This is a genomic window from Streptomyces sp. NPDC046215 (genome assembly GCF_040646215.1).
In the GTDB taxonomy this organism is placed as follows: Bacteria; Actinomycetota; Actinomycetes; order Streptomycetales; family Streptomycetaceae; genus Streptomyces; species Streptomyces stramineus.
Window position 1 is genome coordinate 1 of sequence record NZ_JBEYZW010000047.1, and the last position, 55,562, is coordinate 55,562.

At 71.6% G+C, this 55,562-nt stretch carries 52 protein-coding genes, 1 tRNA gene and 1 pseudogene; 41 read left to right on the plus strand and 13 right to left on the minus strand.

All coding sequences use genetic code 11. The features are described 5' to 3' along the window. Positions 1 to 124: 124 nt before the first annotated feature. Entirely contained in the window at positions 125 to 703 is a 579-nt protein-coding gene (locus ABZ951_RS20695) for a TetR/AcrR family transcriptional regulator (RefSeq protein ID WP_344091330.1), read from the minus strand. Positions 704 to 1,283: 580 nt separating this feature from the next. Between ABZ951_RS20695 and ABZ951_RS20700 the strand changes: the two genes are divergently transcribed. Then, complete coding sequence (locus ABZ951_RS20700) at positions 1,284 to 1,676, plus strand: rodlin (protein ID WP_344091332.1); 393 nt, start codon at positions 1,284 to 1,286, stop codon at positions 1,674 to 1,676. 200 nt (positions 1,677 to 1,876) lie between these two features. Next, on the plus strand, positions 1,877 to 2,365 hold the full coding sequence (locus ABZ951_RS20705) for a rodlin (RefSeq protein ID WP_344091334.1): 489 nt from the start codon (positions 1,877 to 1,879) through the stop codon (positions 2,363 to 2,365). Positions 2,366 to 2,432: 67 nt separating this feature from the next. Here ABZ951_RS20705 and ABZ951_RS20710 read toward each other — a convergent pair. Continuing rightward, positions 2,433 to 2,570: pseudogene (locus tag ABZ951_RS20710) on the minus strand (3-hydroxybenzoate 6-monooxygenase); the annotation flags it as partial. A gap of 194 nt (positions 2,571 to 2,764) precedes the next feature. Between ABZ951_RS20710 and ABZ951_RS20715 the strand changes: the two are divergent. The 18 genes from ABZ951_RS20715 (at position 2,765) to ABZ951_RS20800 (ending at position 23,263) form a co-directional block, all read left to right on the plus strand. After that, positions 2,765 to 3,265, plus strand: coding sequence for a cupin domain-containing protein (locus tag ABZ951_RS20715; RefSeq protein ID WP_344091336.1), 501 nt, complete (start codon positions 2,765 to 2,767; stop codon positions 3,263 to 3,265). Between the two features lie 196 nt (positions 3,266 to 3,461). Continuing rightward, positions 3,462 to 5,285, plus strand: a complete 1,824-nt coding sequence (locus ABZ951_RS20720) for a type IV secretory system conjugative DNA transfer family protein (RefSeq protein WP_344091338.1) — start codon at positions 3,462 to 3,464, stop codon at positions 5,283 to 5,285. Positions 5,286 to 5,331: 46 nt separating this feature from the next. After that, positions 5,332 to 6,435, plus strand: coding sequence for a hypothetical protein (locus ABZ951_RS20725; protein WP_344091340.1), 1,104 nt, complete (start codon positions 5,332 to 5,334; stop codon positions 6,433 to 6,435). Further along, positions 6,432 to 7,094: a hypothetical protein gene (locus ABZ951_RS20730; protein ID WP_344091342.1), complete on the plus strand. Its 663-nt coding sequence runs from the start codon at positions 6,432 to 6,434 to the stop codon at positions 7,092 to 7,094. The genes ABZ951_RS20725 and ABZ951_RS20730 overlap by 4 nt, the downstream gene beginning before the upstream one ends. Next, positions 7,094 to 7,585 carry a hypothetical protein gene (locus ABZ951_RS20735; RefSeq protein WP_344091344.1) on the plus strand — a complete coding sequence of 164 codons (492 nt, stop codon included), beginning with the start codon at positions 7,094 to 7,096 and terminating at the stop codon, positions 7,583 to 7,585. The genes ABZ951_RS20730 and ABZ951_RS20735 overlap by 1 nt, the downstream gene beginning before the upstream one ends. Beyond that, positions 7,582 to 8,535: a hypothetical protein gene (locus ABZ951_RS20740; RefSeq protein ID WP_344091346.1), complete on the plus strand. Its 954-nt coding sequence runs from the start codon at positions 7,582 to 7,584 to the stop codon at positions 8,533 to 8,535. Before ABZ951_RS20735 ends, ABZ951_RS20740 begins: the two co-directional genes overlap by 4 nt. A gap of 208 nt (positions 8,536 to 8,743) precedes the next feature. Beyond that, positions 8,744 to 9,982 (plus strand): conjugal transfer protein, encoded by a 1,239-nt coding sequence (locus ABZ951_RS20745; protein WP_344091348.1) that lies wholly within the window; start codon positions 8,744 to 8,746, stop codon positions 9,980 to 9,982. 52 nt (positions 9,983 to 10,034) lie between these two features. Beyond that, on the plus strand, positions 10,035 to 10,268 hold the full coding sequence (locus ABZ951_RS20750) for a TcpD family membrane protein (protein ID WP_344091350.1): 234 nt from the start codon (positions 10,035 to 10,037) through the stop codon (positions 10,266 to 10,268). Beyond that, positions 10,265 to 10,852, plus strand: coding sequence for a hypothetical protein (locus ABZ951_RS20755; protein ID WP_344091352.1), 588 nt, complete (start codon positions 10,265 to 10,267; stop codon positions 10,850 to 10,852). Before ABZ951_RS20750 ends, ABZ951_RS20755 begins: the two co-directional genes overlap by 4 nt. Positions 10,853 to 10,860: 8 nt before the next feature. Then, the gene (locus ABZ951_RS20760; protein WP_344091354.1) at positions 10,861 to 13,422 is read left to right on the plus strand and encodes an ATP-binding protein; all 2,562 of its coding nucleotides are present in this window, start codon (positions 10,861 to 10,863) and stop codon (positions 13,420 to 13,422) included. Next, positions 13,419 to 14,000, plus strand: coding sequence for a hypothetical protein (locus tag ABZ951_RS20765; protein WP_344091356.1), 582 nt, complete (start codon positions 13,419 to 13,421; stop codon positions 13,998 to 14,000). The genes ABZ951_RS20760 and ABZ951_RS20765 overlap by 4 nt, the downstream gene beginning before the upstream one ends. Next, a complete protein-coding gene (locus tag ABZ951_RS20770; protein ID WP_361280422.1) occupies positions 13,997 to 16,030 on the plus strand; it encodes a hypothetical protein in 2,034 nt (677 codons plus the stop codon). The genes ABZ951_RS20765 and ABZ951_RS20770 overlap by 4 nt, the downstream gene beginning before the upstream one ends. A gap of 9 nt (positions 16,031 to 16,039) precedes the next feature. After that, positions 16,040 to 16,828: a hypothetical protein gene (locus ABZ951_RS20775; protein ID WP_344091360.1), complete on the plus strand. Its 789-nt coding sequence runs from the start codon at positions 16,040 to 16,042 to the stop codon at positions 16,826 to 16,828. 4 nt (positions 16,829 to 16,832) lie between these two features. After that, positions 16,833 to 18,065, plus strand: coding sequence for a peptidase M23 (locus ABZ951_RS20780; protein ID WP_344091362.1), 1,233 nt, complete (start codon positions 16,833 to 16,835; stop codon positions 18,063 to 18,065). An 84-nt stretch (positions 18,066 to 18,149) separates the two neighbouring features. Continuing rightward, positions 18,150 to 18,908: a hypothetical protein gene (locus tag ABZ951_RS20785; protein WP_361280424.1), complete on the plus strand. Its 759-nt coding sequence runs from the start codon at positions 18,150 to 18,152 to the stop codon at positions 18,906 to 18,908. Between the two features lie 499 nt (positions 18,909 to 19,407). Then, positions 19,408 to 20,349: a hypothetical protein gene (locus tag ABZ951_RS20790; protein WP_361280426.1), complete on the plus strand. Its 942-nt coding sequence runs from the start codon at positions 19,408 to 19,410 to the stop codon at positions 20,347 to 20,349. Between the two features lie 61 nt (positions 20,350 to 20,410). Further along, entirely contained in the window at positions 20,411 to 22,204 is a 1,794-nt protein-coding gene (locus ABZ951_RS20795; protein WP_344091369.1) for an Imm49 family immunity protein, read from the plus strand. Between the two features lie 192 nt (positions 22,205 to 22,396). After that, on the plus strand, positions 22,397 to 23,263 hold the full coding sequence (locus ABZ951_RS20800) for a methyltransferase domain-containing protein (RefSeq protein WP_344091371.1): 867 nt from the start codon (positions 22,397 to 22,399) through the stop codon (positions 23,261 to 23,263). Between the two features lie 124 nt (positions 23,264 to 23,387). Here ABZ951_RS20800 and ABZ951_RS20805 read toward each other — a convergent pair whose 3' ends face one another. Continuing rightward, the gene (locus ABZ951_RS20805) at positions 23,388 to 23,801 is read right to left on the minus strand and encodes a YciI family protein (RefSeq protein ID WP_344091373.1); all 414 of its coding nucleotides are present in this window, start codon (positions 23,799 to 23,801) and stop codon (positions 23,388 to 23,390) included. Positions 23,802 to 24,019: 218 nt separating this feature from the next. Between ABZ951_RS20805 and ABZ951_RS20810 the strand changes: the two genes are divergently transcribed. From ABZ951_RS20810 to ABZ951_RS20820, 3 genes are all read left to right on the plus strand, one after another. Beyond that, complete coding sequence (locus ABZ951_RS20810) at positions 24,020 to 24,544, plus strand: hypothetical protein (RefSeq protein WP_344091375.1); 525 nt, start codon at positions 24,020 to 24,022, stop codon at positions 24,542 to 24,544. 301 nt (positions 24,545 to 24,845) lie between these two features. After that, entirely contained in the window at positions 24,846 to 26,063 is a 1,218-nt protein-coding gene (locus tag ABZ951_RS20815) for a cytochrome P450 (protein ID WP_344091451.1), read from the plus strand. Between the two features lie 5 nt (positions 26,064 to 26,068). Further along, a complete protein-coding gene (locus tag ABZ951_RS20820; RefSeq protein ID WP_344091377.1) occupies positions 26,069 to 26,266 on the plus strand; it encodes a ferredoxin in 198 nt (65 codons plus the stop codon). Between the two features lie 54 nt (positions 26,267 to 26,320). Here ABZ951_RS20820 and ABZ951_RS20825 read toward each other — a convergent pair whose 3' ends face one another. Beyond that, positions 26,321 to 26,848 (minus strand): DUF4232 domain-containing protein, encoded by a 528-nt coding sequence (locus tag ABZ951_RS20825; protein WP_344091379.1) that lies wholly within the window; start codon positions 26,846 to 26,848, stop codon positions 26,321 to 26,323. Between the two features lie 180 nt (positions 26,849 to 27,028). Next, a complete protein-coding gene (locus ABZ951_RS20830) occupies positions 27,029 to 28,405 on the minus strand; it encodes a helix-turn-helix transcriptional regulator (RefSeq protein ID WP_344091381.1) in 1,377 nt (458 codons plus the stop codon). A 210-nt stretch (positions 28,406 to 28,615) separates the two neighbouring features. Between ABZ951_RS20830 and ABZ951_RS20835 the strand changes: the two genes are divergently transcribed. Then, positions 28,616 to 29,308, plus strand: coding sequence for a DUF4232 domain-containing protein (locus tag ABZ951_RS20835; RefSeq protein ID WP_344091383.1), 693 nt, complete (start codon positions 28,616 to 28,618; stop codon positions 29,306 to 29,308). A gap of 79 nt (positions 29,309 to 29,387) precedes the next feature. Here ABZ951_RS20835 and ABZ951_RS20840 read toward each other — a convergent pair. Beyond that, positions 29,388 to 29,461, minus strand: a tRNA-Gly gene (locus ABZ951_RS20840). Positions 29,462 to 29,958: 497 nt separating this feature from the next. Between ABZ951_RS20840 and dcd the strand changes: the two genes are divergently transcribed. Both dcd and ABZ951_RS20850 read left to right on the plus strand, forming a co-directional pair. Continuing rightward, complete coding sequence (gene dcd / locus ABZ951_RS20845; RefSeq protein WP_344091385.1) at positions 29,959 to 30,534, plus strand: dCTP deaminase; 576 nt, start codon at positions 29,959 to 29,961, stop codon at positions 30,532 to 30,534. A 23-nt stretch (positions 30,535 to 30,557) separates the two neighbouring features. Then, entirely contained in the window at positions 30,558 to 31,055 is a 498-nt protein-coding gene (locus ABZ951_RS20850; RefSeq protein ID WP_344091387.1) for a phosphoribosyltransferase, read from the plus strand. Between the two features lie 70 nt (positions 31,056 to 31,125). On the opposite strand, the gene ABZ951_RS20855 is transcribed toward ABZ951_RS20850, so the two are convergent. From ABZ951_RS20855 to ABZ951_RS20865, 3 genes are all read right to left on the minus strand, one after another. After that, positions 31,126 to 32,136 (minus strand): Yip1 family protein, encoded by a 1,011-nt coding sequence (locus ABZ951_RS20855; protein WP_344091453.1) that lies wholly within the window; start codon positions 32,134 to 32,136, stop codon positions 31,126 to 31,128. A 201-nt stretch (positions 32,137 to 32,337) separates the two neighbouring features. Beyond that, positions 32,338 to 32,814, minus strand: a complete 477-nt coding sequence (locus tag ABZ951_RS20860; RefSeq protein ID WP_344091389.1) for a MarR family winged helix-turn-helix transcriptional regulator — start codon at positions 32,812 to 32,814, stop codon at positions 32,338 to 32,340. Between the two features lie 152 nt (positions 32,815 to 32,966). Beyond that, a complete protein-coding gene (locus tag ABZ951_RS20865; protein WP_344091391.1) occupies positions 32,967 to 35,243 on the minus strand; it encodes a (Fe-S)-binding protein in 2,277 nt (758 codons plus the stop codon). Between the two features lie 277 nt (positions 35,244 to 35,520). On the opposite strand from ABZ951_RS20865, the gene dnaK reads away from it, so the two are divergent. The 5 genes from dnaK (at position 35,521) to ABZ951_RS20890 (ending at position 40,911) form a co-directional block, all read left to right on the plus strand. After that, a complete protein-coding gene (gene dnaK / locus ABZ951_RS20870) occupies positions 35,521 to 37,383 on the plus strand; it encodes a molecular chaperone DnaK (protein WP_344091393.1) in 1,863 nt (620 codons plus the stop codon). Next, positions 37,380 to 38,036, plus strand: coding sequence for a nucleotide exchange factor GrpE (gene grpE / locus ABZ951_RS20875; protein WP_344091395.1), 657 nt, complete (start codon positions 37,380 to 37,382; stop codon positions 38,034 to 38,036). Before dnaK ends, grpE begins: the two co-directional genes overlap by 4 nt. 57 nt (positions 38,037 to 38,093) lie before the next feature. Beyond that, entirely contained in the window at positions 38,094 to 39,278 is a 1,185-nt protein-coding gene (gene dnaJ, locus ABZ951_RS20880) for a molecular chaperone DnaJ (protein ID WP_344091397.1), read from the plus strand. A 1-nt stretch (position 39,279) separates the two neighbouring features. Then, positions 39,280 to 39,747 (plus strand): helix-turn-helix domain-containing protein, encoded by a 468-nt coding sequence (locus ABZ951_RS20885; protein WP_344091399.1) that lies wholly within the window; start codon positions 39,280 to 39,282, stop codon positions 39,745 to 39,747. A 216-nt stretch (positions 39,748 to 39,963) separates the two neighbouring features. Next, entirely contained in the window at positions 39,964 to 40,911 is a 948-nt protein-coding gene (locus ABZ951_RS20890; RefSeq protein ID WP_344091401.1) for a hypothetical protein, read from the plus strand. 107 nt (positions 40,912 to 41,018) lie between these two features. On the opposite strand, the gene ABZ951_RS20895 is transcribed toward ABZ951_RS20890, so the two are convergent. Then, on the minus strand, positions 41,019 to 41,393 hold the full coding sequence (locus tag ABZ951_RS20895; RefSeq protein WP_344091403.1) for a hypothetical protein: 375 nt from the start codon (positions 41,391 to 41,393) through the stop codon (positions 41,019 to 41,021). Positions 41,394 to 41,488: 95 nt separating this feature from the next. Continuing rightward, positions 41,489 to 41,893 carry a PPOX class F420-dependent oxidoreductase gene (locus tag ABZ951_RS20900; RefSeq protein ID WP_344091405.1) on the minus strand — a complete coding sequence of 135 codons (405 nt, stop codon included), beginning with the start codon at positions 41,891 to 41,893 and terminating at the stop codon, positions 41,489 to 41,491. Positions 41,894 to 42,128: 235 nt separating this feature from the next. Between ABZ951_RS20900 and clpB the strand changes: the two genes are divergently transcribed. After that, positions 42,129 to 44,765 carry an ATP-dependent chaperone ClpB gene (gene clpB / locus ABZ951_RS20905; RefSeq protein WP_344091407.1) on the plus strand — a complete coding sequence of 879 codons (2,637 nt, stop codon included), beginning with the start codon at positions 42,129 to 42,131 and terminating at the stop codon, positions 44,763 to 44,765. A gap of 98 nt (positions 44,766 to 44,863) precedes the next feature. Then, positions 44,864 to 45,394: a YbjN domain-containing protein gene (locus tag ABZ951_RS20910; RefSeq protein ID WP_344091409.1), complete on the plus strand. Its 531-nt coding sequence runs from the start codon at positions 44,864 to 44,866 to the stop codon at positions 45,392 to 45,394. A gap of 67 nt (positions 45,395 to 45,461) precedes the next feature. Here ABZ951_RS20910 and ABZ951_RS20915 read toward each other — a convergent pair whose 3' ends face one another. After that, positions 45,462 to 46,673 (minus strand): hypothetical protein, encoded by a 1,212-nt coding sequence (locus ABZ951_RS20915; RefSeq protein ID WP_344091411.1) that lies wholly within the window; start codon positions 46,671 to 46,673, stop codon positions 45,462 to 45,464. 429 nt (positions 46,674 to 47,102) lie between these two features. Between ABZ951_RS20915 and ABZ951_RS20920 the strand changes: the two genes are divergently transcribed. From ABZ951_RS20920 to ABZ951_RS20930, 3 genes are all read left to right on the plus strand, one after another. Further along, positions 47,103 to 48,272, plus strand: coding sequence for an aminotransferase class I/II-fold pyridoxal phosphate-dependent enzyme (locus ABZ951_RS20920; protein ID WP_344091413.1), 1,170 nt, complete (start codon positions 47,103 to 47,105; stop codon positions 48,270 to 48,272). Positions 48,273 to 48,622: 350 nt separating this feature from the next. Continuing rightward, positions 48,623 to 49,141 carry a DUF2617 family protein gene (locus ABZ951_RS20925; protein ID WP_344091415.1) on the plus strand — a complete coding sequence of 173 codons (519 nt, stop codon included), beginning with the start codon at positions 48,623 to 48,625 and terminating at the stop codon, positions 49,139 to 49,141. Between the two features lie 161 nt (positions 49,142 to 49,302). Further along, on the plus strand, positions 49,303 to 50,901 hold the full coding sequence (locus ABZ951_RS20930; protein ID WP_344091417.1) for a polyamine aminopropyltransferase: 1,599 nt from the start codon (positions 49,303 to 49,305) through the stop codon (positions 50,899 to 50,901). On the opposite strand, the gene ABZ951_RS20935 is transcribed toward ABZ951_RS20930, so the two are convergent. Then, the gene (locus tag ABZ951_RS20935; RefSeq protein ID WP_344091419.1) at positions 50,889 to 51,794 is read right to left on the minus strand and encodes an AraC family transcriptional regulator; all 906 of its coding nucleotides are present in this window, start codon (positions 51,792 to 51,794) and stop codon (positions 50,889 to 50,891) included. The genes ABZ951_RS20930 and ABZ951_RS20935 overlap by 13 nt on opposite strands. A 116-nt stretch (positions 51,795 to 51,910) precedes the next feature. Between ABZ951_RS20935 and ABZ951_RS20940 the strand changes: the two genes are divergently transcribed. The 5 genes from ABZ951_RS20940 to pyrE are packed head-to-tail and all read left to right on the plus strand — an operon-like array spanning position 51,911 to position 55,504. After that, positions 51,911 to 52,534 carry a DsbA family protein gene (locus tag ABZ951_RS20940; RefSeq protein ID WP_344091421.1) on the plus strand — a complete coding sequence of 208 codons (624 nt, stop codon included), beginning with the start codon at positions 51,911 to 51,913 and terminating at the stop codon, positions 52,532 to 52,534. Between the two features lie 37 nt (positions 52,535 to 52,571). Then, positions 52,572 to 53,222, plus strand: coding sequence for an NAD(P)H-binding protein (locus ABZ951_RS20945; protein ID WP_344091425.1), 651 nt, complete (start codon positions 52,572 to 52,574; stop codon positions 53,220 to 53,222). A gap of 57 nt (positions 53,223 to 53,279) precedes the next feature. Further along, on the plus strand, positions 53,280 to 54,074 hold the full coding sequence (locus tag ABZ951_RS20950; protein WP_344091428.1) for an SRPBCC domain-containing protein: 795 nt from the start codon (positions 53,280 to 53,282) through the stop codon (positions 54,072 to 54,074). Between the two features lie 49 nt (positions 54,075 to 54,123). After that, complete coding sequence (locus ABZ951_RS20955) at positions 54,124 to 54,954, plus strand: aldose 1-epimerase (RefSeq protein WP_344091430.1); 831 nt, start codon at positions 54,124 to 54,126, stop codon at positions 54,952 to 54,954. 4 nt (positions 54,955 to 54,958) lie between these two features. After that, on the plus strand, positions 54,959 to 55,504 hold the full coding sequence (gene pyrE / locus ABZ951_RS20960; RefSeq protein ID WP_344091433.1) for an orotate phosphoribosyltransferase: 546 nt from the start codon (positions 54,959 to 54,961) through the stop codon (positions 55,502 to 55,504). Positions 55,505 to 55,562 lie beyond the last annotated feature (58 nt).

Sequence of the window (55,562 nt, forward strand, 5' to 3'; positions counted from 1 at the left end):
GCCCGCGGGGCCGGCGGCCCGGGGGGGGGGGGGGGGGGGGGGCGGGGGCGGGGGGGGCCCCCCCCCCCGGCCGGGTTCGCCTAGCGGCGGCCTGGAGCGGGTGTGCGAGGAGGAGGGACGGGGGTCAGGCGGTCTCGGCGACCGCCCGGTCGAGGGTCGTCAGGGCGACGTCGAGGAGCGCCTGGCGCTTCTGCTCGTCGGTGCCGCTCAGCTCGCCGAGCGTGAACGCCCCGAAGTGGACGGTCAGCAGGGCGCTGGCGACGTGGATCTGGGTGTCGAAGCCGAGCCCGCCGGAGTGCATCAGCCGGCCGATGGCCTCCATCCGCTCGCGCAGCACCCCGCCGACGGCCAGGCCGCGCAGGGACGCCTGGTTCTCCTGGAGGATGCGGTAGATGGGGATCGCCGATTGCAATGCCGCGCTGTAGCGGCTGAGCAGCTCGCGCTTGGTGGCCGGGGTCTGCGGCTGCTCCCTGGCCCAGGCGATGAGGTCGTCGACCGGGCGGCCGAGGTCCTCGGAGATGGCGCTGAGGATGTCTTCCTTCGTCTTGAAGTGGTAGTACAGCGCCGCCTTGGTGACGCCGAGGGCCTCGGCGATCTCCCGTAGCGACGTCTTCTCGTAACCCCGAGAGACGAAGAGGTCCAGGGCTGTTTTCCGGATGCGCTCCCGGGTGTCGCTCCTGCGCGCCTGAGGGGTGCTGCCCATGCATCTCTCCCTGCCGTTGTCGTGATCCTGCCGCCCCCTGCCGGACCGGCGTGCTGCCCGGCCAAGTGCGCGGCACGGCACCCGGGTTGACCACTGACCGGTCGGCACGTCAGTGGTCATGGGGCGCTGCCGCACACGTTAGGGGGGAGTGGAGATCATGCCGCAGGAAACGACCGCGCAGGAGGCCGCGCCGGGGACCGCGACACCACCGGCACGCAATACGTACATTGTCGTGGTCACCGTCGCCGGCACGTAGCGGTTCACCTGCGCCGACGGGCCGATTTGCGCAGGGCGCGGGGCCCGCGGGCGGCCGGTCGCCGGGCGGCCCGGGCGGCCCCGCCGGGTGTGCGGTCGCGTGGCACGGCGTGCGGGAGCGGGGACCGGCGGACGGGCCGGCCCGCACCACGGCGGCCGGAAAACTTTTCCGCGGGAATGCGGGAGCGCCGGTCATAAAAGTGCCAGTCGTACCCGTGGCGAGGGTACTGGCGCAAATGAGTGAAAGCCCGGAACCTCTCCAAAAAGCCGGAGTTAGGCAGAACGCTTTCCCAGTGGGGGCGCTACACGATCGAAAGGCATAGACGTGCTCAAGAAGGTAATCGCCACGGCCGCCCTGACGGTTTCCACGGTCGGCACCCTCGCCGGCCCCGCGATGGCCATCGGCAACGATGACGACGTCGCCAATGGCAACGCCGCCAAGGTCGGTTACGGCAACACCAAGACCGGCGGCAAGGAAAGCCCGCAGATGAGCCTGATCCAGGGCTCGCTCAACAAGCCTTGTGTGGCCATCGGCAAGCTCGGTATCCAGTCCATCGTGGCCCTGATCAACATCGGCGTCCAGGACATCCCGATCCTCACCTCGCAGCAGCAGCAGCAGTGCACCGACAACTCCACGATCTCCGACGGTGACGACCCGCTGTCGCACATCCTCTCGGAGCTCCCGATCCTGTCGGCCAACGGCTCCGCGAACGGCTGACCGCAGGTACCCGGAAAGTCCCTCCGCCGCGGGTGTGCGGGCCCTGCGGCGGAGGGGCTTTTCGATTCCGGCGCCCTTCCACGCTCATTTCTGATCGGGCTGCGACGGTGGGCCGAAGGGGTGAAGGTTAATAACCTTCGCACCCGGTGTGAGTTATTCAGGGTGCTCCCGTAATTCGTCGACCAGAGCGAAGGAATAGCGTGATCAAGAGAGTAGTGGCCACCACGGCGCTCGTGGCTTCCGCGGCCGGCGTCTCGGCCACGCCGGCCATGGCGGTCGGCAACGGTAGCGACGTCGCCAACGCGAACGGCTCGCATCAGGAATACGGCAACACTTACACGGGCGGCTACATGAGCCCGCAGATGGGCCTCATCAACGGCTCGCTCAACAAGCCGTGCATCGGTATCGGCAAGCTGGGCGCCCAGTCGATCGTCGGCCTGCTCAACATCGGCCTGCAGGACATCCCGATCCTGTCCTCGCAGCAGCAGCAGCAGTGCACCGAGAACTCCACGATCCACGATGGCGACGACCCGCTGTCGCACATCCTGGACCAGATCCCGATCCTCTCGGGCAACGGCTCCGCGAACCGCGCGCACCACGGAGGCCATGGCCACAGAGGCCACGACGGTCACGGCGGTAACCACGGTTACAAGGACCACGGCGGGCACGGCGGGCACGACAAGCACTGATCCACGCCGCACGCACACCGGCCGCCCCCGGGAGACCCCCGGGGGCGGCTTCGTGCGGTCACGCCCGTCAGCGGGCCCCCGCGTGCAGCCGCGCCACCTTGTCGTAGAGGTCGTCCGCGGTGAGCGGGGAGAGCATCGCGTTGCGCGCCCGGGCCGCCTCGCCGGCCGGGTGATACAGCTGCCGGCCCACCTCCCGGGCCACCAGCGAGAGTGACGTCTCCTTCCCTCCCCGCCCGCCGGTGCGGGTCCGGCCAGGCCAAGTGGCCCAAGATCAGCAGCGGTAAATGCACCAGAGTGCCGACCACTCGCCCCCGTAGATTGATCACAACGGAACGCGGCGCCAGGAACGCAGCACCGGGCACGCGGCCCGTGGCACGCACGGACTCAAGGGAGCACCACATGAGCAACACCCCGCACGGCCACGACGCCGTCCTCGTCCGCGCCGCCGACGCGACCGCCCTCAGCGACGGACCCGGCAGCCTGATCACCCTGCTCGCGGACTCCGACCACACCGGCGGCGCCCTCACCACCAACCGCGCCACGCTGTCCGAGGGCGCGGCCGGGGCCCCGGCGCACTTCCACACGCGGGCCACCGAGTTCTTCTTCGTCCTCGACGGCAGACTCGAAGTCCTTGTTGACGACACGGTGCTCACCCTGGAGAAGAACGACTTCCTCGCCGTGCCCCCGCGCATGCCCCACGCCTTCGCCCCCGCCGCCGGCCACTCCGCCGACGCCCTCGTCGTCTTCACGCCCGGCATGGGCCGCTTCGACTACTACCGCCTGCTGGAGCGGGTGAACAAGGGCGAGGCGAGCGTCGAGGAGATCAAGGAGTCCTCAGAGCGCTTCGACAACCACTACGTCGACAGCCCGGTCTGGCGCCGGGCCCGAGCCACCGTCTGACCCCACCGCCCGACCCCACCGCCCGGCCCCCTGACCACCCCCGCCGCCGCCCGTACCGGTCGCTTCGTAACACCTTGGCTGCGTAGTCCCCCACCTCGCCTCTCGAACGCATTCGCTGTCGCACAGAGGTGTTAACGTCGCAGCGATCTGAAGAGATCACATCAAGCAAGGGACGGGGGTCCACAGAGTGGCAGGCGTGCGCGAAGTGGGACGCAAGCACGAGAGCGGCGGGCCTAAGGGGGACATCGCCCTCGTCAAGGGCTCGGCCGTGCTCATCGCCGTGGCCGCCAGCTGGCACCTGGCCGTCTGGGCCACCGCCGACCACATGGCCCTCTCGGACGTCCTGGCCACGGCCGGCGCGCTCGCCGCGCACAAGCCCCTCGCCGGCCTAGGCGAGGGCATCGAGCCGGCGTCAGCCGCCGTCACCGTCACCGTCTGGCTGGCCGTGCTCCTCGGTCCGCTCGCCGTCATCGCCCTGGCCGTACGGGCCCGCCGCCGCCGCACCCGCGGCGCGGGCGGCGAGGGCCTGGCCTCCGCGAGCGAGGCCCGCCACATGCTCGGCGAGAAGCGCGCCCGCGCGGCCGCCAAGATGACGCGCGCGACCTCCTTCACCGGCAAGGACGGCCGTTACGACGCCAAGGCCGCCGCCCGCGCCGAACTCCGCGAGGTCGGCTGGCTGCTCGGCACCCAGCTCGGCAGCGGCCAGCCGCTGGTCGCCACGCCCGAGGACTCCGTCGCGGTCATCGCCCCCTCCGGCGGCGGCAAGTCCCGCAACGTCGTCATCCCCGCCTGCCTGGACGCGCCCGGGCCCCTCGTCGTCACCTCCACCCGCGCCGACGTCCTCGACGTCATCGCGGAACCGCGCTCCCGCATGGGCCGGGTCTGGGTCTTCGACCCGCTCGACACCGTCGGCTGGCCCCACCGCATGGTGTGGGACCCGGTGGCCGGCTGCCAGGCAGGCGAGACCGCGACCTCGCGGGCCCTGTCGTTCTCCGTCGGCATGGGCGCGGACGACAGCTCCTCCAGCAACGGCAGCTTCTTCCAGCAGACCGCCTCCTCCGCGCTGACCCGCCTCCTCCACGCCGCCGCCCTCGAAGGCAAGACCATCGAGCACGTCATGCGCTGGGCCACCAACCTGGAGAAGGCCAGCGAACCGCGGGCCATCCTCACCGACCACCCCAACGCCGAGCCCGGCTGGGACGTCCTGCTGCGGTCCGTGTCGACGGGCGCCGACGAGACCGTCGCCTCCACCCGCCAGACCCTCGCCGCCCAGATCGAACCCCTCGCCCTGCGCAAGGTGCTGCGCTGCGTCACCCCGCAGCCGGGCGTGCCGACCTTCGACCCGGACGCGTTCGTCGCCTCCCGCGACACCCTCGTCCTCATCAGCGACTCCAACGCCTCGACGAACGTCTCCCCGCTGACGACGATGCTGCTGGGCGAGGTCGTCGATGCCGCCAAGCGCCGCGCCCCGAGGCTGCCGTCGGGCCGCCTGGACCCGTTCCTGCGCCTGGTCCTGGACGAGGTCGCGAACGTCGCGCCGCTGCCGAAGCTGCCGTCGCTTGCCTCAGACGCCCGCGGCTACGGCATCCACATCGTCTACGCGCTGCAATCCCTGGCCCAGGCCGTCCTGCGGTGGGGCCAGCACGAGGCCGACACCCTCCTCGACAACGCCGCGGCCACCCTCGTCATGGGCGGCCTGAAGGACGTCGAGGCGCTGCGCCGCTTCTCGGAACTCGTCGGCGAGGCCGAGATCCTGGAAATCTCCACCGCCCGCGACTCCCAGCGCCTCTTCGGCCACAGCACCAACGAAGTCGAACGCGAGCGCCGCATCCTGCGCCCCGAGGAGATCCGCCAGCTCCCGCACGGGCAGGCCCTGCTCCTCTTCCGCGGCGCGCCGGGCGTCATCGCCGAGCTGCTGCCGTGGGACCAGCGGCGCGACGGGCAGGCGCTGAGGGCCGCCGAGCACGCGACGCGGTCGGCGCGGATCGGGCCGCCGCCGGTGGAGACCACGGGCGCGTAGAAGGACGGCGCGTAGAGAGACGGCGCGCAGAAAGACGGTAGGAAGCATGGAAGAACAACTGCGGGACGAACTGAAGGCCCTCCGGGAAGAGGTGGCGTCCCTGCGGGCATGGCGCACTCAGTTCGAGGCGGCCGTCAACAGCTTCGCGTCGAACAGCAAGGCGAGCCAGGCCGAGGTCACGGAGGTCGTGGCGGAGGTCATCGACCGGCTGCACGCGGTGGAGGCGGCCACGGCCCACGCCGGGCCGGCCGGCGCCGCCGGAGAGCACCTGCCGTGGTCGCTCCGCGCGACGGAGGACGACTGGCGGAGCCTCACCGACTGGATCGACTGGCTCGGCAAGCACTACGCCCCCCAGCTCCACCTGCGCATCTGGCCCTGCTGGCCGCTGCACGGCGGCGTGACCGAGGAGCTCGCCGCCCTGCACGCGGCCTGGCGCGCCGCCACCGAGGCCGACGCGAACCCGGCGCGGCCCGGCAGCGACCTCGCGTACTGGCACCAGATGTGGCTGTGGCCGACGATCGAGCGCATCCGTCAGCACTACATGTTCAGCGAGTGCGAGACCGACCACGCAACCGACCGCCCGGGCCGCCCCACGGACGAGGCCGCGCTCAAGGCGCGCATGGCGGAGGCGGCGGCGGAGCGCGACAGGCAGGAGAACGCGCGCTACACCTTCTTCGCGGAGGCGCTCACGGCCGACGCGGCGGAGCGGCCCGACGCGCTGTGGCGGCACGCGGGCGCCGTGGGGGCCGGGGCGGGAGGGGCGTGGGAATTCCTCTCCCTCCTGGACTGGCAGTGGCACGCCACCGAGGACGTCCCGGCGCGCGACCGCCTGCACCCGGTACCGGCCGAGCGCGCCGCCGCGCTGGCCGCCGACCGGCAGAGCTGGGTGAGGTACTGGGCGCGGTACGTCGACGAGGAGGACTGGCGGGCGGGCGAGGGCCCGACCACGGTCGTCCGGCGGCGCATGAGCCCGGAGCGCATCTACGACGAGGCGTTCAAGAGGGACAACACCTGGGGCCCGACCGCGTCGGTCTACGCGTTCTTCGACGCCCGGCCCTCCAACCCCCCGCACCTTGTCGAGATCGATGTCCAGGAGGCCGAGCGCGCGCTGCACGGCCTCCGCGGAGTGACCGGAGCCACCGAGCTGTGAGCATCACCGCACCGAAGGCGTGGCGTGACGACGCCGAGCCCCACCTGGCCCTGACCGAGGAGGAGAACCGCCTCGTCACCGCGCGCTGGGAAGAGGCCCGCGCGGCACAGAAGACGCTCGACGAGGTCATGGACGGCCTCTACCGCGAAATGGCGGCGGCCAACGGCGCCCGGCTGGAAGGAAAGCAGTACCGCGTCAAGGGCCTGCTCGCCTTCCGCCGCCAGGCCGCCGCGGAACTGGACGAGGGCGTCCCCGCCGAGAAGTTCGTCCGCAAGGTCAACGACCTCAACCGCTACACGCTGACGTTCCAGCCGGAGCACTACACGGAAGGCGTCCGGCGGACGTACGCGCTGCTGCACGAGCAGGGTTTCGTCATTGTCCCGGGTTTCGAGCGCAACAGCTGGGAGGACCCCGTCTACAAGGGCTTCCACGCCACGTGGCAACGCCCCGACGGCACGCTCACGTTCGAGATCCAGTTCCACACGCCCGCGAGTTACCGGGCGAAGACGGAAAATCACCCGCTTTACGATCTGTACCGCTCACGGCACGTCCGCCGCTCCCTCGAAGGCGAGGACACCACCGGCCGGTGGCACGAAGAGGCGGCGAAGACCGTGCAGAGCGAACGGTACGGGCGGGGCCCGGAGAAGGAGAGCAACTGATGAGTGAGCAGGACGAATACTTCGTCAAGGCGGCTCCGCCGTACACGGAGGAGCGGCCGTCGAGCCTCTGGCGGCGGTCGGGGGACGACTGGGCGTACCTGTCGCTCCTGGACTGGGAGTGGCACGACGTCAAGGACACCACGGTCAAGACGCCGCCCGCCCCGGACGCCCTGTACCCGGTGTCGGCGGAGCGGGCCGCCGCGCTGGAGGGGGACCGGCAGGCATGGGTCCGCTACTGGGCGCACTACGTGGACGAGGAGGACTGGAAGGACGGCGAGCCGCCCACCACCGTCGTCCGCCGCCGGCGCAGCCCCGAGCGGCTCGTGGACGAGTCGTTCCGGGCCGGCGGCGCCTGGGGCCCCACGGACGCGGTCTTCGCGTCGGGTGACCTCAGGACGTCCAACCCCCCGTACCTGAAGGAGCTGAGCGCTGACGAGGCCGAGGCCCTGATGCAGGAGCTGTTCGGGGTCACGGGAGGCACCGAACTGTGAGCGGCACAACGGGGGCCTGGGAGGGCGAGGGCTACACGCTCAGCCCGGAACAGAATCGTGTGGTCACCGAGCGGTGGGAGCGGGCTGCCGCCGCCCGGCAGGACATGGACGCCATGATGAAGGGCGTTCAGCAGGAGACGGCGCAGTCGCACGGGGGCAGATTGGAGGGCCTTGAGTACTCGCTCAAGGGCCTCGACTCCTTCCGCCGGAAGGCCGCGACCGCCGCCGTGGTCGGGAACGTTCCGGTCGAGAAGACCGCGCGCAAGGTCAACGACCTGAACCGCTACACCCTGACCTTCGACCCCGACAGCTACTCCCAGGGTGTGGAGCGGACATACGAGCGGCTCCGTCACTCCGGGTACGAGCCCATATCGGAGAAGAACACCTGGCAGGATCCGGTGTACAAGGGGATCAATACCTCTTGGCAGCACACGGAGTCGGCCGAGAAGTTCGAGCTCCAGTTCCACACTCCGGACAGCTTCAAAGCCAAGATGGAGAATCACGAACTCTACGAGCTCTCCCGCGGTAACGCGCTCGCCGACCTCGCCGAGGGAAACGAAGAGCTGGCGCAGTCCTATCGTGATGCCGCCAACCAGCTGCAGAACGAGCGGTACAAGAACGTCGAGGTGCCGCCGGGGCAGGAGAAGATCGGCGAACAGCTGGTCCGGGACAAGCTCAATCCCCGGGTGCCCTTGGACCACGTCGAGCTGATCCGCCAGAAGGAAGCCGAGAAGCGGGCCGAGAACCTCGGCCACGCGCAGGCGCCCGTGCTGGGGCAGGTGGAGCAGGCCACCTTGCAAGCCGACGGCCCCGGGCAGGCCAAAACCAACGATCTACGCAACAGGTTGGCTACAAGGCCGGCCGTGGAACTCCCCCGGCAGAAGACCGCGACGCCGGGTATCGAGCAGTTTCCGCAGCAATCCCGTAGTCGCGGCCCCTCACTCGGGTGACCGTTGCCCCGCTCTCGCTGAGGGGATAGCCGGAAGTGCCCGCCTTGTCGGAAAACGCAGGGCGTCACGGCGAGCATGATCATTCATAATCGAACCAAAACTGATCGGCAGATGTCATTTGACGATCAGTTTTGGTCGACGTACTGTCCTGCCACTCAGACCTAGCACGGGGGAAGGGTCAACGGGGTTGAGCACGTTCACGACGGTTATGCGGCGGATTCTGAATCTGCCGGAGCCGCGCAGCGACAAGGCCACGGCCACGTCATCTCCGGAGGTATCCCCGCCCCAGCAGGCGGCCCCGGCCCGCCCGGCCGCGGCCGCCGCGCCCCCGGCGGCGCTCCAGCAGTGGACCGACGCCGCCGCCCGGCTCCAGGCGCAGACGCCCGAGCCGCCCCCGGCACAGCCGGCCGCGCCCGCCGCCCGGGGCCCGCAGGAGCGCGACGTCCCCTGGCAGATCGAGGACGAGAAGAGCGGCACCAAGTTCCTGGTCAAGGCCGGTCGCGGGGCCCTCTGGGGCCTCGTCGCGCTCGCCGCGATCACCGGTGTCCGCTCCTGGTTCTGGACGCCGGCTCCGCAGAAGGCCGACCCGGTCCAGGTCAACAGCGGGCCCGCCTACCCCGTCCAGGAGGCCCAGGTCGTCGCCGCCCGCTTCGCGCGCGCCTATCTGACCTGGGACGAGGACAACCCCCAGGCCCGCGCCGAGGCACTGACGCGCGACATGGCCAAGGGGATGGACGCCGCGGTGGGCTGGAACACCCGGGGGCACCAGGAAGTCCTCGTCGCCCAGCCCGGTCCCGTCACCGAGGAGAAGGACAAGCGGGCCCGGGTGCGGGTCGACGTCCTGGTGAAGGGCCCCGCTTCCGCCGACAGCGCCAAGCCGGCGGACAAGGACAAGCAGAGCGACAAGTCCAAGGACGACAAGTCCAAGGACAAGAAGGACGAAGCGAAGAAGGACGAAGCGGGCAAGGACGAGAAGGACCGGAATTCCCCGTCCGCCACCGGCCCCCGGTGGCTCGGGCTGGACATCCCGGTCGTCCACACCGCCGGCCGGATCGTCGTCACGGGCCAGCCCGGCATGGTGGGCGTGCCCCACAGCGCTCCCGCCGCACCCGCGCTCACCGCGAAGTCCGGTGACCACGAATTCAGTGACAAAACCCGCGGCGTGGCCGAGGAGTTCTTCGCCAAGTACGCCTCGGGAGAGGCCGAGTCGGTCGCCGCGCCGGGTGCCTCCGTCGCCGCACTGCCGCCGGGCGTGACCTTCGGTTCACTGCGCAACTGGTCGGTCGACGAAGGCAGCGGGGGCGACCGTACCGGCGTCGCCACCGTCACCTGGCAGATGGCCGGGGCCGAACTGGAGCAGACGTACCGGGTCAAGCTGACCCGCGTCGCCTCGGCCAAGGCAGAACGCTGGCAGGTCGTGGAAATCCACGGCGGAATGTCCTCCTGACCGGTGCCGTAATCCGGACCTGTCCGCTCTTATCTCAAGCAAGGGAAGAATGATGGAATTCGCGCTGTCCAATGGTGCCGAGCTCAAGACCTGGGTGATCGCCGTCGCCGGCAACATCTTCCTGATCGTCCTCGCGGTCAGGGCGATCGGCCACTACGCGAAGCGTGAGTGGGGTGAGCTGCTCGCCCACTTCATAGCGGGCGTCGTCGTCGCCGGCTTCGTCTACTCGCCGGACAGCGCCAAGAACATGCTCACCGCGATCTGGGCCAAAGTGGCGGGCGCATGAGGGTTGGACACACCTTCACCCGCCATTTCGACCTGGAGACACGGCAGCACGAGCTGCTCGGCATGGACCTCGGCGAGGGCCCGTCCCGGCGGGTCCTCGTCACGGGTGCCGTCGTCTACGCGGTCTGGATGGGCGGTCTCTTCCTGATCTTCGGCTGGCCCTCGCAGATGTTCTTCACCCTCTACTTCGCGCCGCCGGCCCTCATCACCTTCTACGGGTCCCAGCGGTCGCGGCGCAATGAGCGGCGCTGGAACCTCACGCAGTGGGCGCTCACTGTCAGGTACCTGACCGTGGGCCACCGCCCGGTCATCAACGGCGGCCGCCGGGCGGCGGACCGGTCGGAATGGCTTCCGCTGCGGGCCCGCCTCGGGGAGAAGGCCGACGACGCCCTGGCCCTTCCCGGCATGGGCGCGTTCGACCGGTTTCTCGGTGACGAGGAACCGCAGCGGATGTCCGGCCGGCCCGTGACGCTCGAAGCCCGCCCCCGGCTGTACGGGCCGGATCAGGTCTACCGCGCGAGGTCGCGCAACCACTCGTCCCAGAAGGCACCGGGCGGCGGCCGCAACGGCCGGAAAGGTACGTGAGGTACGCCATGAAGATCATGAAGGGCATCGCCCGGTTCCTGGGCGTCGACGGTGACCGGTCCGCCCCGCCGCCGCGCTACGTGGCGCTCACGGACGGGCTGGTCATCACGGAGACCCACGCCGAGGCGTGGTACCTGCTCGGCAGCTCCAACACCGACCTGATGTCGGAGGGCGCCCGGGACGCCGAACAGGACCAGGCGAGCAGTGCCCTGGCCCGCACCCTGGCCGGCTACGACTGCCACCTCAAGATGCTCTGGTCGCCGCTGAACGCGGAGGACTACCGGACCGAGGCGGAGACCCTCTTCTCGGCGGGCGACTACGCCTCGTGGGCGGACCTGCGCGTCAGGCGCCTGGAGGAACTGGAGCTGCCCACCCGCATCCTGCTGCTCGGCGTGCGGATCTCCGAGCGCGCGGGCCAGGCCAAGGCGCGCGGGAGCCGCGGCGTCCAGGACGCCCTGGGCATCGGCTCGACCTCGGTGTCCCCGAAGGAGATCGCCCGGCTCGACGCCCTCGCCCGGCGGCTCGGCCGCCAGCTGGAGACCACCCCGTGGAAGGCGCAGCCGGCCACGGTGGAGGTGCTGGCCTGGATGATCGCGCGCGAGCAGCGGCGCGGCACGCCGCTGCCCTCTCCCGACGACAAGGGCGTCATCACCGGCGCGAAGCTCGCCCAGCTCACCCGCGGGCGCGTCCTGCCCTACCCCGACCACGTCCGGGTCCTGGACCAGCGCGGCGAGACGGTCGGCTGGAGCGCGATCCTCACCATGGACGGCTTCCCGGAGGAGATGGAGTCGCCGGGGCCGGGCGAATGGCTGAGGTCCGTCGCCGAGATCTCCTACGTACCGGAGCTCACGGACGACGACGACGCCGGCGACATCACGGCGCTGCCGGTCAACCCCGAGCCGTCCGTCCGCTTCAAGGTCCTCCACAAGCGCGATGCCCTCAAGCAGATCGACGAGGTCCGCCGCCTGGCGAAGGAGCAGCGGCAGAGCGCGGCCAAGCACTCCGCCGGCGAGACCGCCCAGGAGATCGAGGAGACCGAGGAGACGATGACGTCCCTCTCGCGCGACATGAAGCGCGAGGACGTCACGCTCCTGGAGGACAACCCGCGCCTGATCGTCAGCAGTGACGTCTCGCTGGATGACCTGCGGGCCCGCTGCGACGCCGTCATCGGCTTCTACGGCGGCATCGGCATCGAGGTCAGCGTGGCGGCCGAGGAGCAGCGCGAGCTGTGGCTGGAGGCGCAGCCCGGCGACATGCTGCGTGTTCCGGACCTGGCCCACACCCGGACGGTCGGCGCCTTCGCCGGCTCGTGGTTCTGGGGCGGCGCGTCCGTCGGTGACGACACGGGCCCGGTGATCGGCTATCTGACCGGTTCGACCCCCGGCGTCGTCCGCAACGACCTCACCGGCGGCTCCGAGCGCGGCGACGCCACGACCACGGCCTTCATCGGCCGCAGCGGCCGCGGCAAGACGACCGCGATGATGCTGTCCCTGCTGGACTCCGGCTTCCGCGGCTCGTTCGTCCTCGCCCTCGACTTCAAGGGCGACATGGGCGGCCTGGTCTCGGCCGGCCGGCGCTACGGGCTCAACGCCCACCTGATCGAGACGGGCGCCCAGTTCGCCGGTGTCGCCGACCTCTTCACCCTGCTCAGCGGCGAGAGCGCCGAGCGCGCCCAGACCGAGGTCCCGGCGCAGCTGGGCATCGCGCTCCCGCAGCACCTGCGCATGCGGGGCGCGGAGACGCCGATCCAGAGCGCCGTCAACGAGATCATCGCCGAGGGCGACCCGGCGACGTGGAAGGTCATCGAGCGGCTGCGCCGGTCCGACGACGAGCTGACGCGCGAGACGGGCAACGCGCTGTTCGAGCTGTCGCTGACGGGCCTGGGCGCGCCGTTCATGGGCCGGCCGGCCGGGGCGGCCCTGATCACCCCCTCGCCGGGCATCTGGGTCGTCCAGGTCCCGGGCATCACGCTGCCGTCGCCCGACGACTCCCGCGACGACTGGTCCGTGCACCAGCGCCTGTCCGTGGCGCTCGTCCACTCGCTGCTCGCGTACGGCATCAGCATGGCGGGCCGCAAGGACCTCCGCGGCCTGCGCAAGGTCGTCGCGGTGCCGGAGGTCCACGTCCTCACGGCCACGCGCGAGGGCAGCTCGTTCCTCCAGTACATCGCCCGAGTGGGCCGCGCCCTGCACACCGCCCTGGTCGTCGACACCCAGGACCCGGAGTCGCTGGCGAGCCTCACCGGTCTCGTCGAGCAGATGACGACGGTCTTCGGCTTCCAGCTGACGACGGGCGAACAGCAGGACGCGATGGCAGCCCTGCTCGACCTGCCGAAGGGCGCCCACACGCGCCAGCTGATCCAGGCCATCGGCGTCGACGTGACGCAGGAGATCCGCCACGGCCACTGCATCATGCGCGACCGCCGGTTCAGCAGCGCGACGGTGCAGTTCGACGTGCCCTCGGTGGAACTGCTGCAACTGCTCAACACCACGCCGAAGACGAACAGCGTCGGTACGGGGGAGAGTCCCGTGTCCATGAGCAAGGCCGCATACGAAGAGGTGGGCGCGTGAACAAGCGGATAGCGGTGGTGGCCGCCGCGGCAGCGTCGGTGCTGATGGTCGCGGGGTGCTCGTCGTCCTCGGACGGCAAGAAGGGCGACAAGCCCGGCGAGAAGCCGGGTTCGGCCGCGGACCGGCAGGCCCAGGAGTACCGCGACGCGGCGAAGAAGGACCGCGCGAAGATGCTCGAAGTGGCGGTCACCTTCCAGAAGGCGGACGGCCTGCACGACGCCGAAACGGCCTGCCGGCTGATGACGGACGCGGGCCGGCACGGCAGCGACGGGTCGATGGAGAGCTGCGTGAAGTTCTACACGCCGCTGAAACCCGACGTGCGCGCTTCGGAGGAGAAGTCGTCCTACAGCGTCACGGGCGACCCCGTCGAGGTGGGGCCGATCGGTGACCACCAGGCGGGCACCGGAGTGATGGTGACGCGTCAGTACCTGTACGAAGGCCGCACCAAGTACTACAGGACGGCGCTGCGCATGGTGAAGGTCCGCGGCGCCTGGCTGGTGGACCAGGAAGAGGAGATCTACGACTCGGAGATGAAGCACTCGAGTCCGGTGTCCAGCGCGCTGATGAGGTCGCATTGAGGTTCCCACGGTTCCGCAACCTGGCCATCCCGGTGGTGGGAGCCTTCACCACGGTGATGGTGACGGCGTCCGCCGCGGCGGCGGACGACGACAAGTTCGCCAAGTACAAGCCGGCCGGTATCGGAGCCCTCCTCCCCGCGCCGAAGACCTCGTACTCCGGTCCGGGCACGCTGTACGAGCAGTACGGCAGCCCCATGCTCTACGACCTGGACGTCCAGCTGGGCTGGGACGAGTTCGGTGACTGGGCGCTCCAGTTCGTCTCCGTCATCTTCATGGGCCTGGCCGTCGTGTTCGCCCTGGCGGCGGTCGTCGTCGTGCAGTGGACGTTCAAGTTCACGTCCATCGACAAGCTCGAGGACTCCATCGCGACCGCCATCTCCGGTGCGGCGGGCACGGTGTCGTCGACCCTGCTGCCCTCAGCGCTGATCGTCGGTGCGCTGATCGCGTTCGCGAACCACCGAAGAAACGGTTCCTCGATCAGCCAGCTGGGCTGGGTGTTCGCGACGGGCATCTTGTCGGTGTCCTTGCTGACCACGCCGAAGGTCTGGATCGAGGGCATCGACTCGATCCGCACCATCGGCAGCAACACGGCCATGGAAGCCGCGTCCGCCGGCATGGGGAACGAGACCAAGGAACCCATCGACATCGGCAGCCAGCCCGTCTACGGCGGGAACCAGCAGGACAACATGCTGCGCAAGTCCGCCGACGCGATCTGGCGGTCCTACGTCGTCACTCCCTGGTGCGTGGCCGAGTTCGGCAACCTCAACACGTGCAAGGAGCACGGAAAGGACCTGCTGGACCTCCCCGCGGACGACAAGAAGCGCGAGGAGTGGCTGAAGACGAACGTCAGCGACGGCACCGTGGGAGAGGAGGCGGTCAAGTACCGCCAGGGCCACGTGGGCCAGGCGCGCGTCATGGTCACCATGGCCGCCGCCGTCTGCGCGGGCCTGTTCGCCATCCTCGCGGTGGCGCTGGCCTTCGCCTCGCTCGCCTCGCTGATCGGCGCGCTGATGCTGCTGCTGGCCGGCGTCGTCTTCGCGTGCCTGTGGGTCATTCCCGGCAGGCCGCGCCAGTGGGGCGTCCGCTGGTTCGACACCCTCCTCGGCTTCACCCTGCAGTCGTTCGTCAGCACGATGGTGCTGGGATGCGTCCTCGTCATCAACACGGCGAGCGTGTCCATGGTCGGTTCGTACGGCTGGTTCGCCTCGGCGGGTGTGAGCATCACGGCCGCGATCGTCGCGTTCAAGTTCCGCGGGATCATGGAAAGCATCGTCGGGGTCACCGGCGCCACCAACTCCTCGTTCAACGCCGGTGCCATGCGCCTCGCCCAGGGAGCCGGGGCCCTCGCGGCGCGGGGCGCCGGCAGGGGCGCCCTGTGGTCGGGCAAGAAGGCGGGAGCACCGGTCGCCCGTAAGGGCAAGGAGCTCGGCGGCAAGGCCGTGGGAGCCGCCAAGGAGGCGGCCCAGGAGAAGTTCGGCCGCCCCTTCAGGACCGCTGCCGCCGCCCGGCAGTTCAGCGAGCGGCACGCGAACATGGACGCCGCCGGCGCGGCCAAGGGCTCCACGAAGCGGCAGAACCACGTCATGGGCAAGGAGGGCGGGCCCGGCACGTCGAGTGAGGTCACCGCGGCCCGGCGCGCCGAGAAGACCGGCAGCTCCGCGCCCCTGTCGGTCGGCCGGGCGAGCCGGGCGAGCGACCTGCAGGGCCGCGGGGCGGCGTCCCAGGCTCAAGCGGCGCGGCGCGGCGCCCGGTCCGGCGGCCAGAACGTGGCCGCCGCGCAGACCGGCCGCCCCGGCACTCCCGGCCAGGAGCGCAAAGCCGCGCGCAAGCCGCCCGCGTCAGGCCGGGGCGGGGAGCGCGAGCGCGGGTTCCGCAGCGCCCCGGCACCGGGCAGCGGCGGTGCGCAGCGGCGCGTCACGGAGGCCCGCAGGGCGGCCGCCGGCGCCACCGGCGCCGCGGCCGACCGCGGCGCGTCCCGTCCGAGAAGACGCACGTCCGTGCGGCCCCCCGCGCCCGTCGGCCGTCGGTGAGGTGGACAGATGAGTAAGAAGCAGGACGAGCGCCCGCCCTCCGAGTGGCGGGAACTGCTCAAGGCGGAGTACGACTACCCCGAGGAGATCGAGAAGGCCGGCAAGCGCCGTGTGCGCAGGCGCGCCCGCAAGGCGTACCGGCAGGAGCAGCGCGAAGAGGTCAAGCGGCGGCTGGCGGAGGAGCGGCGCCGTGAGCCGATCACCTCGGGCGGCGCGATCCTCCTGATCGCCGCCGTCCTGGCCGTCGGTGCCGCCGCCACCCAGTGGTGGCCGGACCGCACGGGAGCCCCGTCGACCGTGGGGCACGCGGGGGACCGCGCCCGGACCCTGGACGCGCCGGACAGCGCCCCGCCGTCCGCGCCCCCGGCCCCGCGGGCACCACAGCCCTCGCCGTCGGCGACGGCCGACCTCAGCAAGCCGGAGAAGTCCGCGGAGGGCTGGGCCCGCGCCTACCTCACGCGCAACCCCCCGGTGGACCGGACGCACACCGCGTCCGTCGACCGGGCCGCGCCGTGGATGACCGACGCACTGGTGGACAACCTGAAGCACTTCGACGACAAGGCGTGGGGCGAGCTCGTCTCCAACGGCGGCGTCTCGAAGGTGGTCCGGGTGACGGTCGGCCCGGCCGACGACGACCGCGTGCGGCAGCAGGCGGACACGGAGGTACGCGTCTGGCGCAAGGTCAGCGTCGACATCACGGTCCAGGGCTACCGGAAGTACACCGAGACGAGGGTGTACCTGACGGAGATCATGCGTGCCTCCGACGGCTGGCGCGTGGGCCGGGTCCTGGGGGTCTGAGCGCGTGGTGACACGTCAGGCTCTGGCCCTGGCCTCGGGTGGGCTGCGCAAGGGACTCGCCTTCAAGGTCGGGATCCCCGCGATGGGCATCCTCATGGGCCTCCTGATGATCGTGGGCATGCTGGCCGGAATCGGCGGCGGCCCCTCGGCCGTCGCCGCCGGCTGCGCCAAGCCCGGCTCGCCCGGGAGCGACGGCTCTGCCGGCAACGGGCAGACCGGCGACACCACGGGGGGTGCGAGCAAGAAGCTGCGCGAGGAGCAGGTCGCGAACGCGAAGATCATCGACGACGTGGCCAAAGAGGGGAAGCTGCCGGGCAGGGCCACCCTGATCGCCCTGATGACGGGCCTCACGGAGTCGCAGCTGTCGAACCTCGACCACGGCGACAGGGACTCCCTGGGCATCTTCCAGCAGCGCCCGTCCACCGGCTGGGGCACTCCGAAGCAGATCCAGGACCCGAAGTACGCGGCTCACATGTTCTTCTTCGGTGGCGACAGCGGTGATCCGCCCGGGCTGGTGGACGTCGCGTGGGAGAGCCTGTCGCTCAACGACGCCGCACAGAAGGTGCAGCGGTCCGGCCTCCCCGACGCCTACGGGCCCAAGGAGGCTCAGGCCCGGAGCATCGCCAAGGAGGCGGGCCTGGACCTGGAGCGGTCGGGCGAGAACCACCCCGGTCAGTCGGGTCGGCAGGGCGGCTCGCGGGGCGGTGGCGACAAGGACGGCAAGGACGGCAAGGACCCCGAGAAGAAGCCGGGGACGTGCAACGACACGTCGGGCGGCGGCAACCCCGGCAAGCCCGGCGAGGCGTTCCACGACAGCAAGGCCGGCTGGCCCGACTTCGTGAAGAACCCCTGGACGACTGAGCAAGCGATCCGATGGGCCAAGGACGAGGCCGCGAGCGGCCGTAAGGACTGGTTCGCGATGTGCCTCGCCTTCACGGCCGCGACATACGGGCGGGGCTCCTCCGGTACGAACTACGCGATCGACCACTACCAGGACGTGATGCCGAAGAACTTGCGCCACGACGGCGACCGCAACCCGCCGCCGGGTGCCCTGATGTTCTGGGACACCGGGCACCGCGCGGGGCACGTCGCCCTCTACGTCGGCGACGGCAAGATCGCGTCCAACGACATCGTGACCCCCGGGGCGATCTCCATCGTTCCGGCCACCGATATCGAGACCAAGTGGAACGCGAAGTATTTGGGCTGGTCACCGCCCTACTACCCCAAGGGTGGCTGATCCGGGTCATCATGGCGCCGGGGCCCGCGCGCGGCTGCGGACCCCGGCCTGCTGGCAGAGAGCGGCGGTAAGTAAGGATTGACCATGCCTGTTGTGACGGACCTCGACTCGGTCCCCCTGACCCCCGTCTACACCATTGTCATCAGCACCAACGGTGAGGCGACGATCGAGGGCGAGCCCGTCGAACTCCTGCCCGGTCAGGACGCGCGGACGTCGGCCCTGGCCGACATCCGCATACGGGCGGCGCGGCGCGGGCACCCGATACGCATCAACGCCAAGGAGCCGGACGGGTCCGTCTGGCCGCTGATAGTCGACCACGACGGTGCCGTGACGGTGTTGCAGGCACCGCACCCCGCGCCTCCGCCGCCGCCCGCCCCGACGCCGCCGCCGGCCCCGGCACCCGCTCCCGCCCCGCCCCGGCCCGCCGCCCCCACCGGCTGGCACGCCCCGCTGCCCGGGCACCACGCCGAACGGTTCGCCCGCATCGTCGAGGCGGAGCTGCGCGGTGACCTGGCCGCCGCCGCGGTGGCCGCCAAGGAACTGGAAGCGGCCGTCGACCGGGAGTACGGGCCGTTGCACCCGCACACCATCGGCGTGCTGGGCACCCGCGCGTGGCTGTCACTGATCATCCAGGACGACTGGGCCGCCACGACCCGCCTCCACCTGCGCACCACCGAGCGCCGTGACACGGCCCGGGCCCCTGTGGAGGAGACCCGGCGGGCCCTCCACAACGCGCACGCCGCCTGGCAGCGGCTCGCCGCGACGGACAGGCTGGAGGCCGAGGAGATCCGCCCGGAGCTGCTGCGCGTCACGGAGCTGATCGAGGGCGAGCGGGTGCCGTAGCCGGCGGCTTGTGGGGGCTTGCACCACCGCTGCGCGGCGGTGTCCTCAGACGCCGGACGGGCTGGTGTGGGCTGAGCTCAGCCGAATCAGCCCGTCCGGCGCTTGAGGACGCGCCCGCAGGGCGCTTGCCGCCGCAGGCGGCACGACGGCCCGCAGCCGAAGGTCTGCCGGACAGGCCCCGGGGGCCACAAGGCAAGGCGAGCCCGCGCAAGGCGCCCGGTGCCGGAGTCGGCGGCTTGTGGGGGTGCACCACCGCTGCGCGGCGGTGTCCTCAGGCTCCCCCAGCTACCGCTGGGAGGTGCCCCCAGACGGGCTGGTAGTTGGCTGAGCTCAGCCACATCAGCCCGTCCGGCGCTTGAGGACGCGCCCGCAGGGCGCTCGCCGCCGCAGGCGGCAACGTGGCAACGACGGCCCGCAGCCGAAAGCCCGCCGACAGGCCCGGGGGCCACGAGGCACGGCAAGCCGCCCGCAGGGCCCCGCTTCCGTCATAATCGCGATCATGCTGCCCGACCTGCCCGCGCCCCTTCCGGACGGGCCTCATCGTCGGCTGCTGTCCGACGTGCTCGCCCTCGGTGCGCCGTACGCGCTCCTGCTCGCCGGTGCCCACGCCGTCCGCGCCCACGGGCTGACCGGCGGCCGCCCGGCCCACGGGCCCGCCGCCGACGACTCCGGGGCGGCCCATCCGGACGCCATCCGCTCGGACGCGGCCTACCCCGAAGCCGCCCGCCCCGGCGCCGTCGGCCCGGATCCGGCCTACCCGGACGCCCCCTACCCCGACGCCCCGCGCCCGGCCCCCGATGCCCCGGCCGCACCAACCGGCACCTCTCACCCCACCCCCCTCGAATTCGTCACCGACACCCCCACCCCCATGGCCGACCTCGTCGCCGTCCTCCGGGACGGCCTGGTCGAGCGCGGCTGGCAGGTCGGGGCAGGCCCGATCGACCCGCTCGCGGCGCGGCTGAACGTCACAGGGCCCGGGCCCGGCCCCGGCTCCGGCTCCGAGGAGAGCCGCACCGTCGACGTCCGCAAGGAGACGCTGTGGCGGCCCCCGGTGGTGAGCGCGTACGGGCCCGTGCCCGGCGTCGAGGACGTCGTCGGGCTGGAGGTGCGCGCCCTCGCCGACCTCGGGCTCGTCCCGCACCTCGTGCACGTCCGCGCCGCCGCCACCCGCTGGTCCCCCGCCGAACTGGAGGAGCTGGGCCGCCGGCACACCCGCGACGGTGCCCTCGACCTCACCGACCTCCAGGCGCGGCTGGCGGCGGCCGAGTGGCTCGACGACAGGGAACTCGCCCGCCACGGGCAGGGCGCCGCCGAGCGGGCCGAGCTCCGCCGCTGGGCCCAGCACTGGGCCGACGACATCGCCGAACGCCTCGTCGAAGACGCGCCCTTCGAGGAACCGCCGTCCCGGGAAAACCCGTCCGGTCCCTTCGAAGACGAGTGACACCAGCGAGACCCAGCGCGACGCGCGACCAGCGCGACCAGTGAGACGAGTGAGCCCCCCCTTGCACAACACGCACATAGCCCGCCACGCCGTGGCCGACGCCCAAGTCGCCGCGGCCGTCGGGAACTTCGCCTCCCGCATCGGCCGTCAGGTCGACCTGATGCAGCACAGCGAGGGCCGGGACCCCTTCGGCTGGGAGTTGATCGCCGACGAGTTCCTCGACTACGCCGGCGCCCTGTCCCTGACGGACCCCGACCTGCGGAGCAACGACGCCCACCAGGCGCTGCGGGCCGCGGCCGACGCGGCGCGGGGCGTCGTCACCCTCGGCGTCTACCAGTGGGAGCCGGTCCACGTCTTCATCGAGTACGTCAACTTCGGTCTGACGTACCGGCCCGCCGAGGACCCCGCGATGGACCTGAGCGCTCAGGACTGGCTCCGCGCGCTGCACCTCGCGGTCATCTGCGGCCGGTACGAGGCGGAGGCCGCCACCTTCGGCGAGACCGCGCAGGCCCTGGCCGTGGCCGCCGACGCCCCCTTGGGCAGGCGCGCCGCCGCGGACCTGGCGTTCGGGCTGCTCGCGTACGTCCGCGACTACGACCTCGACGAGGGTGACGGCTACGACGGCGAGCCGCTGAACCGCGCCGAGGCGGCCGCCCGGCTCGACGCGCTCCTCGCCGAGTCGACGGGCCCGGAGGCGTGGCGCGTGCCGGAGCTGACGGCCACGCGGGCCCTGCTGACCGGTGACCGGGAGGCGTTCCGGGACGGCCTGGCCGGGATGCTGGCCCGGCACCACGAGGTCCACGCCCGGGGCACCGCGAGCCCGCGCAGCCTGCTGCCCCTCGGCGCTATCGCCCTGGCCGCCCTCGCGACCCGGCGCGAAGGGTGGGAGCCGGGCATCGAGTCCGCCTACCTGCCGGCGACGCTCGTCACGGGCCGCCGCACCCCCGGCCCCCGCGTCGGCCCCTACGGCCGGGACAAGAACCCGGCCGCCGCCGCCGAGCACGCGGCGGGCCGTACCGTGACCGTCGTCCGGCCGCCCGCAGGCGGCACCCCGCCGTCCGGGGAGTCGGCCTACGACCGCATCACGGCCGAGAAGGTGGCGGAGCTCGCCGACCCGGAGGCCGATCTCCACCTGGCCACCCGGATGCTGCCGAGCACCGCCCGGTACCAGATCCTCCGCTTCCAGGGGCGCGCGGCCTTCGACCCGGACGGCTCGGACCCCCGGCAACTGGAGGCCCTCACCCTGGCCGCCGAACTGGGCGCCGCCGCCTTCCGCACCGCCGGCCCCGCGACGGGGGAGCGGGTCGACGTCGTCATCGGGGGCACCACCCTGTCGCTGCCCCACGTGGGGCGGCAGCGCGACACCCGCTCCGGCGCGTGGACCGCGGCCGTGGGCGCCGCCCTGGCGGCCGGCGCGCGCCGGCCGCTGGAAGAATTGCTCGCCGTCGACCCCGCAGTCTTCGCCGGCGAGGACCGCACCCTCGTCTCGACGACCTACCGCGACGCCCTCCACGACCACCTGCGCGGCGCCGACGCCCGGCCCGCCACCGACCGCGCCCTGCTCGCCCGGACGGCGCTGCTCGCCCGGGGAGGCGACTTCCTGTGCCCGCCCGCCGTGCTGCTCTCCCAGCTCGTCGCCGGGGACGCCGCGGGCTTCGCGCTCGCGCTCGCCGACGCGCTGGAGGAGCACCGCGACCACTACAGCGTCGGTGACCGCGCCGAGGGCGTGGACGCGCTGATCGGCCTGGACGTCCTCGCGCTCGCCTGCCACGCCCGCGCGCGGGGCCTGCTGCCCGTGCCCGTCCGCTCGGAGTACCTGCCCGCGGCGATCCTCGACGCGCACGCCCCGCGCTGATGGCCGGAAAGAAACGCCGAGGCAGGCCCGGCCGGGAGGCGGCCTTGCCGGTGACCGCGGGGCTCCTGGAGGCTTCACCCCGGCGGGCGCTTGATCGCCCGCCGTGAACCTCCGTACGGGCAGCCCTCGACAGCCCCTTCCCGGCCTCCGGGAAGGGGCTGTCGGGCAGCCGATCCCTGGAAGGAGCACAGCGTGCCGCAGGAATCCGCCCCGGAATTGATGGTCACCGCCGACCAGGTGGGGGACTGGTACGACACGTTCGGCGACATCTACCACCAGACCCTCGGCGAGAGCGTGCACTGCGGTCTGTGGTTCCCGCCGGACGAACCCCACCCCACGAGTCTGGACCTGGTCGACCTCTCGTCACAGGCCCAGGACCGCTACACCGACTTCCTCGTCGAGACCCTGAACCCCCGGGCCGACGCGCACGTCCTGGACATCGGCTGCGGCACCGGGCGCTCGGCGTTACGCCTGACCCGGCAGCGCGGCGCCAAGGTCACCGGCGTCTCCGTCAGCAAGGAACAGATCGAGCGCGCCAACCGGCTCGCCGCCGACAACGGCCTCAGCGAGCGGCTCACCTTCGAGTACGCCGACGCCATGCAACTGCCCTATGCGGACGGCACCTTCGACAGCGCCTGGGCGGTCGAGAGCCTGTGTCACATGGACCGGGCCAAGGCGCTCGCGGAGGCGTGGCGGGTCCTGCGCCCCGGCGGTGACCTCCTGGTCCTGGAGTCGGTCCTGACGGGCGAGCTGACCGAGGAGGACGTCGCCGTCTTCGAGGGGATGCTGGCCAGCAACCTCCCGCCCCGGCTGCCGGACTTCTTCGCGCTCGTCGGCGAGGCGGGCTTCGAGACCCTGGAGCTGAAGGACCTGTCGGCGAACCTGGCGATGACCATGAACGTGATGGCCCTCGTCTGCCACGACCGGCGCGAGGAGTTCACCGAGCGGTTCGGCGCCGAGTTCATGGACGGCGTGATCAACGGCCTGCCGAAGGCGCGGGAGGTTGTCGCCCGCAAGACCCGCTTCTTCATGCTGCTCCTGCGCAAGCCGCTCGCCTGAACCGGCCCCGGCCCCCGGGCGGTGACCGCCCGGGGGCCGGGCGGCCCGGCCGGGGCGTGCCGTACGGACCGGCCCGGGGCCGCGACGCCCGGCACGGCGCCTCGCCGCCGGAAACGGAAACGCCCTATCCCGCGTCCGGGCCCGAGTCCACCGGCCGGATGACGACCGGGTGGTCGGGAGAGCCGTCGGGCACGGGACACCGGGCGACGCGTGCGGCGATCTCGGTGACCCGTTCCAGGTCGGCGCACTCCAGCAGCCAGTAGCCGGCGAGCACCTCCTCCGTCTCGCCGTACGGAGCGTCCGTGATCACCGGCTGCCCGTCCTCGCCCAGGTTCACGAAGCGGGTCCGCGCGGGCTCGACCAGGCCCTGCCCGTCGACGAGCTCACCGGACGCGGTGAGGTCCTTGTTGATCTCCCCCATGTACGCGAACATCGCCTGCAGCTCCTCCTCGCTCCAGGCCGGGCTGCCCGCGGACGCCGAGCCGCCCATGGCGGCGTAGTCGGCCTGTGAGCCCAGCACCATCACCAGATACTTCATGACGTCGCTCCCTCGGATCCGCCGTCACCCCCTCGTGGGGCGACCCTTCCCAGGGGACGCCGAACGGGCGGCCCCGCTCCCGTCACCTCGCGGAATCCCCCCGGAAACCACTCTCCGGGGCTACGCGTGCGCCACGCCCCGCCACCTTGGCGCCACATGGCGCCAAGGTGGTGCCATTAATGCTTGCAATGGCGCCACGACGATGCCATGATGACGATATGGACCTCACCCCCTACGTCGACCACCTCCGGAACGAACTCGCGGTCGCCGCGGACGCGGGGGGAGCCGAAGCCCGGGCCCTGGCCGAGCGGCTCACCGCTCCCCTGGAGTCGGCCGCCCGCCTCACCCTGCTCAACGCCCTGTCCGCCGCCATGGGCGAGGTCACCCGCGATCTGGCGCCGGGCTCGGTCGACGTACGGCTGCGCGGCCTCGACCCCGAGTTCGTGGTGACACCGCCGCCGGGTGAGGTGTTCACGGAGGCCGCGGAGCGGGTGAGCGACCCGGCGCCCGGCCGGCAGCCCGTCCCCGCCGAGGGGGAGGAGGGCGGCACCGCGCGGATCAACTTCCGGCTCCCTGCCCACCTGAAGACCCGGGTCGAAGAGGCCGCCGGCCAGGAGGGCCTCTCGGTCAACGCCTGGCTGGTCCGGGCCGTCGCCGCCGCCCTGGAGCCCGGCGAGCCCGTCCGGCCCTCCGGCCGCGTCCGCTACGCGGGCTCGCAAGGGTTCACCGGCTGGGTCCGCTAGCCGGGAGCCGCAGCACCACCCGTCTCTTTCGCACCACGCTTCCCACCAGCGCAAACACTTCACAGAGCCATGAGGACGGGACAGCCATGCCTTCTTTCGACACCGCCGGAGTCAGCCACCGCGCCTGACCGACCGTCTCCGCCACCACCGCGGCGGAGGTCACAGCGGAGCACAGAGAGCGGAGTGTCATGTCCATGCCCATATGCGCATCCAAGGCCCCGGCGTCGGCACGAGCGCCACCGCGCGCCGCGCCACCCACCGAGCACACCCGACCCAACCCGACCCCGTACCGGAGGACACCGTGCAGCACGATGCGTCCACGCACCCGCCCGTGACGTTACCGACCGACCGCCCCGCGGGTTGCCCCTTCGACCCGCCCGCCGAACTGGCCGCGCTGCGCGAGCAGCAGCCGCTCACCCGCATGCGCTACCCCGACGGACACCTGGGCTGGCTGGCCACCGGCCACGCCACGGCCCGCGCCGTGTTCGCCGACCCCCGCTTCAGCTCCCGCTACGAGCTCATGCACTCCCCCTTCCCCCTCCCCGGCACGGAGGGCATGGAGATCCCCCCGGCGACGGTCGGCGACCTCACCGGCATCGACGCCCCCGAGCACACCCGCTACCGGAGGCTGCTCACCGGCAAGTTCACGGTCCGCCGGATGCGCGCGCTGACCGCCCGCGTCGAGGAGATCACCACCGAACACCTCGACGCCATGGAGCGCTGGGGGCCCACGGCCGACCTGGTCCGGGCCTTCGCCCACCCCGTCCCGGCCCTGATGATCTGCGAACTCCTCGGCGTGCCCGACGCCGACCGCACGACGTTCACGGCGCGCGCCGCGGCGCTGAGCGACCCCGCGTCGACCGTGGACGAACAGATCGCCGCCCTGACCGGGGTCGGTGAGCTCATCCAGGAACTGGTCCCGGCCAAACGGGCCCACCCCACCGACGACCTGCTCAGCGACCTGACCACCACCGACCTCACCGACGAGGAACTCGCCGGCATCGGCGGCTTCCTCCTCGCCGCGGGCCTCGACACCACGGCGAACATGATCGCCCTCGGCACCTTCGCCCTGCTGACCCACCCCGAACAGGCCGCCGCCCTGCGCGCCGACCCCGCCCTCGCCGACCAGGCCGTCGAGGAACTCCTGCGCTACCTGACCATCGGCCACACCGGGGTCCGCGCGGCACGGGAGGACGTCGAGCTCGACGGACAGCTGATCAGGGCCGGCGAGTCCGTCACCGTCTCCATCCAGGCCGCCAACCGCGACCCGGCCCGCTTCGACGCCCCCGACACCCTCGACCTGACCCGCAAGGCCACCGGCCACCTGTCGTTCGGCCACGGCATCCACCAGTGCCTGGGCCAGCAGCTCGCCCGCGTCGAGATGCGGGTGGCCCTCCCGGCCCTCTTCACCCGCTTCCCGACCCTGCGCCTGGCGGTCCCGCCGGAGGAGGTACCGCTGCGCACCGGCCTGAGCATCTACGGGGTGCACCGGCTCCCCGTCACCTGGGACGCGGAGTAGCGCGCATGGACATCACCATCGACCGCGAACGCTGCGTGGGAGCGGGCATGTGCGCCCTGACGGCCCCGGAGGTGTACGACCAGGACGAAGAGGAAGGCCTGGCCGTCGTCCTGACCACCGCCCTCCCACCGCACCAGGCGGGGAAGGCCCGCTTGGCGGCGGCACTCTGCCCGGCGGGCGCCATCACGGTGCACGACACCTGACCGCCCGCCGCAGTGCCCCGGGCCACCGGCCCGGGGCACTGCGGCTCACCCACGTCACCACATCAGGGCGTCGGAGACCTCCGTCTGCCAGTAGGTGACGGCCGCGCTGTCGTCGATCCACGTGTCCTTCGGCAGAGCGATCGAGTCGGGCCCGCCCTCCGAGCCGTCACCGCTGTCCAGGAACGCGTGCAGGGTGCGGACGTAACGCCCGTTCTCCCCGGAGCCGTCGGCGGACGACAGCCGGATGCCCGCGTAGGCGGACTCGCCCGGCTTCAGCGTCACGACCGCCTGCGGAGCGGACTCCTCGATCGCCTGGGCGCCGACGTACGTGTCGTCGTCGAAGCCCAGGAGCGGGGCCTTGAGGACGGCGCAGGACTCGGAGCCGGTGTTGGTGACGGTCAGCAACTGGTGGTTGATCGGGCGGCTGACGTTCTGCACCGTGAAGTCGGCGGACGAGGTGGAGCAGAGCGCCCGGACCGGGCCACCGTCCGCCTGCGGGGCGGCCTGGGCGGGACCGGCCGCCGCTGCCAGGACAGCGGCGCCGGACAGGGCGGCGGAGGCGATGAGACGTGCGAAGCGCATGAAAGCTCCTGATGGTTCGTCAGTGACGGGTGATGGCCCGGTGTTTCCCGAGGCATCACCAGCCTGCGGCGCCACCCGTCCCCGCAACAAGGCCCGCCCGCCCTTCGGGGACGGTGGAACGGCCGCACCCGTCTGACCTGCGCAAATGCCAGGCTGTGGAACGCTCCGGTGGAACGCGGTTCAGTCCTTGGGCTCCGGCCCCCACCGCGGAGCCCCCGGCGGCTGCTGGTACGAGGGCCTGCCCGCCGAACCGCTGGTGCGGAAGGGCCGGCCCTGGTCGTCGATCCGCAGGGTCCCGCGCCGGCCGCCGCTGGACCACTGCAGTTCCAGGTGCCACCGCACGTCGCGCTGCCGGACGTCGGCCTTGACGTAGAAGACCTCGGGGTCGGCGCGGCTCACCTTGTACGGGAAGTCGCGCTGGCCGGCCACCGGGGTGAGGGCGGGAGCCCCGGCGTCCAGGTCGACGCCGAAGGCCCGCGTCGCCACATCGCCGCCGCAGCCGACGCCCGTGGCGTACGCGTTCCAGGTGAGCGGCGCGCTCGCGCTGTCCACCCGGACGTTGAGCCCTTCGAGCACAACCGTGTCCTTGTCGGCACCCTGCAAAGTGATCTTGATGAACTGGTGGTCGGCGGTGACGGCGCCGAGCTCCGACACCCAGGCGGGCGCGTCCTGCTCGATGGGGGGCTTGGGCATCTCGCCGGGGGCACGGTTGACCAGGAACCGCTGGGAGCAAGGGCTTTCATAGGCATAGGGCCGGGTGTGCGCGATCAGCGGCGCGTCGCCCCCCTCGGCGCCTGCCTTGCCCTCGCGCTTGCCGTCACCACTGTCCTGCTTGCCGGACGTCAGGGGCGACGCGGTGCCGCCCGGCCCCGCGGACGCGGTGGGCTCGTCGCGTTCCTGTCCCTTCCCCTCCTGCGAAGCGGAGGAGGACGGCGTGCCGGACGGGTGCCGGCCGGGCTTCCCGGGGGCGGCCGCCTCGGGCCTGTCCGGAGAGGACGCCGCGGCGGACCGCTTCGTCCCGTCGTCGTCGGCACCGCTGTTGACGAGGCCGACGGCGAGCGCGGCCGAGCCCATCACGCAGACGACGGCCAGGGCGGCCAGCACGGCTTTCCGCGGCCGCCGTTCCCGCTGCGGGCGGCCGGCCGGCTTCGCGCCGGCGGAAGGGAGAGAAAGCGGAGGGGAAGGAAGGGGCGCGGCGACGGGCGCCGGCGCCTTGCCCTCTGCCTCCTCAGACTCCTCGGCCTCAGCCTCCTCCGCCGGCGCGGCAGCACCGCTCCGCGGGGCGTCGGCCGGCTCCCCGTCGGCCTGCGCCTTACGGCCGCGCGTCGCGTCCGCGATGATCCACAGCCGGTGGACCTGCATCAGCTCTTCCGGAGTGGCCTTGCACAGCCGGGCCAGCCGCTCCACGGGAGCGAACTCCGCCGGCACGGTGGACCCGCTGCAATACCGGTGCAGAGTCGACGTGCTGACGTGCAGTCGCTTGGCCAGCACCCCATAACTCAGGCCCGACCGCTCCTTGAGCGCCCGCAGCATGTCCGCGAGATCGCTTGCCTCCACGTCACTCACTCCTCCGTCCCATGTCCCCGTTCCAGGGAACATCCCTTCCCCCAGGTCAGAGCTGGTGCGAGCGTTCCGGCATCCCGAAGTGGCCAGTTGTGCTGGCGCCCGGGACGCGGCGTCGCACAAGCTTTCGTCATCCAAGCACGCCGCTCCCGGATCCGGTCGAGCGGCGCTCCGCCGCCGTCCCCGCGAAGAAAGAGATCCCCCATGCGCGCCTCCACCCGCCGGCTCCGTCTGCTCGCCGCCGCCTCCGTCGCGTTCGCCGCGCTCGCCCTGACGGCGTGCGACAACGGAGAGGGCACCCGCCAGGAGGGTGCCGCCTCGGAGGCCGAGCAGCCCTCGGAGCCGATGGACGAGGGCAAGCCGGCCCAGCCGGCCCCGAAGCCGGACCGCTCGACGGGCGCCACGGCCCCCGGGGAGAAGGGGACGAGCGGCAAGGGCGCGGGCCGGGGTTCGGCCCCGGCCGCGGACGACGACCCGAACGCCCCGGCGAAGCGCGTGCCCTGCACGGCCGCCAACAGCAAGATCACCGCCGCGCCGGTCCCCCGCCCGCTCAACCACATGCTGCTCACGATCACCAACACGGGCTCGAAGATGTGCGATCTGCCGGGCTACCCGATCGTCAAGTTTGAGGGCGCCCAGTCCGTCCCGCCGGTCATGGAGCAGAGCAAGCCGCAGGCGGTCGTCTCGCTCGCCCCGGGCAAGAAGGGCTACGCGGGCGTGATCCTGTCCGCGGGCGACGGCAGCGGCGGCGAGGGCCGCACGGTCCGGAGCCTGGAGATCGGCTTCCAGGGCAGCGACAGGATGGCACCGGCGACCCTCCAGGCCAAGGACGTCTACATCGACGCCTCACTGCGCGTCACGTACTGGCTCCCCACGCCCGCGGACGCACTCACCTGACCGACGCCGCGGGGAGCCCGGCCCGGGCCGAGGAGAGGACAACAAAAAAGCCCCGGGCCATCGGCCTGGGACTTCGATATGGAGCGGGTGACGAGAATCGAACTCGCGCTCTGAGCTTGGGAAGCTCATGTTCTACCATTAAACTACACCCGCGAGGACGCCCGTTTCAGGGTGTCGCATCGTCGCACACTCTACCCCATCGAAGGTCTCCGGCGCACGTGCCCCGGGGGCCTTCTTGTCGTGGGAGGGGTCGTTGGGGCGGGTGGGGATGCGGCCGTGGGGGCGGGGAGTTGGGGCGTACCGTGGGGGGCGGATGTCGGCGGACCGGGTTCCGGGGTGCCGCCTTCGAGCCACTCCCATTCATCCCCTAATGTGGCTTTTGTCTTCACGCACCTGGGGAAAGGGAGCTCTATGGAGCGCACCGTCGTTCGTTGTGCCGAAGGGCACGTGTTCAGCACCGCTTCGTTCCCGATGCAGAATCTCGGCCCCGGGCGGATCGGTCCCGGGCGGCTCCTCCGCTGTCCGCGCTGTGCCCGGCTGAGGCATTCGGTGCCGGTCACGGGCGGTATGCAGAAGCGATGAGGGGCGCGCGGGCCCGGTCCGGGCGGACCGGGCCCGCGTTGTCCGTCTTCTCCGCGTATCCTCGACCCGTGCTTCTCTCAGACAAGGACATCCGGACCGAGATCGACGCCGGCCGCGTGCGCATCGACCCGTTCGACGAATCGATGGTGCAGCCCTCGAGCATCGATGTGCGGCTGGACCGCTACTTCCGGGTGTTCGAGAACCACCGGTACCCGCACATCGACCCCGCGGTCGAGCAGGCGGACCTCACCCGTGAGGTGGTGCCGGAGGGTGACGAGGCGTTCATCCTGCACCCCGGTGAGTTCGTGCTCGCCTCGACGTACGAGGTCATCACGCTCCCCGACGACGTGGCCTCCCGTCTGGAGGGCAAGTCCAGCCTCGGCCGGCTCGGCCTGCTGACGCACTCGACGGCCGGTTTCATCGACCCGGGCTTCTCCGGGCACGTGACGCTGGAGCTGTCGAACATGGCCACGCTCCCGATCAAGCTGTGGCCGGGGATGAAGATCGGGCAGCTGTGCATGTTCCGGCTGACCTCGCCCGTCGAGCATCCCTACGGGTCCGCCAAGCACGGCTCCCGCTACCAGGGCCAGCGCGGGCCGACGGCCTCGCGCTCCTTCCAGAACTTCCACCGTACGCAGGTCTGAGCAGAACAAGGCGAAGAGCAACAGTGAGTGACATCCGCGAGAACCTGACCTACCCGATCTTCGGGCAGGCCATCCGTGAGCTGGCGCAGACCATCGCGGACGACGGCTACGAGCCGGACATCATCCTCTCCATCGCGCGCGGCGGCGTCTTCGTCGCGGGCGGCCTGGCGTACGCGCTGGACTGCAAGAACATCCACCTGGTGAACGTCGAGTTCTACACCGGTGTGGGCGCCACCCTGGAAATGCCGGTCATGCTCGCCCCGGTCCCCAACGCGATCGACTTCTCCAACAAGAAGGTCCTCATCGCGGACGACGTCGCCGACACCGGCAAGACGCTGAAGCTGGTGCACGACTTCTGCCTCGACCACGTCGCCGAGGTCCGCAGCGCCGTGATCTACGAGAAGGCGCAGTCGCTGGTGAAGTGCGAGTACGTGTGGAAGCGCACGGACGAGTGGATCAACTTCCCGTGGAGCGTCGAGCCGCCGGTGGTCCGCCGCGAGGGCCAGGTCCTCGACGCGTAAGCGCCCGGACGCACGAAGAGGGCCCCCGCTGCCGCACGGCAGCGGGGGCCCTCTTCGAACATCCGACGCCTTACAGCGTGCCCAGCTTGATGATCGACAGCAGTGCGACCAGCTGGATCGCCGACGCCGCCAGCGCCCGCGGCCACGGCAGGTCGTGCGACTTGCTCACCATGGACGTGAACAGCGCGCCCGCCACCAGCCACGTCGCCCAGCCCAGGATCTGGACGAGCGTGCTGTCGCCGCCGAGGAACATCGCGAAGAGCAGCCGCGGCGCGTCCGTGAGCGACATGATCAGCATGGAGAGGCCGACCGTCGGCTGCCAGAGGCCGTCACCGCCGAGCTGACGGGCCAGCGTGTGCGTGACCGCGCCGAGGATCAGACCGGAGATCACCACGACGACACCGGTGATCAGCACCTCGGGGATGCTGTTGGCGAACGTGGAGTTCAGCACGTCCTCGCGGGCCTTGTCGAAGCCGAACACCGCGAGCAGGCCGTAGACGAACGTGACGATCAGCGCCGGCACCCACACCGCGTGGTCGCGCATCTGCCAGAAGGTGGCCGACGGGCGCAGCACGATGCCCGTCAGCAGCTCCTTCCACGGCAGGCGCGGGCCGACCGGCGGGGGAGGCTGCTGGCCCGCGCGATAGGTGTCCGCGGTGTTGTACGAGCCGTCGCCCTGCGGGTCGTACGGGTACGGGGCCGGCCCGCCGCCGTACCCGTCCGGGGCGTCGCCGAGGCTGAACTGCTGGGTGTGGCCCGGATTGTCGGCCGTCCGGCCGTAGTACGGGTCCTGGGGGCCCGGCCCCTGCGGCCCGCCGCCGTACGGGCCGGGGCCCGCGTGGCCCCGGCCGCCGTACTGGCCGCCGTCCTGTCCGGGGCCGTGGCCGTACCGGCCGTACTGGTCGGGCCCCGGCCGGCCGCCGCCGTCACCGCTGCCTCCGCCGAAGTACTCCGGCTCGTCGTACGCCGACGGCTGCTGCCACTGCCGGGCATCGCCCTGGCCGCCGTACGGGGCCTGGTACTGCTGCCCCGGGCGCTGTCCTTGCTGCGCGGGGTCGTGAGAGTCCCGTCCGCGTCCCATCCTGAATCCAGCCACGCCTCGAACGTACCCGCTTCCGAAGAGTGCCGAGCCGGGCCCGGGAGAACGGGCCCGCCTTTGCGGCCGAGCTGTGACATCCCCTAGGGGAAACGTCGGGGGTTTGGCGGAGCCGCCCGGCACCGGGCGCCCCACGCCATTTGATCATGGAGGGGGAAGGGGCTCCGCCCGGGCCCGGCGTAGCTGCTACGCCCGCGCGGCCTTCGCCTCGACGTTGCGGATCATGCGCTGGAGTACGGACAGCGCGATCACGTACTCCTCGTCCGGTATGCCCTCGTGGATCTCGGCCCGCAGCTCGGTGACGAGCTCCTTGATACGGCCCCGCGCCTCCCGGCCGGTGTCGGTGAGGAGGAGCCGTCCGGCGGCGTCCGCGGTGAGCCAGCCGCGGGCGAGGAGGCCGTCGGCGGCGCGCCCGACCATCTCTTCGCCGTTGTCGACGAAGGCGCCCAGCCGCCCCCGGAGCTCGTCGCGGGTCAGGCCCTCGGCGGAGCCGCTGACCTGGTTGATCACCCACCAGTGCGGCTGGGTGATGTCCAGCCGTGCCATGGCGCTCTGGATGTGCTGGAGGACCGCCTTACTTGCCGCCGTGGCCCAGTAGCCGATGGGCTGGCTGGGCACGGGGGCGCTGTCGGGGTCCGCGGGGGCGGTCTGCGTCGTCGTCATGAGAAGAACGCTAGGAGCTCAACCGCGCTTGAGGTCAACGGTTCCCGGCCCGGGTGACCGACACCACTGATGGGACGTCAGGTCTGGAGGCGCCGGTACGCCGACGGCCGGCCCCCGAAGGGCACCGGCCGTCGTGGAGTGTTCGAAGCGGGCTACTTCACCGGCTCAGGCTCCGGGGCGTCCGCCGGCTCGCCGTCGCCCGCGGGCTCGGCCGGGGTCTTCACCGATTCCAGGAGCAGCTGGGAGACGTCCACCACCTGGATGGACTCCTTGGCCTTGCCGTCGTTCTTCTTGCCGTTGACCGAGTCGGTCAGCATGACGAGGCAGAACGGGCAGGCGGTGGAGACGATGTCCGGGTTGAGGGACAGGGCCTCGTCGACGCGCTCGTTGTTGATGCGCTTGCCGATCCGCTCCTCCATCCACATGCGCGCTCCGCCGGCGCCGCAGCAGAAGCCGCGCTCCTTGTGGCGGTGCATCTCCTCGTTGCGCAGGCCCGGCACCTTCGCGATGATCTCGCGCGGCGGTGTGTAGACCTTGTTGTGCCGGCCCAGGTAGCAGGGGTCGTGGTAGGTGATCAGACCCTCGACCGGAGTGACCGGGACCAGCTTGCCCTCGTCGATGAGGTGCTGGAGCAACTGGGTGTGGTGGATGACCTCGTAGTCGCCGCCGAGTTGCGGGTACTCGTTGGCGATGGTGTTGAAGCAGTGCGGGCAGGTCGCGACGATCTTCTTCTTCGACTTCTCGACCTTGACGGCGGGCTCGCCGTCCTCGCCATCGCTCTCGCCGAAGGCCATGTTCAGCATCTCGACGTTCTGCTGGCCGAGCTGCTGGAAGAGGAACTCGTTGCCCAGGCGGCGGGCCGAGTCACCGGTGCACGCCTCGTCGCCGCCCATGATCGCGAACTTCACGCCCGCGATGTGCAGCAGCTCCGCGAAGGCCTTCGTGGTCTTCTTGGCGCGGTCCTCCAGGGCGCCGGCGCAGCCGACCCAGTAGAGGTAGTCGACCTCGGTGAGGTCCTCGATGTCCTTGCCGACGACCGGGATCTCGAAGTCGACCTCCTTCGTCCAGGCCAGTCGCTGCTTCTTGGCCAGGCCCCAGGGGTTGCCCTTCTTCTCCAGGTTCTTGAGCATCGTGCCCGCCTCGGACGGGAAGGAGCTCTCGATCATCACCTGGTAGCGGCGCATGTCGACGATGTGGTCGACGTGCTCGATGTCGACCGGGCACTGCTCGACACAGGCGCCGCAGGTGGTGCACGACCACAGGACGTCCGGGTCGATGACGCCGTTCTCCTCCAGCGTGCCGATCAGCGGCCGCTCGGCCTCGGCGAGGGCCGCCGCCGGGACGTCCTTCAGCTGCTCCGCGGTGGCCTGCTCCGTGCCCTCGGCGTCCTTGCCGCCGCCCGCGAGCAGGTAGGGCGCCTTGGCGTGCGCGTGGTCGCGCAGCGCCATGATCAGGAGCTTGGGGGAGAGCGGCTTGCCGGTGTTCCAGGCGGGGCACTGCGACTGGCAGCGGCCGCACTCGGTGCAGGTGGAGAAGTCGAGCAGGCCCTTCCAGGAGAACTCCTCGACCTTGGAGACGCCGAAGACGTCGTCCTCGCCCGGGTCCTCGAAGTCGATCGGCTTGCCGCCGCTCGCCATCGGCAGCAGCGCGCCGAGGGCGACGTCGCCGCTCGCCTCACGCTTGAACCAGATGTTCGGGAAGGCCAGGAAGCGGTGCCAGGCCACGCCCATGTCCGTCTTCAGCGCGACCGTGATCATCCAGATGAACGACGTCGCGATCTTCAGACCCGCGAAGAAGTAGGTGAGGTTCTGGAGCGTGGAGACGTCCATCCCCTCCAGCCACGAGACGACCGGGTACGAGATGAAGAACGAGGACTCGTAGCCGTCCACGTGGTGCTGGGCGCCTTCGAGGGCGTGCAGCATGAAGATGCAGACGCCGACGACGAGGATGACGGTCTCGACAAAATACGCCTGGCCGGTGTTCGAGCCGGCGAAGCGGGACTTGCGGCCCGGCTTGCCCGGCCGGTTCAGCTGCCGGATGACGATGAGCGTCAGGATGCCGAGCACGGTCATCGTGCCGAGGAACTCGACGAAGACGTTGTACGGGGCCCACTCGCCGATGACCGGCAGCATCCAGTCGGCCTTGAAGAGCTGGCCGATGGCGTTGACGATCGTCAGCAGCAGCGAGAAGAAGCCCACCGCGACGAACCAGTGCGCCACACCGACGACGCCCCAGCGGTTCATCCTCGTGTGGCCGAGGAACTCCTTGGCGACGGTGAGGGTGCGCTGCGCGGGGTCGCCCGTTCGGGAACCGGCGGGCACGGGCTGACCGAGCCGCATGAAGCGGTAGATCTGCCAAATGGCTCGGCCGAACAGCGCGACGCCGACCGCGATGAGGACCAGCGACACGATGATCGCGGCGAGTTGCATGGATGGGCTCCTCGAACCTGCGAGAGCGGGATTACTAATGGGTAACTTATCCAGTCCGTACGAGACTACTCACTCGCGCACCCGCGTTATAGGCGCACCGCCGGTGATCTGTGTCGCTCAGGCAACCCTTCGCACCACCCTTCGCACCCGCGCCGCCGTCCCGCGTGACGGTAGGACTGACATAAAAGTTGAGTGTGCCCCACTCAGGTCCGTTGACAGCCGCCGATCCTTGTTGCACCCTTGAGTCTGTTCCACTCAAGTCAGCTGGAGGAATGACATGGCACGTGCGGTCGGCATCGACCTGGGTACGACGAACTCCGTCGTCAGTGTTCTCGAAGGCGGTGAGCCCACCGTCATCACCAACGCCGAGGGCGCCAGGACCACGCCGTCCGTCGTCGCCTTCGCGAAGAACGGTGAGGTGCTGGTCGGCGAGGTCGCCAAGCGCCAGGCCGTCACCAACGTCGACAGGACCATCCGGTCGGTCAAGCGCCACATGGGCACCGACTGGAAGATCAACATCGACGGCAAGGACTTCAACCCGCAGCAGATGAGCGCCTTCATCCTGCAGAAGCTGAAGCGCGACGCCGAGGCTTACCTGGGTGAGAAGGTCGTCGACGCGGTCATCACCGTCCCGGCGTACTTCAACGACTCCGAGCGTCAGGCGACGAAGGAGGCCGGTGAGATCGCCGGTCTGAACGTCCTGCGTATTGTCAACGAGCCGACCGCCGCCGCCCTGGCCTACGGCCTCGACAAGGACGACCAGACCATTCTCGTCTTCGACCTCGGTGGCGGCACCTTCGACGTCTCGCTGCTCGAGATCGGCGACGGCGTCGTCGAGGTGAAGGCCACCAACGGTGACAACCACCTCGGTGGCGACGACTGGGACCAGCGCGTCGTCGACTACCTGGTCAAGCAGTTCCAGAACGGTCACGGCGTCGACCTGTCCAAGGACAAGATGGCCCTCCAGCGCCTCCGCGAGGCCGCTGAGAAGGCGAAGATCGAGCTGTCCTCGTCCACCGAGACCTCGATCAACCTGCCCTACATCACGGCGTCCGCCGAGGGCCCGCTGCACCTGGACGAGAAGCTCACCCGCGCCCAGTTCCAGCAGCTGACCGCGGACCTCCTGGAGCGCTGCAAGACCCCCTTCCACAACGTCATCAAGGACGCGGGTATCAACCTGTCCGAGATCGACCACGTGGTCCTGGTCGGCGGCTCCACCCGCATGCCCGCCGTCGCCGAGCTCGTCAAGGAGATGACCGGCGGCAAGGAGGCCAACAAGGGCGTCAACCCGGACGAGGTCGTCGCCATCGGCGCCTCGCTCCAGGCCGGTGTCCTCAAGGGCGAGGTCAAGGACGTCCTGCTGCTCGACGTCACCCCGCTGTCCCTCGGTATCGAGACCAAGGGCGGCATCATGACCAAGCTGATCGAGCGCAACACCACGATCCCGACCAAGCGCTCCGAGATCTTCACGACGGCCGAGGACAACCAGCCGTCCGTCCAGATCCAGGTCTACCAGGGCGAGCGCGAGATCGCCGCGTACAACAAGAAGCTCGGCATGTTCGAGCTGACCGGCCTGCCGCCGGCCCCGCGTGGCGTCCCGCAGATCGAGGTCTCCTTCGACATCGACGCCAACGGAATCATGCACGTGACCGCGAAGGACCTCGGCACGGGCAAGGAGCAGAAGATGACCGTCACCGGCGGCTCCTCGCTCGCCAAGGACGAGGTCGACCGCATGCGCCAGGAGGCCGAGCAGTACGCGGAGGAGGACCACCGCCGCCGCGAGGCCGCCGAGTCCCGCAACCAGGGCGAGCAGCTCGTCTACCAGACGGAGAAGTTCCTCAAGGACAACGAGGAGAAGGTCCCGGCCGACGTCAAGACCGAGGTCGAGACCGCCGTCACCGAGCTGAAGGAAAAGCTCAAGGGCGAGGACACCGCCGAGATCCGCACCGCGACCGAGAAGCTCGGCGCCGTCAGCCAGAAGCTCGGCCAGGCCATGTACGCCGACGCCCAGGCCGCCCAGGGTGCCGCCGGCGCCGAGGGCGCCGAGGGTGCCGCCGGCGCGGGTCAGCCCAAGGCCGACGACGACGTCGTCGACGCCGAGATCGTCGACGACGAGAAGCCCAAGGGCGGTGCGGCGTGACCGAGGAGACCCCGGGTTTCGACGAGAAGCCTGAAGTCCCCTCGGACGCCACCCCCGAAGACGCGGCGCAGGGCGCCGGGTCCGCCGACCAGGCGGGCCCGGCCCCGGCGGCCGCACCCTCCGGGGAAGAACTGGTCGAGGTGGGGCTCCAGGCGCAGCTGGACCAGGCCCAGTCGGCGCTCACCGAGCGCACGGCGGACCTCCAGCGGCTCCAGGCCGAATACCAGAACTACCGCCGCCGGGTCGAGCGGGACCGGGTCACGGTCAAGGAGATCGCCGTCGCGAACCTCCTGTCCGAGCTCCTGCCCACGCTCGACGACATCGGCCGCGCCCGCGAGCACGGCGAGCTGTCCGGCGGCTTCAAGTCCGTCGCCGAGTCCCTGGAGACGGTCGTCGCCAAGATGGGGCTGCAGCAGTTCGGCAAGGAGGGCGAGCCCTTCGACCCGCTGGTGCACGAGGCCCTGATGCACTCCTACGCGCCGGACGTCACCGAGACCACGTGCGTGCAGATTCTGCAGCCGGGGTATCGGATCGGCGAGCGCACGATCCGCCCCGCGCGGGTCGCCGTCGCCGAGCCGCAGCCCGGCGCCCAGAAGGGCGACGACGAGGGCGACGAGCCGTCCGAGGAGAGCGGTGGCCCGGACAAGGGCTGACGCAGTGACGATCGACCGCAGGAAACGGAAGAGCGAACGGAAGGAGGGACGTCGGCGATGAGTACCAAGGACTTCGTGGAGAAGGACTACTACAAGGTCCTCGGCGTCCCCAAGGACGCCACCGAGGCCGAGATCAAGAAGGCGTACCGGAAGCTCGCCCGCGAGTACCACCCGGACGCCAACAAGGGCGACGCCAAGGCCGAGGAGCGCTTCAAGGAGATCTCCGAGGCGAACGACGTCCTGGCCGACCCCAAGCGCCGCAAGGAGTACGACGAGGCACGCGCCCTGTTCGGCAACGGCGGCTTCCGCCCCGGGCCGGGCGGGGCCGCCGGCGGCTCCTTCAACTTCGACCTGGGCGACCTCTTCGGAGGCGCCCAGGGCGGAGCGGGAACCGGCGGTGCCGGCGGCTTCGGCGGCGGTCTCGGCGACGTCTTCGGCGGCCTGTTCAACCGCGGCGGCGCCGGGGCCCGCACCCAGCCGCGCCGCGGCCAGGACATCGAGTCCGAGGTGTCGCTCAGCTTCACCGAGGCGGTCGACGGGGCCACGGTCCCGCTGCGCATGTCCTCCTCCGCCGCCTGCAAGACGTGCTCCGGCACGGGTGACAAAAACGGTACGCCTCGGGTCTGCCCGACCTGCGTCGGCACCGGCCAGGTCTCGCACGGCTCCGGCGGCGGCTTCTCGCTGACGGACCCCTGCCCCGACTGCCGGGGCCGCGGGCTCATCCCCGAGAACCCCTGCGACGTCTGCAAGGGCAGCGGCCGGGCCACCTCTTCCCGCACCATGCAGGTCCGGATCCCCGCCGGCGTCTTCGACGGCCAGCGGATCCGCCTGCGCGGCAAGGGAGCCCCCGGCGAGCGCGGCGGGCCCCACGGCGATCTGTACGTCGTGGTGCACGTCGGCGCCCACCCGGTCTTCGGGCGCAAGGACGACAACCTCACCGTCACCGTGCCGGTCTCCTTCCCGGAGGCCGCCCTCGGCGGCGAGGTCAAGGTCCCGACCCTGGGCGGCCCGCCGGTCACCCTCAAGCTGCCCGCCGGTACGCCCAACGGGCGCACCATGCGCGCCCGTGGCAAGGGCGCGGTCCGCAAGGACGGCACCCGCGGAGACCTTTTGGTCACCGTCGAGGTCGTGGTACCCAAGAAGCTCGACGACAAGGCGCGGGAGGCCCTCGAGTCCTTCCGCGAGGCGACGGCGGGCGAGGACCCCAGGGCCGAGCTCTTCCAGGCCGCGAAGGGAGCATGAGATGGACGGCCGACGACGGCGTTTCGAACCGGCCCAGCCCTATCAGCTGACCGACGAGTCGCCGGTCTACGTCATCTCCGTCGCGGCCCAGCTGTCGGGCCTCCACCCGCAGACGCTGCGCCAGTACGACCGCCTCGGCCTGGTCTCCCCCGACCGCACGGCCGGGCGCGGCCGGCGCTACTCGGCCCGCGACATCGAGCTGCTCCGCCAGGTGCAGCAGCTGAGCCAGGACGAGGGCATCAACCTCGCCGGCATCAAGCGCATCATCGAGCTGGAGAACCAGGTGGCCGCCCTCAAGGCGCGCGTCGCCGAGCTCCAGGGCGCCGTCGAGGGAGCCGCCTCGGCCATGCAGCAGCGCGAGGCGGCGGTCCACGCCTCGTACCGCCGCGACCTGGTCCCGTACACGGACGTCCAGCAGACCAGCGCCCTGGTGGTGTGGCGCCCCAGACGCCCCGACCAGGAACGCTGATCTTCTTGCCGCGCCGTGAAGGCCCGCCACCCACCCGGGTGGCGGGCCTTCATGCGGTGGGGGTAGCGGTAGCTTCGCGACACCCAATTCGCCCATAACGCCCGCCCTTCCGTCCCGAACCTACCCCTCCGCTTGTTATCCACAGGGGTGGCAACCGGGTGTTGGTGCGGGGAGTCTGGGTGGGTGGATAGGGAAGGCGCGGTGGTGTTGCGGGGGTTGGCCCGTGCTCAGGGGGGTGTCGTTCTGGCCGCCCAGGTGCCGGGCGCTCTCGGCTGGAGTCGGCGGAAGGCGCACCGGCACTTCACGCAGGGCGGGTGGACGCTGCTCTGGAAGGGCGTCTGGCTGGAGCCGGGCCGAGCCGTGGACGGGCAAGCCCTCGTGTGGGCCCACCAGTTGGCCGGCCCTCAGTTGGTGGTGAGCCACTGGGCGGCGGCCGCGGTGCACGGCGTTGAGGTGCTGAGCGAGCGTGTCGACTTCACCTGCCCCCGTAAAGGCCGTGCCGACGTCAAAGGCGGCGGTGTGCTGCATCGGCTGCCGCTGGGGGATCGGGAGGTCACGACGGTGGGAGGGCTCCGGGTTACCGCCGTGCCGCGGACGATGGCGGATCTTCTCCGGGCCGGGCCGCGGGAGGAGGCGTTGGTCGCTGTCGAGTCGGCCGTGAGCTGGCGGCCCGTTCGGGGGGTGGGTGCGCGGGGGCGGCGGGGGCCGCTCACGACCCTGGCCGAGGTCGCACACGCCTTGCGCGCCGCGCCGCCGATGCGGGGTGCGAAGACGGCCGCGGCGTGGCTCGCCATGGCGGACGCCCGTTCCGGGTCCCCCGCGGAAACGGTGGCCCGGCTGCGGATGAACGACGCCGGTCTCTACCCGGAGTGCCAGGTGCTGATGGTCACGCCCACCGGGCGCCGCGCGTACCCGGACTTCTACTTCCGGGCCCAAGGGCTCGTCGTGGAGGTGGAAGGCTACGCGTGGCACGGCACCAGGGCGCAGCACCAGCGGGACACCGCCCGCTTCAACGACCTGTCCGCCTGCCCGGAGGTCCGCCGCATCTTGCGTTTCACGGCGGCGGACGTCTTTCACCGGCCGGGTTTGGTGGTGCGGGATGTCGGTGACGCTCTGGCTCTGCTCGATGCGGGTCGCGGGGGAGTGGGTGGTAGATGCAATTAGGTTGGGAGGTCGACGGCCGGGCTGGGGAAGGGCGAATGTGGCCGTCACCCGGGCCGAGGGGCGCAAGGCGCGTCGGTCGGCCGGCGGGTGGCGGCGCGGGGGCCCGCCTACGTCAGGCGGAGGCGGGCTTCCATCTCGTGTTCGCCCGGCACCGTGCCCAGACCCTCCACCGTGAAGGCCGCCGCGAGCTCCTGCTTGACCTTGCGCACCGGGTCGGCGGCGCCGAAGAGATCGACGTCCACGGGCCCGGACAGGGTGCCGGGCGTCGCCGTCGACGGGGTGTGGCCGGTGCGGGCATCGACGACCATGGTCCACACCACCGGGTGCTCCGAACCGGCGCGGGCGGCTTCCACGTCGCTGCGGGACGGCTCGGCCACCTCGGGGAAGGCGGTCTCCAGGGCGCGGAAGACCGCCCCCGCGTCCTGGTGACCACAGCCGGTCAGATGAACGCTGACGTGATCCGCACTCTCCGGGCCGCTCATGTGCTGGTACTCCTTGCCGTCGCGCGGGGTCTCTCTGTCGACCGTACGAGTACCCGGACTTCCCGGCATCAGTACAAGGGCCAACCGGGCTGCGGTCAGACCAGGCCCAGCGCCTTGGTGACGGTGATCTCGACGAGCACGCGGTCGGGGTTGGGGGCGGGCATGCGGCCGTAGCGCTCGGCGTAGCGGTTGACGGCGTCGGCGACGGCGTCCGCGTCGGTGCGGACGACGGCGATGCCTTCGAGGGTGGCCCACTTGCGGGTGCCGACCTGGCAGACGGCGACGCGGGCACCGTCCGGGCCGGCGGCCTGGATGTTGGCGACCTTGCGGCTGGTCTTGTTGGTGATGACGCGCGCGATCCGGGCTTCGTGGTCGAAGGTGACGCCGACGGGCACCAGGTGCGGACTGCCGTCCGGACGCTGCGTGGTGAGCGTGCAGATGTGGCGCTCGCGCCAGAAGTCGAGGTAGGCGGGGGAGAGGTCGCGGAGGTCGTGGGCCATGCGGGCAGCGTAGTTCGTGGGCCTCGGCCTTCAGGGGCCCCGGGGCCGAAAAGCCGGCGAACCTGCATCACCCGGGCCGGGCGTGGAACCCAGGTACCGGAGCGGGTGCTTTTCGAGGGGCTCGCTGGCAGAAACAAGGTTGAGTGGAATAGGCTCAACTTATCGCACGTTTCCTCAGGCAGGGATCGACGAGGCGGGGATCGAACGCCACCAGCACAAGGAGGAGCCCACAGCCGTGGATGCCGAGCTGACCAACAAGAGCCGTGAGGCGCTCAGCGGCGCCAGCGAGAGGGCCGTGTCGGCCGGGCACGTCGACATGACGCCCGCGCACCTGCTGCTGTCGCTGCTGGCCGGACAGGACAACGAGAACATCCTGGACCTGCTGGCGGCCGTCGAGGCCGACGCCGCCGCTCTGCGGTCCGGGGCCGAGCGGCAGCTGGCCGCGCAGCCCAGCGCGCAGGGGTCCACCGTGGCACCGCCGCAGGCGAGCCGCGAGCTGCTGGCCGTCATCGCGGACGCCTCCCAGCGCGCCCGCGAGCTGGGCGACACCTACATTTCCACCGAGCACCTGCTCATCGGCCTCGCCGCCAAGGGCGGGCAGACCGGCGCGCTGCTGGAGCAGCAGGGAGCGTCCGCGAAGAAGCTGCTGGACGCGTTCGAGACCGCGAGGGGCGGGCAGCGAGTGACGACTCCCGATCCGGAGGGCACGTACAAGGCGCTGGAGAAGTTCGGCACGGACTTCACCGCCGCGGCCCGCGAGGGCAAGCTCGACCCGGTCATCGGCCGGGACGCGGAGATCCGGCGCGTGGTGCAGGTCCTCTCGCGCCGGACGAAGAACAACCCGGTGCTCATCGGTGAGCCCGGCGTCGGCAAGACCGCCGTCGTGGAGGGCCTCGCGCAGCGGATAGTGAAGGGCGACGTGCCCGAGTCGCTGCGCAACAAGCGGCTCGTCTCGCTCGACCTCGGCGCGATGGTCGCGGGTGCGAAGTACCGCGGCGAGTTCGAGGAGCGGCTCAAGACCGTCCTGGCGGAGATCAAGGCCAGTGACGGCCAGATCATCACGTTCATCGACGAGCTGCACACCGTCGTGGGCGCGGGCGCCGGCGGCGACTCCGCCATGGACGCGGGCAACATGCTCAAGCCCATGCTGGCCCGCGGCGAGCTGCGCATGGTCGGCGCGACGACGCTCGACGAGTACCGGGAGCGGATCGAGAAGGACCCCGCCCTGGAGCGCCGCTTCCAGCAGGTGCTGGTCGCCGAGCCGTCCGTCGAGGATTCCATCGCCATTCTGCGCGGGCTGAAGGGGCGCTACGAGGCGCACCACAAGGTGCAGATCGCCGACTCGGCGCTGGTCGCCGCGGCCACGCTCTCCGACCGGTACATCACCTCCCGCTTCCTGCCCGACAAGGCCATCGACCTGGTCGACGAGGCCGCGTCCCGGCTGCGGATGGAGATCGACTCCTCGCCCGTGGAGATCGACGAGCTCCAGCGCGCGGTCGACCGGCTGAAGATGGAGGAGCTGGCGCTCTCCAAGGAGTCCGACGAGGGCAGCAAGCAGCGCCTGGAGAAGCTCCGCCGCGACCTCGCCGACAAGGAGGAGGAGCTGCGCGGCCTGACCGCCCGCTGGGAGAAGGAGAAGCAGTCCCTCAACCGGGTGGGTGAGCTCAAGGAGCGCCTGGACGAGCTGCGCGGACAGGCCGAGCGCGCCCAGCGCGACGGCGACTTCGACACCGCGTCCAAGCTGCTGTACGGGGAGATCCCGGGCCTGGAGCGGGAGTTGGAGGAGGCCGCGAAGGCCGAGGCCGAGCAGGAGGCGGTGGCCGCCCGCGACCTCATGGTCAAGGAGGAGGTCGGCCCGGACGACATCGCCGACGTCGTCGCCGCCTGGACGGGCATCCCGGCGGGCCGCCTGCTGGAGGGCGAGACGCAGAAACTGCTGCGCATGGAGGACGAGCTCGGCAAGCGGCTCATCGGGCAGGCCGAGGCGGTGCGGGCCGTGTCCGACGCGGTGCGCCGCTCGCGCGCCGGGATCGCCGACCCCGACCGGCCGACCGGCTCGTTCCTCTTCCTCGGCCCGACCGGTGTCGGCAAGACCGAGCTGGCCAAGGCGCTCGCCGACTTCCTCTTCGACGACGAGCGGGCCATGGTCCGCATCGACATGAGCGAGTACGGCGAGAAGCACTCCGTCGCCCGCCTCGTCGGCGCCCCGCCCGGCTACGTCGGCTACGAGGAGGGCGGCCAGCTCACCGAGGCGGTGCGCAGGCGCCCGTACTCCGTCGTCCTGCTGGACGAGGTGGAGAAGGCCCACCACGAAGTCTTCGACGTCCTGCTCCAGGTCCTCGACGACGGGCGGCTCACCGACGGACAGGGCCGGACGGTCGACTTCCGGAACACCCTTCTGATCCTGACCTCCAATCTCGGATCCACCTATCTGATGGATCCGCTGCTCAAGGAGGACCAGAAGAAGGAGAAGGTCCTGGAGACCGTACGGGCCTCCTTCCGGCCGGAGTTCCTGAACCGCCTCGACGACCTGGTGGTCTTCCACCCGCTGGGCGTGGACCAGCTGGAGCGGATCGCCCGCATCCAGATCGGCCACCTCCAGCGCCGGCTCGCCGACCGCAGGCTCACTCTCGACGTCTCCGACGCCGCCCTACGCTGGCTGGCGGGCCTCGGCCACGACCCCGCCGCGGCCGACGGGGCCGCGCCGGACCTCGCGTACGGGGCCCGGCCGCTGCGCCGCCTGGTGCAGACGGCCATCGGCGATCAGCTCGCCCGGGCCATCCTGGGCGGGGAGATCCACGACGGGGACACGGTCCGCGTCGGGGTCGCCGCGGAGGGCGACGGCCTGACCGTGGAGCCGGTGCGCGGATAGCCGTCCCCCGGGCGGGCAGGACATCCGGCGGGCGGGGGTTGCCAGCCCCCGCCCGGCATGGGGGAGGATGGCACCAACCGTACGAAGGGAAATTCACGGTGAGCATCGACCCGTCCTCGATTCCGAATTTCGGGGGCCAGCCCGAACCGCAGGAGACGGGCCCGGCCGGCCCCGTCATCCCCGACCAGGACCTGGTCAAGCAGCTCCTCGAGCAGATGGAGCTGAAGTACGTCGTGGACGACGAGGGTGACCTCGCCGCACCGTGGGAGCAGTTCCGTACGTACTTCATGTTCCGCGGTGAGGAGGAGCAGCAGGTCTTCTCCGTCCGCACGTTCTACGACCGTCCCCACGGCATCGAGGAGAAGGCACAGCTCCTCGAGGCCATCGACGACTGGAACCGCCGCACCCTGTGGCCGAAGGTCTACACCCACACCAATGACGACGGCACCGTCCGCCTCATCGGTGAGGCCCAGATGCTGATCGGCGTCGGCGTCTCCCTGGAGCACTTCGTCTCCAGCACGGTCAGCTGGGTGCGCGCCTCGATCGAGTTCGACAAGTGGCTCGTCGAGCAGCTCGGCCTGGAGGCCGACGCCGAGCCCGGCGAGGACAAGCCGGACGAGGACGCCTGAGCGGACACCCGCCCCACCTGGGAACGCGCCCTCACCCGGGCACGCGCCCTCACATGGGCATGCGCCCTCACATGGGCATGCGGGCGATCGTCAGCAGATACGTCCCGTAGCAGAACGAGAGCCCGGCCAGCGCGCCGACCGTCACGACGACGGTGCGCGGCCGGGCTTTCGCCATGGCCAGGGCCGCCGGGAGCAGCAGCGGGAAGGCCGGCAGCAGGAAGCGCGGCTTGGACGCGAAGTAGCTGGAGCCGCCGATGGCGATGACGACCAGCACCAGCGTGTACACGAACAGCACCGCGGGCGGCCGGTCCAGGACGAGGAACAGCAGCGCGACGAGGGTGACGCCGAGGATCGCCATGACCGCGTAGTACGCCATGGCGTCGTGCCCGGTGATCAAGTGGCGCATGAACCCGACCGCGTTCACCCCGAAGTCGAAGCGCGAGCCCCACAGGCGCTGCACCTCGAAGTAGCCCAGCGGCCCGCCGCCGGAGCGGTAACCGGCCCAGATGACGTATCCGAACCAGCCCAGCGGCGCGAGCGCGATGCCCGCCCAGGCGCGCCAGTCCCTGCGGGCCGATCCGTCCTGGCACAGGGTGACGGCGCCGGCGACGCAGACGGCGGCGGCCACCGCGATGGCGTTGGGCCGGGAGAGCCCGGCCAGCAGGGCGAGCGCCCCGGCCCACACGCGGCGGCCGGTGAGGGCCGCGTACAGCGCCCAGGCGGCGAGCGCGGTCATCAGCGACTCGGTGTACGCCATGGACTGCACGATCGCGTGGGGCAGCAGACCCCACAGCACCACCAGCATCGTGCCCACCCTGCGCCCGTGCACCTGCTCGCCGACGGCGTAGATGCCCCAGGCCGCCGCCCCGGCCGCGGCCCAGGCGACGAGGAGACCGGCGGTGACGGCGGTGAGCGGCAGGACGGTCATGACGGCCCGGACCAGCCCGGGGTAGAGCGGGAAGAACGCCAGGTCGTTGAAGATCACGCCGCGGGTGGTGAGGGAGGGGAGGCTGAGCCCGTAGCCGTTCTTGGCGATGCCGGTGTACCAGATGCCGTCCCAGTTGTGGCCGAGCAGCGTTCGCGGGTGGCGGCCGATCCACCAGGCCCAGCAGGCCATGACGGCCATGCCGGTGAGCCGGGCGGCCGCGTAGCAGGCGAGGGCGGGGAGGGCGCGGCGCAGCGCGTCGCGCAGCCGGTCGAGGCGGCGGGCGCGGGCACCGTCCGCCGTCGGGCGCGGCTCCGGGGCCTCCTGCACGGGCACGGCGGTGTCGGCTGACACGGGGCACCTCCGGTGGCGTGGCCCGGCGGCAGGCCGCTGACGGGCGGTGCCGGTCGTGGCACGGGTACGGACGGGGGGTGGCGGGCTCGCGTACCGACGTGTTCGGCGTACCGGCGGGCTCGGCATACCGACCATGCGGCTCACGCCTCGCGCGCGCGACCCGGAACGCCCAGAAGCGGTGCGCCTTCCACTCGCTCGGGGGCATTACGGAGTGTCGGCCGGGCACGGAGGCCGCGGGTGTGCTTAGGGGCCGACGGGGCCCGCCGCGGCCCTGTCGCCCGTGCGGGGGGCCTGACATCGTGGGACTCGATCATGGTCCGCAGGGCACGACGGCTCGATCCACCTACTCGATCTAACTGCTCGATCCACCTACCTGATACACCGACTCGGTTCACCTACTCGATTGACCTATGGGGAAAGCGGGATCGCATGAACACGGACTGGAACCCGGCGGCGCGGGTGCGCGGCATGGGCACGTCGATCTTCACGGAGATGACCGAGCTGGCCCGGGCCACCGGGGCGGTCAACCTCGGCCAGGGCGTGCCGGAGCTGGACGCCCCGGCCGGGCTGCTGCGGGAGGCGGCGGAGGCGGTCCTCGCCGGCCGCAACCAGTACCCGCCCGCCACCGGCTTCCCGGCGCTGCGCGAGGCGGTCGCGGCGCACCAGGCCCGGCGCTACGGGCTGGAGTACCGCCCGCAGGACGAGGTGCTGGTGACCACGGGGGCCACCGAGGCGCTCGCGGCGACCCTGCTGGCCCTGTGCGACCCCGGTGACGAGGTCATCGCCTTCGACCCCTGCTACGACGCCTACGCGGCGGACGCCCGGCTGGCCGGCGCCCGCCTCGTGCCCGTACCGCTGGAGCCGGACGGGGACACCTTCGCGCTGGACGCGGACGCGCTGCGCGCCGCCGTCACCCCGCGCTCGCGGGTGCTCCTGCTGAACACCCCGCACAACCCGACGGGAAAGGTCTTCACCGCGGCCGAGCTGGCCGCCGTCGCCGAGGTGTGCCGCGAGCACGGCCTGACGGCGGTGACGGACGAGGTGTACGAGCACCTCGTCTACGACGGCGGGCAGCACCGCACGCTCGCCGCGCTGCCGGGGATGCGCGAGCGCACGCTGACCGTGTCCTCCGCCGGCAAGACCTTCAACGTCACGGGCTGGAAGATCGGCTGGGTCTGCGGGCCGGCCCCGCTGGTGGCGGCGGTCGCGGCGGCGAAGCAGTTCCTCACCTACGCGTCCGGCACGCCCTACCAGGAGGCGCTCGCGCGGACCCTGGGCGGCGTGGAGGCGTGGGCGACGGAGCTACGGCGTACGTTGCAGCGCAATCGCGACCTGCTGAGCGAGGGGCTCACGCGCGCGGGGCTGCGCCCCTATCGCGCTGAGGCGGGCTATTTTGTGCAGGCCGATGTCCGCGCATGGGGGTACTCGGACGGCGTGCGATTCTGCCGCGAACTCCCCCTGCGCGCCGGGGTGGTGGCCATTCCCACATCCGCCTTCTGTCTGCGCCCCGGTGCGCCGTCGACTCTCGTGCGTTTCTCGTTCTGTAAGCGTGAAGAATCCGTGCTCATGGCGGTGGAGAAGCTGGTGAAGGCTGGTTGATCAGCGGATTCGTGGTCGGTCACAGGTAACTCGCATATGCGTCCGGCGGATTCTTTCGGAGCCCGCCGGTCACATTGGTTCTGAACAGTTGAACTGCTCGGCCCCCGCGTGGATGGAAAGCACGATGAGATGGGTAAAAACGCTGTGAGCGCGGCCCCATTCATGATTCCCTCTCATTCAGAGACACGTTCAGAGACGACTCCTAGAGACGACGCCTCGCGGAATCCTCGGAATCACTGTCCTCGGACACCCACGGACATCATCTGTGGGCATGAGCCGGCGCACTCGAAGACTCTGGTCCTCCACGGCGGGCCGGCCCACCCTCCCCTGCGTGTTTGCGGAGCCGACCCATGCTCAGGACCCTCAAGACCACCTACACCGATACCCGCGCCGCCGACCTCGCCTGGTGCCTGGGGAAGGACCCCCTCCCCGCCCTGGCCGTGCTCGATCTGCGGCTCGCCGACTCCCTCGTCCAGCTGCGCCTGCTCGGCGCCTCCCACCAGGTGCTCCTGGAGGAGGGCGACGGCGTCTGCTCGGAGACCGTCGCCTGCCTGCCCGGCCAGGCCACGCCGTTGCCGCTGGGCGTGGCCAAACGCGTCGGGGCCTGGGAGTACGAGTTCGCCGCGAGAATAGAAACGCTCTCGCGCTGCTCCTTCGCGGGGCGCGCGCAGGAGCTGCTCGCGCTCGTCGCCGAACACCCGTACGGCCTCGCGGGGACCTTCCCGGGCAGCCCGCACGCCTTCACCGCCCTGCTCGCCCAGCGCCACGAGGGACAGATCAGCTGGCGCACCTGGCACGCCTATCCCCAGGAGGGGCGGCTGGTCGCCACCCGGACGAGGGTGGGCGTGCGCGCCCCGGCGCCCCTCTAACGCCCCCGGCGTCGCTCCGCACTCGTCGGACGGCCCCGTCGCTTCCCGTCTCGCCTGCCCCGGTACGCCCCGGATCGCCGCTCTCGCACGGCCATGGAACACCTGTAATAAACCCTTGTGGGTGACAAAAGGTTGCCGGATCGTGACGTAGCGTTCCCATCATGATCTACCGCCCGGTATCGGCGCGGCTGCCCGTACCGGCCGGGCTCGGCCGCTTCGTGGTGCTGACCACCGTCTTCGTCTGCGCCGCCTGCGGGCTGGTGTACGAGCTGGAGCTGGTCGCCCTGGCCTCGTACCTGATCGGCGATTCGGTCACCCAGGCGTCCGTCGTGCTGTCGGTGATGGTCTTCGCGATGGGCCTCGGCTCGCTGCTCGCCAAGCGGCTCCGGGGGCGGGCGGCCCTCGGGTTCGCCGTGGTCGAGGCCCTGCTGGCGCTGGTCGGCGGCCTGTCGGCGATGGCGCTGTACGCCTGCTTCGCCTGGTACGGCCGGGCCATCCCGGCCCTGGTGGGTTTCTCGCTGGTCATCGGGGTGCTGATCGGCGCCGAAGTGCCCCTGCTGATGACGCTCATCCAGCGCATCCGGCGGCAGGACGCGGGCGGTGCCGTCGCCGACCTCTTCGCCGCCGACTACGTGGGGGCGCTGGTCGGCGGGCTCGCCTTCCCGTTCCTGCTGCTGCCGGTCCTCGGGCAGCTGACGGGCGCCCTGCTGACCGGCGCGGTCAACGCGATCGCGGGCGGGGCCCTGGTGCTGTGGCTGTTCCGCGGCGATCTGAGCGTCCGCTCGCGCTGGGCCCTCATAGCCGTCAACGGCCTCGTGCTGGCGGTGCTGGCGATCGGCTCGGTCCTCACCGCCCCTTTCGAACGGGCCGCGCGCCAGGCCATGTACGGCACGGACGTACGGGTGGCCGTGCGGACGGGCGTGCAGGAGGTCGTGCTCACGGGCGGCGCCGGCAGCGGCAAGCCGCTCGCCCTCTTCCTCGACGGCCGCCTCAGGGTCAGCGGGGCGGACGAATTCCGCTACCACGAGGCGCTGGTCCACCCCGCGATGGCCGGCCCGCGCCGCCGGGTCCTCGTCCTCGGCGGCGGTGACGGCCTCGCCGTGCGCGAAGTGCTGCGCTACCCGGACGTCACCTCCGTCACCGTCGTCGAGCTGGACGCCGCCCTCGTGCGGCTGGCCTGCACCGACCCCGGCCTCACCGCCCTCAACCGCGCGGCCTACCGCGACCCCAGGGTGCGCGTCGTCACCGCCGACGCCTTCGCGTGGCTGCGCACCCGGGGCAGCACGGAAGCCCCCTACGACGTGATGATCTCCGACCTCCCCGACCCCGCCATCACCCCCTCCACCAAGCTGTACTCCCAGGAGTTCTACGGCCTGGTGGAGCGCCGGCTGGCCCCCGGCGGGCGGCTCGCCGTCCACGCGGGCACCCTCGGCACCCGCCCCCGCGCCTTCTGGACGGTGGACGCCACCGTCCGCTCCGCCGGGCTGGAGGCCCGGCCCTACCGGGTGGGCGGTGCCGGGTCCTCCGGCGGCCCCGACCGCACCGCCGCCCGCCGCCCGGACATCCGCGGCGCGGAGCGGGACGACTGGAGCTTCCTGCTGGCGGCCCGGGAAGCACCGCCGCTCCGCCTCGCGACCCCCGGGCCCGACCTGCGCTTCCTCTCCCACCGGGAGCTGAGCAGAGCCGGGCGCGCCGCCGAGCGGAGCCGCGAGCAGGAGCCGCCCCCCTCGACGCTCATGCGCCCCCGCTACACGGGCTGAGCTCCGGCGCCCGGGCGCAGCGCGGCCCGGAAGGCGCCCGGTGAGCGCCCCTCCCGGTGCTGGAAGAACTTGGAGAAGTTCGCCGGGTCCTCAAAGCCGATCCGGCCGGCGATCCGGGCGGCCGGCAGATCGCTGTGCGCCAGCAGCCGCTTGGCCTCCAGCATCACCCGCCGGTCGATGAACTCCTTGGCGCCCACCCCGGCGGCGCACAGGGACGCCCGGGAGAGGGTGCGCGGCGCGTAGCCGAGCGCCCGGGCGTAGTCGGCGACCTTGTGGCGGGTGGCGAAGTCCCGCTCGACGGCGGCGCGGAAGAGGACGAAGGCGTCGTTGGGCGCGGGTACCCTGCTGCCCACGGGGGCCGTGAGGTGGGCGAGGCGCAGCACCAGCACGGACAGCAGGTGGCGCAGGACATCGGTGTGCACATCGGCGGGCAGCCCGCCGCCGGTGCGGAAGTCGGCCGCCAGGTGGTTCACGGCGCAGGCCACCGCCTCCCGGTCCGGTCCCACCGGCTGCCACAGCACCGGCCGGAAGGGGTCGTCGGCCACCTCGGCGACGGCCGAGCCGGGTGGCAGAAAGCCCGGCTGGACGAGGACGACGACGCCCTCGATCCCCTCGACCTCACCGAACTGCTGCACCTGCCCCGGCCGCACCCACAGCACCGACCCCTCCTCCAGCCAGTGGCCGGTGAAGTCGACGGTGTGCCCGGCGGAGCCGGAGCGGACGGCGACGATCTGGTGGAAGTCCAGGCGCTGTGGCCGGGCGAGCAGCCCCTCGGGCGCGCGGGAGCGCAGCTCGGCCAGGGACATCACCTCCACGCCCGCCGGGGTCCCGGGCGGGGCCCGGTAGGCGAGCTCGACGATCTCTTCCCGGCGGTCGTGTCGCTTTTTCACCATGACAAGACCCGAGCGTACCTGGGCGGGGCCGAAAAACACCCTTAGCTTGGTCATAACGCACCAGAAGGACCGATGCGCCGGAACAGCAGATTCCGGGCCACGGAGACGGGACAGACATGGCACGGCACAGGCTCACCTACGCATTCGACGCCTACTGCGGCTGGTGCTACGGCTTCGGCCCGACGGTCCGGGAGTTCGCCGCCGCGAACGCCGACCGCATCGAGCTCACCGTGCTCAGCGGCGGGCTCTTCACCGGGCCCCGCGCCCAGCCCGTCTCCGCGTACTCCTACATCCCGGCGGCGGACGCCCGGATCGGCGAACTGACCGGCGCGGTCTTCGGCGAGGGCTACGCCAGGGCGTTCGCCGAGGGCACCGCCGTGCTCGACTCGGCCGCCGCCGCGACGGCCCTGGCCGCGCTGCGCGAGCAGGCACCCGAGCGGACACTGGAGTTCGCGGGCGCCCTGCAGCGCGCCTGGTACGTCGACGGCCGCAGTCTCTCCGACCCGGCCACGGTGCGCGAGGTCGCCGCCGGCCTCGACGGGGTGGACGCCGACGCCGTGGCCGCCGCCCACCGGGACCCGGCCACCCGGCGCGCAGCGGAGGCCGACTTCCGGGAGGTGCGCAGGCTGGGCGTCGACACCTTCCCCACGCTGCTGCTGCACACGCCCGGCGGAGTGCGGCGGCTCGGCGGCCCGATGTCCACCGCGCGGACGCTCACCCGGGCGCTCGACCAGCACTGACCCCTTCTTCCCCTTGACTCACTCTGAGGAGCCCCCCATGGCAAAGATCGCTCTCTTCGGTGCCAACGGCACCATCGGCAGCCGCGTCCTGCGCGAGGCGCTGGACCGCGGCCACGACGTCACCGCCGTCGTCCGCGACCCCGCGAAGATGACCGAGACCCACCCCCGCCTCACCGTCACCACCGGCAACGTCCTCGACGCCGAGTCGGTGGCCGCGGCCGCCCGGGGCCAGGACGTCGTCGTCAGCGCCGTCGGCGGCGGGGACGGCCCCGGGCACATCGCCACCATCAAGCCGTCCGCCGAGTCGCTGGTGGCCGGGGTGCGCCGGCTGGGCGCCGACGCCCCGCGGATCATCGCCGTCGGCGGCGCCGGCTCGCTGCGCACGCCCGACGGCAAGCAGGTCTGGGACACCGAGGGCCTCCCGGAGTTCCTGCTCCAGATCATGCACGCGCACGGCGACGCGCTGGAGTTCTACCGCGGCGTCACGGATGTGCGCTGGACGAACATCAGCCCCGCCGCGACGATCGAACCCGGCGAGCGCACGGGCACGTACCGCACCGCCCTGGACGACCTCGTCGTGGACGCGAACGGCAAGAGCCGGATCTCCGCGGAGGACTACGCGGTGGCGCTCGTCGACGAGATCGAAAAGCCGCAGCACGTCGGCGAGCGCTTCACGGTCGCCGACTGACGGAAAGTCCGGCCGGAGAGGCACTGGTGAGGGGCCCGGTGGGTAGGCTCGTTTGCTATGGAGCATGAGGTGTTCGTTCCGTTTCCCGTCGAGTCCGTCCGTCGGGTCCTCGCCGACCCCGCGCGCGTGGTCCGGTGCGTCCCAGGGCTGCAACAGGACGTGGCGGACGCCGCCGGCGCGCTCGTGGTCGGCCGCCTCCGGCTGCGCATAGGCGGCTCGACCATCACCTACCGGGGCTCGCTGCACCTGACCGAGCACGAGGGCCTGTACGAGCTGTCGGGCGAGGGCACCGAGGTGCGGGGCTCCGGCACGGTGACGCTCGCGCTGCGCGGGCTGCTGGAACCGGCCCCGGGCGGCTCCCGGCTGGTGTGCACCGGCACCGTCGGCAGCGGCGGCCGGCTGGCGGAGTTCGACGAGAAGACGGCGCAGTCCTCGGCCCGCCGCCTCCTGGACCGCTTCGCCGCCGCGCTGACGGAGGAACTGCGGGAGGACGCCGAGGAGGAGGCCGGCGGCGGGCCCCGGCTGGAGGGCGGCAGCGTCTTCGACACCGAGGTCCCGCTGCCGTCCCTCGACCCGTCCGCCGAGGACGACGACCTCGACGACAGCGATGACGACGAAGACGAGACGGACGACGACGAGCCCCCCGCCGAAGCCGCGCACGCCCGCCGCACGATGATCGGGCGCAGCGCCGAGGAGGTCGACCACGCGCCGCCGCGCGGCCGGTACGCCCCCGTCCCGGCCCCCGAGGCCGCCTCCGCCACCGCGGCGGCCCTGCGCTGGGCGGCGCCCGCGGCGGCGGTGGCCCTGGCCTCCGCGGTAGTCGTGGGGCGGGTGCTGCGACGGCGGCGCTGAGCCTTCCCGCCCTGCCGGTTTCGCCCTGTCATCGCAGGCGGGAGGGCATATGGTCGTAGACGTGACGAACGACGAGACGAAGGACAGCACTCAGGTCCGGCTGCGGGCCGGGGACGCCGAGCTGACGGTCGATCCGCGGCACGGCTGCCGCCTCACGAGCCTCCGGGTCGCCGGGGTGGAACTCCTGCGGCAGGGCGCGAAGTACGGTGCGTTCCCGATGGTGCCCTGGTGCGGGCGCATCGAACTGGGGCAGTTCCGCAACGGCGGTGAGCGCCACCAGATGCCCGTCAACTCCGGGCCGCACGCGATCCACGGCACCGGCAGGGACACCGCCTGGCGCACGGTGGGCGCGAACGACGGCGAACAGACCGCCGCGTTCACCTATGACCTCGCGGACCCCTGGCCCTACAGCGGCCGCGTCACCCAGCTGGTGGAGCTGACGGCGGACTCCCTGACGCTCACGATGGGCGTCGAGACCTACGACAACTCCTTCCCCGCCCAGGCGGGCTGGCACCCCTGGTTCCGGCGCAACCTCGGTACCGGCAAGGACGTCGAGGTCGCCTTCGACGCCGGCTGGCAGGAGGAGCGCGGGGACGACCACCTGCCGACGGGCCGCCGTATCGCCCCCCTGCCCGGCCCCTGGGACGACTGCTTCGGCATGCCGGACGGCGTGGACGTCACCCTCACCTGGCCGGGCGCCCTGGAGCTGAAGGTCGCCAGCCGCGCCGAATGGGTCGTGATCTACGACGAGCAGGACGAGGCCGTCTGCGTCGAGCCGCAGTCCGGCCCCCCGAACGGGCTCAACACCCTGCCGCGGCTGGTGACGCCCATCGACCCCCTGGAGATCTCCACCACATGGACCTGGCGCCCCCTGGCCTAAGCTCATGTCCATGAGCGATGCACGTGACGTCCTGCTGCAGCAGATCAAGGACAAGGCCGTGGTCCACGGCAAGGTGACCCTCTCCTCCGGCAAGGAGGCCGACTACTACATCGACCTCCGCCGGATCACCCTGGACGCCGTGGCGGCGCCGCTGGTCGGCCAGGTGATGCTGGACGCCACCGCCGACCTGGAGTACGACGCCGTCGGCGGTCTCACCCTCGGCGCGGACCCGGTCGCCACCTCGATGCTGCACGCCGCCGCCGCGCGGGGCCGCAAGCTCGACGCGTTCGTCGTTCGCAAGGCGCAGAAGACCCACGGCATGCAGCGCCGCATCGAGGGCCCGGACATCAAGGGCCGCCGGGTGCTCGTCGTCGAGGACACCTCGACCACCGGCGGCTCGCCGCTGACCGCCGTCGAGGCGGCGCGCGAGGCGGGCGCGGAGGTCGTCGCGGTCGCGACGATCGTCGACCGCGGGGCCGCCTCGGCCATCGAGGGCGCGGGCCTGCGCTATGTGACCGGTTATGCCCTTGAGGACCTCGACCTCTCCTGACCTGCACTTTTATCAAAGCGTTCCCGGCGGGGGGGTGGGTTGTAAGGTAATAAAACAC

What these genes read in the sequence shown, in the direction of transcription:
- pyrE (WP_344091433.1), top strand. Translation starts at nt 54,959, where the DNA reads ATGTCCATGAGCGATGCACGTGACGTCCTGCTGCAGCAGATCAAGGAC.
- ABZ951_RS20750 (WP_344091350.1), top strand. Translation starts at nt 10,035, where the DNA reads ATGGAATTCGCGCTGTCCAATGGTGCCGAGCTCAAGACCTGGGTGATC.
- ABZ951_RS20935 (WP_344091419.1), bottom strand. Translation starts at nt 51,794, where the DNA reads ATGGTGAAAAAGCGACACGACCGCCGGGAAGAGATCGTCGAGCTCGCC.
- ABZ951_RS20695 (WP_344091330.1), bottom strand. Translation starts at nt 703, where the DNA reads ATGGGCAGCACCCCTCAGGCGCGCAGGAGCGACACCCGGGAGCGCATC.
- ABZ951_RS20925 (WP_344091415.1), top strand. Translation starts at nt 48,623, where the DNA reads ATGCTCAGGACCCTCAAGACCACCTACACCGATACCCGCGCCGCCGAC.
- ABZ951_RS20775 (WP_344091360.1), top strand. Translation starts at nt 16,040, where the DNA reads ATGAGTAAGAAGCAGGACGAGCGCCCGCCCTCCGAGTGGCGGGAACTG.
- ABZ951_RS20760 (WP_344091354.1), top strand. Translation starts at nt 10,861, where the DNA reads ATGAAGATCATGAAGGGCATCGCCCGGTTCCTGGGCGTCGACGGTGAC.
- ABZ951_RS20920 (WP_344091413.1), top strand. Translation starts at nt 47,103, where the DNA reads ATGAACACGGACTGGAACCCGGCGGCGCGGGTGCGCGGCATGGGCACG.
- ABZ951_RS20895 (WP_344091403.1), bottom strand. Translation starts at nt 41,393, where the DNA reads ATGAGCGGCCCGGAGAGTGCGGATCACGTCAGCGTTCATCTGACCGGC.
- ABZ951_RS20865 (WP_344091391.1), bottom strand. Translation starts at nt 35,243, where the DNA reads ATGCAACTCGCCGCGATCATCGTGTCGCTGGTCCTCATCGCGGTCGGC.
- ABZ951_RS20955 (WP_344091430.1), top strand. Translation starts at nt 54,124, where the DNA reads ATGGTCGTAGACGTGACGAACGACGAGACGAAGGACAGCACTCAGGTC.
- ABZ951_RS20755 (WP_344091352.1), top strand. Translation starts at nt 10,265, where the DNA reads ATGAGGGTTGGACACACCTTCACCCGCCATTTCGACCTGGAGACACGG.
- ABZ951_RS20950 (WP_344091428.1), top strand. Translation starts at nt 53,280, where the DNA reads ATGGAGCATGAGGTGTTCGTTCCGTTTCCCGTCGAGTCCGTCCGTCGG.
- ABZ951_RS20855 (WP_344091453.1), bottom strand. Translation starts at nt 32,136, where the DNA reads ATGGGACGCGGACGGGACTCTCACGACCCCGCGCAGCAAGGACAGCGC.
- ABZ951_RS20835 (WP_344091383.1), top strand. Translation starts at nt 28,616, where the DNA reads ATGCGCGCCTCCACCCGCCGGCTCCGTCTGCTCGCCGCCGCCTCCGTC.
- ABZ951_RS20930 (WP_344091417.1), top strand. Translation starts at nt 49,303, where the DNA reads ATGATCTACCGCCCGGTATCGGCGCGGCTGCCCGTACCGGCCGGGCTC.
- dnaK (WP_344091393.1), top strand. Translation starts at nt 35,521, where the DNA reads ATGGCACGTGCGGTCGGCATCGACCTGGGTACGACGAACTCCGTCGTC.
- ABZ951_RS20805 (WP_344091373.1), bottom strand. Translation starts at nt 23,801, where the DNA reads ATGAAGTATCTGGTGATGGTGCTGGGCTCACAGGCCGACTACGCCGCC.
- ABZ951_RS20735 (WP_344091344.1), top strand. Translation starts at nt 7,094, where the DNA reads ATGAGTGAGCAGGACGAATACTTCGTCAAGGCGGCTCCGCCGTACACG.
- ABZ951_RS20825 (WP_344091379.1), bottom strand. Translation starts at nt 26,848, where the DNA reads ATGCGCTTCGCACGTCTCATCGCCTCCGCCGCCCTGTCCGGCGCCGCT.
- ABZ951_RS20940 (WP_344091421.1), top strand. Translation starts at nt 51,911, where the DNA reads ATGGCACGGCACAGGCTCACCTACGCATTCGACGCCTACTGCGGCTGG.
- dnaJ (WP_344091397.1), top strand. Translation starts at nt 38,094, where the DNA reads ATGAGTACCAAGGACTTCGTGGAGAAGGACTACTACAAGGTCCTCGGC.
- ABZ951_RS20810 (WP_344091375.1), top strand. Translation starts at nt 24,020, where the DNA reads ATGGACCTCACCCCCTACGTCGACCACCTCCGGAACGAACTCGCGGTC.
- ABZ951_RS20785 (WP_361280424.1), top strand. Translation starts at nt 18,150, where the DNA reads ATGCCTGTTGTGACGGACCTCGACTCGGTCCCCCTGACCCCCGTCTAC.
- ABZ951_RS20745 (WP_344091348.1), top strand. Translation starts at nt 8,744, where the DNA reads ATGCGGCGGATTCTGAATCTGCCGGAGCCGCGCAGCGACAAGGCCACG.
- ABZ951_RS20885 (WP_344091399.1), top strand. Translation starts at nt 39,280, where the DNA reads ATGGACGGCCGACGACGGCGTTTCGAACCGGCCCAGCCCTATCAGCTG.
- ABZ951_RS20715 (WP_344091336.1), top strand. Translation starts at nt 2,765, where the DNA reads ATGAGCAACACCCCGCACGGCCACGACGCCGTCCTCGTCCGCGCCGCC.
- ABZ951_RS20945 (WP_344091425.1), top strand. Translation starts at nt 52,572, where the DNA reads ATGGCAAAGATCGCTCTCTTCGGTGCCAACGGCACCATCGGCAGCCGC.
- ABZ951_RS20725 (WP_344091340.1), top strand. Translation starts at nt 5,332, where the DNA reads ATGGAAGAACAACTGCGGGACGAACTGAAGGCCCTCCGGGAAGAGGTG.
- ABZ951_RS20860 (WP_344091389.1), bottom strand. Translation starts at nt 32,814, where the DNA reads ATGACGACGACGCAGACCGCCCCCGCGGACCCCGACAGCGCCCCCGTG.
- ABZ951_RS20790 (WP_361280426.1), top strand. Translation starts at nt 19,408, where the DNA reads ATGCTGCCCGACCTGCCCGCGCCCCTTCCGGACGGGCCTCATCGTCGG.
- ABZ951_RS20900 (WP_344091405.1), bottom strand. Translation starts at nt 41,893, where the DNA reads ATGGCCCACGACCTCCGCGACCTCTCCCCCGCCTACCTCGACTTCTGG.
- ABZ951_RS20820 (WP_344091377.1), top strand. Translation starts at nt 26,069, where the DNA reads ATGGACATCACCATCGACCGCGAACGCTGCGTGGGAGCGGGCATGTGC.